At 30.4% G+C, this 57,671-nt stretch carries 56 protein-coding genes, 1 pseudogene and 1 riboswitch (2 of these 58 only partly in view); of the genes and pseudogenes, 44 read left to right on the top strand and 13 right to left on the bottom strand.

Annotated features, from left to right (window positions below):
- Positions 1 to 404, top strand: partial view of an ABC transporter permease gene (locus ACJDUG_RS03925; RefSeq protein WP_406768576.1) — the 3' end only. The gene continues 535 nt to the left of window position 1, outside the view; the window shows 404 of its 939 coding nt (coding positions 536-939); its start codon lies off the left edge, out of view; it ends in the stop codon at positions 402 to 404.
- Between the two features lie 134 nt (positions 405 to 538).
- Here the strand turns inward: ACJDUG_RS03925 and ACJDUG_RS03930 are convergent, their stop codons facing one another.
- From ACJDUG_RS03930 to ACJDUG_RS03945, 4 genes are all read right to left on the bottom strand, one after another.
- Positions 539 to 2,599: a M56 family metallopeptidase gene (locus ACJDUG_RS03930; RefSeq protein ID WP_406768577.1), complete on the bottom strand. Its 2,061-nt coding sequence runs from the start codon at positions 2,597 to 2,599 to the stop codon at positions 539 to 541.
- A 14-nt stretch (positions 2,600 to 2,613) separates the two neighbouring features.
- A complete protein-coding gene (locus ACJDUG_RS03935) occupies positions 2,614 to 2,988 on the bottom strand; it encodes a BlaI/MecI/CopY family transcriptional regulator (RefSeq protein WP_406768578.1) in 375 nt (124 codons plus the stop codon).
- Between the two features lie 80 nt (positions 2,989 to 3,068).
- On the bottom strand, positions 3,069 to 3,365 hold the full coding sequence (locus ACJDUG_RS03940) for a hypothetical protein (RefSeq protein ID WP_406768579.1): 297 nt from the start codon (positions 3,363 to 3,365) through the stop codon (positions 3,069 to 3,071).
- A 71-nt stretch (positions 3,366 to 3,436) separates the two neighbouring features.
- Positions 3,437 to 4,171 (bottom strand): NAD-dependent protein deacylase, encoded by a 735-nt coding sequence (locus tag ACJDUG_RS03945; RefSeq protein ID WP_406768580.1) that lies wholly within the window; start codon positions 4,169 to 4,171, stop codon positions 3,437 to 3,439.
- 546 nt (positions 4,172 to 4,717) lie between these two features.
- On the opposite strand from ACJDUG_RS03945, the gene abc-f reads away from it, so the two are divergent.
- A complete protein-coding gene (gene abc-f, locus ACJDUG_RS03950) occupies positions 4,718 to 6,253 on the top strand; it encodes a ribosomal protection-like ABC-F family protein (RefSeq protein WP_406768581.1) in 1,536 nt (511 codons plus the stop codon).
- 6 nt (positions 6,254 to 6,259) lie between these two features.
- Entirely contained in the window at positions 6,260 to 6,796 is a 537-nt protein-coding gene (locus tag ACJDUG_RS03955) for an FMN-dependent NADH-azoreductase (protein WP_406768582.1), read from the top strand.
- A 53-nt stretch (positions 6,797 to 6,849) separates the two neighbouring features.
- On the opposite strand, the gene ACJDUG_RS03960 is transcribed toward ACJDUG_RS03955, so the two are convergent.
- Positions 6,850 to 7,746: a DMT family transporter gene (locus tag ACJDUG_RS03960; RefSeq protein ID WP_406768583.1), complete on the bottom strand. Its 897-nt coding sequence runs from the start codon at positions 7,744 to 7,746 to the stop codon at positions 6,850 to 6,852.
- A 185-nt stretch (positions 7,747 to 7,931) separates the two neighbouring features.
- Here ACJDUG_RS03960 and ACJDUG_RS03965 point away from each other — a divergent pair, with 185 nt between their 5' ends.
- From ACJDUG_RS03965 to ACJDUG_RS03975, 3 genes are all read left to right on the top strand, one after another.
- Positions 7,932 to 8,249 carry a hypothetical protein gene (locus tag ACJDUG_RS03965; RefSeq protein WP_406768584.1) on the top strand — a complete coding sequence of 106 codons (318 nt, stop codon included), beginning with the start codon at positions 7,932 to 7,934 and terminating at the stop codon, positions 8,247 to 8,249.
- Between the two features lie 200 nt (positions 8,250 to 8,449).
- On the top strand, positions 8,450 to 9,142 hold the full coding sequence (locus ACJDUG_RS03970) for a response regulator transcription factor (protein WP_406768585.1): 693 nt from the start codon (positions 8,450 to 8,452) through the stop codon (positions 9,140 to 9,142).
- Complete coding sequence (locus tag ACJDUG_RS03975) at positions 9,120 to 11,327, top strand: sensor histidine kinase (protein ID WP_406768586.1); 2,208 nt, start codon at positions 9,120 to 9,122, stop codon at positions 11,325 to 11,327. Before ACJDUG_RS03970 ends, ACJDUG_RS03975 begins: the two co-directional genes overlap by 23 nt.
- A gap of 86 nt (positions 11,328 to 11,413) precedes the next feature.
- Here ACJDUG_RS03975 and ACJDUG_RS03980 read toward each other — a convergent pair whose 3' ends face one another.
- The gene (locus ACJDUG_RS03980) at positions 11,414 to 11,809 is read right to left on the bottom strand and encodes a hypothetical protein (protein WP_406768587.1); all 396 of its coding nucleotides are present in this window, start codon (positions 11,807 to 11,809) and stop codon (positions 11,414 to 11,416) included.
- Positions 11,810 to 11,995: 186 nt separating this feature from the next.
- Here ACJDUG_RS03980 and ACJDUG_RS03985 point away from each other — a divergent pair, with 186 nt between their 5' ends.
- From ACJDUG_RS03985 to ACJDUG_RS04075, 19 genes are all read left to right on the top strand, one after another.
- On the top strand, positions 11,996 to 12,226 hold the full coding sequence (locus ACJDUG_RS03985) for a DUF3892 domain-containing protein (RefSeq protein ID WP_406768588.1): 231 nt from the start codon (positions 11,996 to 11,998) through the stop codon (positions 12,224 to 12,226).
- Between the two features lie 166 nt (positions 12,227 to 12,392).
- Positions 12,393 to 13,586: a MalY/PatB family protein gene (locus tag ACJDUG_RS03990; RefSeq protein WP_406768589.1), complete on the top strand. Its 1,194-nt coding sequence runs from the start codon at positions 12,393 to 12,395 to the stop codon at positions 13,584 to 13,586.
- A gap of 172 nt (positions 13,587 to 13,758) precedes the next feature.
- A complete protein-coding gene (locus tag ACJDUG_RS03995) occupies positions 13,759 to 14,853 on the top strand; it encodes a PfkB family carbohydrate kinase (RefSeq protein ID WP_406768590.1) in 1,095 nt (364 codons plus the stop codon).
- 105 nt (positions 14,854 to 14,958) lie between these two features.
- Positions 14,959 to 15,879 carry a pseudouridine-5'-phosphate glycosidase gene (locus ACJDUG_RS04000; protein WP_406768591.1) on the top strand — a complete coding sequence of 307 codons (921 nt, stop codon included), beginning with the start codon at positions 14,959 to 14,961 and terminating at the stop codon, positions 15,877 to 15,879.
- Positions 15,880 to 16,038: 159 nt separating this feature from the next.
- Entirely contained in the window at positions 16,039 to 18,045 is a 2,007-nt protein-coding gene (locus ACJDUG_RS04005; RefSeq protein ID WP_406768592.1) for a Na+/H+ antiporter, read from the top strand.
- A gap of 122 nt (positions 18,046 to 18,167) precedes the next feature.
- Positions 18,168 to 18,809, top strand: coding sequence for a sugar transferase (locus tag ACJDUG_RS04010; protein ID WP_406768690.1), 642 nt, complete (start codon positions 18,168 to 18,170; stop codon positions 18,807 to 18,809).
- An 11-nt stretch (positions 18,810 to 18,820) separates the two neighbouring features.
- Positions 18,821 to 20,191: a nucleotide sugar dehydrogenase gene (locus ACJDUG_RS04015; RefSeq protein ID WP_406768593.1), complete on the top strand. Its 1,371-nt coding sequence runs from the start codon at positions 18,821 to 18,823 to the stop codon at positions 20,189 to 20,191.
- 1 nt (position 20,192) lies between these two features.
- Positions 20,193 to 22,094 carry an alginate lyase family protein gene (locus tag ACJDUG_RS04020; protein WP_406768594.1) on the top strand — a complete coding sequence of 634 codons (1,902 nt, stop codon included), beginning with the start codon at positions 20,193 to 20,195 and terminating at the stop codon, positions 22,092 to 22,094.
- A 66-nt stretch (positions 22,095 to 22,160) separates the two neighbouring features.
- Positions 22,161 to 23,543: a phenylacetate--CoA ligase family protein gene (locus ACJDUG_RS04025; protein WP_406768595.1), complete on the top strand. Its 1,383-nt coding sequence runs from the start codon at positions 22,161 to 22,163 to the stop codon at positions 23,541 to 23,543.
- A gap of 21 nt (positions 23,544 to 23,564) precedes the next feature.
- Entirely contained in the window at positions 23,565 to 24,614 is a 1,050-nt protein-coding gene (locus tag ACJDUG_RS04030) for a glycosyltransferase (protein WP_406768596.1), read from the top strand.
- A gap of 44 nt (positions 24,615 to 24,658) precedes the next feature.
- Entirely contained in the window at positions 24,659 to 26,107 is a 1,449-nt protein-coding gene (locus ACJDUG_RS04035) for a lipopolysaccharide biosynthesis protein (protein WP_406768597.1), read from the top strand.
- Between the two features lie 36 nt (positions 26,108 to 26,143).
- Entirely contained in the window at positions 26,144 to 27,346 is a 1,203-nt protein-coding gene (locus ACJDUG_RS04040) for a hypothetical protein (protein WP_406768598.1), read from the top strand.
- Between the two features lie 2 nt (positions 27,347 to 27,348).
- The gene (locus tag ACJDUG_RS04045; RefSeq protein WP_406768599.1) at positions 27,349 to 28,515 is read left to right on the top strand and encodes a polysaccharide deacetylase family protein; all 1,167 of its coding nucleotides are present in this window, start codon (positions 27,349 to 27,351) and stop codon (positions 28,513 to 28,515) included.
- 296 nt (positions 28,516 to 28,811) lie between these two features.
- The gene (locus tag ACJDUG_RS04050) at positions 28,812 to 29,798 is read left to right on the top strand and encodes an O-antigen ligase family protein (protein ID WP_406768600.1); all 987 of its coding nucleotides are present in this window, start codon (positions 28,812 to 28,814) and stop codon (positions 29,796 to 29,798) included.
- The gene (locus ACJDUG_RS04055) at positions 29,776 to 31,005 is read left to right on the top strand and encodes a glycosyltransferase (RefSeq protein ID WP_406768601.1); all 1,230 of its coding nucleotides are present in this window, start codon (positions 29,776 to 29,778) and stop codon (positions 31,003 to 31,005) included. Before ACJDUG_RS04050 ends, ACJDUG_RS04055 begins: the two co-directional genes overlap by 23 nt.
- A gap of 11 nt (positions 31,006 to 31,016) precedes the next feature.
- Positions 31,017 to 32,378, top strand: a complete 1,362-nt coding sequence (locus ACJDUG_RS04060) for a glycosyltransferase (protein ID WP_406768602.1) — start codon at positions 31,017 to 31,019, stop codon at positions 32,376 to 32,378.
- A 2-nt stretch (positions 32,379 to 32,380) separates the two neighbouring features.
- Positions 32,381 to 33,544: a beta 1-4 rhamnosyltransferase Cps2T gene (cps2T, locus tag ACJDUG_RS04065; protein WP_406768603.1), complete on the top strand. Its 1,164-nt coding sequence runs from the start codon at positions 32,381 to 32,383 to the stop codon at positions 33,542 to 33,544.
- 1 nt (position 33,545) lies between these two features.
- Positions 33,546 to 34,235: a YveK family protein gene (locus ACJDUG_RS04070; RefSeq protein WP_406768604.1), complete on the top strand. Its 690-nt coding sequence runs from the start codon at positions 33,546 to 33,548 to the stop codon at positions 34,233 to 34,235.
- Positions 34,232 to 34,888, top strand: coding sequence for a CpsD/CapB family tyrosine-protein kinase (locus ACJDUG_RS04075; protein WP_406768605.1), 657 nt, complete (start codon positions 34,232 to 34,234; stop codon positions 34,886 to 34,888). Before ACJDUG_RS04070 ends, ACJDUG_RS04075 begins: the two co-directional genes overlap by 4 nt.
- A 73-nt stretch (positions 34,889 to 34,961) precedes the next feature.
- Here the strand turns inward: ACJDUG_RS04075 and ACJDUG_RS04080 are convergent, their stop codons facing one another.
- Positions 34,962 to 36,038, bottom strand: coding sequence for a GIY-YIG nuclease family protein (locus ACJDUG_RS04080; RefSeq protein ID WP_406768606.1), 1,077 nt, complete (start codon positions 36,036 to 36,038; stop codon positions 34,962 to 34,964).
- A gap of 77 nt (positions 36,039 to 36,115) precedes the next feature.
- Complete coding sequence (locus ACJDUG_RS04085) at positions 36,116 to 36,247, bottom strand: hypothetical protein (protein ID WP_406768607.1); 132 nt, start codon at positions 36,245 to 36,247, stop codon at positions 36,116 to 36,118.
- Between the two features lie 293 nt (positions 36,248 to 36,540).
- Here ACJDUG_RS04085 and ACJDUG_RS04090 point away from each other — a divergent pair, with 293 nt between their 5' ends.
- The 13 genes from ACJDUG_RS04090 to ACJDUG_RS04150 all read left to right on the top strand — a co-directional run bounded on the left by ACJDUG_RS04090 (position 36,541) and on the right by ACJDUG_RS04150 (position 50,497).
- Positions 36,541 to 37,740: an acetate kinase gene (locus tag ACJDUG_RS04090; RefSeq protein WP_406768608.1), complete on the top strand. Its 1,200-nt coding sequence runs from the start codon at positions 36,541 to 36,543 to the stop codon at positions 37,738 to 37,740.
- Positions 37,741 to 38,038: 298 nt separating this feature from the next.
- A complete protein-coding gene (locus tag ACJDUG_RS04095) occupies positions 38,039 to 39,457 on the top strand; it encodes an aspartate ammonia-lyase (RefSeq protein ID WP_406768609.1) in 1,419 nt (472 codons plus the stop codon).
- 57 nt (positions 39,458 to 39,514) lie between these two features.
- Positions 39,515 to 40,738, top strand: a complete 1,224-nt coding sequence (locus tag ACJDUG_RS04100) for an NAD(P)-dependent malic enzyme (RefSeq protein ID WP_479723028.1) — start codon at positions 39,515 to 39,517, stop codon at positions 40,736 to 40,738.
- A 129-nt stretch (positions 40,739 to 40,867) separates the two neighbouring features.
- The gene (locus tag ACJDUG_RS04105) at positions 40,868 to 42,805 is read left to right on the top strand and encodes a BglG family transcription antiterminator (RefSeq protein ID WP_406768610.1); all 1,938 of its coding nucleotides are present in this window, start codon (positions 40,868 to 40,870) and stop codon (positions 42,803 to 42,805) included.
- Between the two features lie 22 nt (positions 42,806 to 42,827).
- Complete coding sequence (locus ACJDUG_RS04110; protein WP_406768611.1) at positions 42,828 to 43,418, top strand: RDD family protein; 591 nt, start codon at positions 42,828 to 42,830, stop codon at positions 43,416 to 43,418.
- Positions 43,419 to 43,609: 191 nt separating this feature from the next.
- Positions 43,610 to 43,936 carry a PTS sugar transporter subunit IIA gene (locus ACJDUG_RS04115; RefSeq protein WP_406768612.1) on the top strand — a complete coding sequence of 109 codons (327 nt, stop codon included), beginning with the start codon at positions 43,610 to 43,612 and terminating at the stop codon, positions 43,934 to 43,936.
- Positions 43,937 to 44,004: 68 nt separating this feature from the next.
- Positions 44,005 to 44,334: a PTS sugar transporter subunit IIB gene (locus tag ACJDUG_RS04120; RefSeq protein WP_406768613.1), complete on the top strand. Its 330-nt coding sequence runs from the start codon at positions 44,005 to 44,007 to the stop codon at positions 44,332 to 44,334.
- A gap of 85 nt (positions 44,335 to 44,419) precedes the next feature.
- The gene (locus ACJDUG_RS04125; protein ID WP_406768614.1) at positions 44,420 to 45,778 is read left to right on the top strand and encodes a PTS sugar transporter subunit IIC; all 1,359 of its coding nucleotides are present in this window, start codon (positions 44,420 to 44,422) and stop codon (positions 45,776 to 45,778) included.
- Between the two features lie 11 nt (positions 45,779 to 45,789).
- On the top strand, positions 45,790 to 46,317 hold the full coding sequence (locus ACJDUG_RS04130; RefSeq protein ID WP_406768615.1) for a GrdB-related putative oxidoreductase: 528 nt from the start codon (positions 45,790 to 45,792) through the stop codon (positions 46,315 to 46,317).
- A gap of 88 nt (positions 46,318 to 46,405) precedes the next feature.
- Positions 46,406 to 47,362, top strand: coding sequence for a glycosylasparaginase (locus ACJDUG_RS04135; RefSeq protein ID WP_406768616.1), 957 nt, complete (start codon positions 46,406 to 46,408; stop codon positions 47,360 to 47,362).
- Positions 47,363 to 47,413: 51 nt separating this feature from the next.
- Positions 47,414 to 48,487 (top strand): Sapep family Mn(2+)-dependent dipeptidase, encoded by a 1,074-nt coding sequence (locus tag ACJDUG_RS04140; RefSeq protein ID WP_406768617.1) that lies wholly within the window; start codon positions 47,414 to 47,416, stop codon positions 48,485 to 48,487.
- The gene (locus ACJDUG_RS04145) at positions 48,480 to 49,232 is read left to right on the top strand and encodes a copper homeostasis protein CutC (protein WP_406768618.1); all 753 of its coding nucleotides are present in this window, start codon (positions 48,480 to 48,482) and stop codon (positions 49,230 to 49,232) included. The genes ACJDUG_RS04140 and ACJDUG_RS04145 overlap by 8 nt, the downstream gene beginning before the upstream one ends.
- A 176-nt stretch (positions 49,233 to 49,408) precedes the next feature.
- A complete protein-coding gene (locus tag ACJDUG_RS04150) occupies positions 49,409 to 50,497 on the top strand; it encodes a DUF871 domain-containing protein (RefSeq protein ID WP_406768619.1) in 1,089 nt (362 codons plus the stop codon).
- Positions 50,498 to 50,611: 114 nt separating this feature from the next.
- Here the strand turns inward: ACJDUG_RS04150 and ACJDUG_RS04155 are convergent, their stop codons facing one another.
- A complete protein-coding gene (locus ACJDUG_RS04155) occupies positions 50,612 to 51,598 on the bottom strand; it encodes a sigma factor regulator N-terminal domain-containing protein (RefSeq protein WP_406768620.1) in 987 nt (328 codons plus the stop codon).
- Positions 51,591 to 52,094, bottom strand: a complete 504-nt coding sequence (locus ACJDUG_RS04160) for an RNA polymerase sigma factor (RefSeq protein WP_406768621.1) — start codon at positions 52,092 to 52,094, stop codon at positions 51,591 to 51,593. The genes ACJDUG_RS04155 and ACJDUG_RS04160 overlap by 8 nt, the downstream gene beginning before the upstream one ends.
- A 331-nt stretch (positions 52,095 to 52,425) precedes the next feature.
- Here ACJDUG_RS04160 and ACJDUG_RS04165 point away from each other — a divergent pair, with 331 nt between their 5' ends.
- The 5 genes from ACJDUG_RS04165 to ACJDUG_RS04185 all read left to right on the top strand — a co-directional run bounded on the left by ACJDUG_RS04165 (position 52,426) and on the right by ACJDUG_RS04185 (position 55,263).
- Positions 52,426 to 52,755, top strand: a complete 330-nt coding sequence (locus ACJDUG_RS04165) for a hypothetical protein (RefSeq protein WP_406768622.1) — start codon at positions 52,426 to 52,428, stop codon at positions 52,753 to 52,755.
- A 50-nt stretch (positions 52,756 to 52,805) separates the two neighbouring features.
- The gene (locus ACJDUG_RS04170) at positions 52,806 to 53,312 is read left to right on the top strand and encodes a hypothetical protein (protein WP_406768623.1); all 507 of its coding nucleotides are present in this window, start codon (positions 52,806 to 52,808) and stop codon (positions 53,310 to 53,312) included.
- 52 nt (positions 53,313 to 53,364) lie between these two features.
- The gene (locus tag ACJDUG_RS04175; RefSeq protein ID WP_406768624.1) at positions 53,365 to 54,210 is read left to right on the top strand and encodes a Nif3-like dinuclear metal center hexameric protein; all 846 of its coding nucleotides are present in this window, start codon (positions 53,365 to 53,367) and stop codon (positions 54,208 to 54,210) included.
- Positions 54,211 to 54,280: 70 nt separating this feature from the next.
- The gene (locus ACJDUG_RS04180; RefSeq protein WP_406768625.1) at positions 54,281 to 54,682 is read left to right on the top strand and encodes a GNAT family N-acetyltransferase; all 402 of its coding nucleotides are present in this window, start codon (positions 54,281 to 54,283) and stop codon (positions 54,680 to 54,682) included.
- Between the two features lie 14 nt (positions 54,683 to 54,696).
- On the top strand, positions 54,697 to 55,263 hold the full coding sequence (locus ACJDUG_RS04185) for a GNAT family N-acetyltransferase (protein ID WP_406768626.1): 567 nt from the start codon (positions 54,697 to 54,699) through the stop codon (positions 55,261 to 55,263).
- 105 nt (positions 55,264 to 55,368) lie between these two features.
- Here ACJDUG_RS04185 and ACJDUG_RS04190 read toward each other — a convergent pair.
- Positions 55,369 to 55,659 (bottom strand): annotated as a pseudogene (locus ACJDUG_RS04190) (glutaredoxin family protein); the annotation flags it as partial.
- Between the two features lie 282 nt (positions 55,660 to 55,941).
- On the opposite strand from ACJDUG_RS04190, the gene ACJDUG_RS04195 reads away from it, so the two are divergent.
- Complete coding sequence (locus ACJDUG_RS04195; RefSeq protein WP_406768627.1) at positions 55,942 to 56,703, top strand: MerR family transcriptional regulator; 762 nt, start codon at positions 55,942 to 55,944, stop codon at positions 56,701 to 56,703.
- A 53-nt stretch (positions 56,704 to 56,756) separates the two neighbouring features.
- On the opposite strand, the gene ACJDUG_RS04200 is transcribed toward ACJDUG_RS04195, so the two are convergent.
- Positions 56,757 to 57,347, bottom strand: a complete 591-nt coding sequence (locus ACJDUG_RS04200) for an ECF transporter S component (protein WP_406768628.1) — start codon at positions 57,345 to 57,347, stop codon at positions 56,757 to 56,759.
- A 99-nt stretch (positions 57,348 to 57,446) separates the two neighbouring features.
- A riboswitch (FMN riboswitch) is annotated at positions 57,447 to 57,571 on the bottom strand.
- A gap of 83 nt (positions 57,572 to 57,654) precedes the next feature.
- Positions 57,655 to 57,671, bottom strand: the 3' portion of a protein-coding gene (locus ACJDUG_RS04205) for a PucR family transcriptional regulator (RefSeq protein WP_406768629.1). 1,669 nt of this gene lie beyond the right edge of the window; only the last 17 of its 1,686 coding nucleotides appear in the window; the start codon falls outside the window, past its right edge; the stop codon is at positions 57,655 to 57,657.

The raw sequence follows: 57,671 nt of genomic DNA on the forward strand, positions 1-57,671 counted from the left end.
GTTCTGCAGATGCAGCAAGTATAAATATTACCTTGTATAAATATATTTATATATTAATCGGAGGTTCTCTATGTGGTCTTGGAGGAGCTTATCTTTCACTTGTTTATATTCCTAACTGGCAGGAAAATGTAGTAGCAGGTAGAGGCTGGATTGCAATAGCACTAGTAATTTTCTCTGCATGGAATCCCTATAAAGCAGTTCTTGGAGCTATTTTATTCGGAGGCTTAGATATAATTGGTTTAAGACTTCAAAGTGCTGGAATTCATGTGGTGTCTCAATATATGGTTGATATGCTTCCGTATATAGTTACTATAACTGTGCTTTTATTTGTATCAATGAGAAAATCTAAACGTAATTCTCCACCTATGAATTTAGGTATACCTTATTTTAGAGAAGAAAGATAATTTTTGATGATGAACTCCCTAAAATTAAGAAGCCGCTGAAGAGATTTTAATATAAATCCTAAAGCGGCCTCTGTTATTTATTGCATATTCAGTGTGATGTTTAGAAAAGAATCTATATAATATTATTTTCTGTGCTACCACTGTCTCCCCGGATCATTACTCATGGAATTCACTGTACCTGCTGGATAGAATACATTATAGTGATCCATAACTGGATCAGGATTATCTTTACTAGGCATAGGAAATACCATTTCAACTTTAAATTCTGGACTTGCAATATAGCCAATAATTTCTTCACCACTAATTTTGGCATCATAGGCTGGTGCACCAAGAACAGCTTTTACCTTTGAAAGAGTTATACTTTTAATTTCAATATTAGTGTCACGAATCTCAAAGATTTGATTTCCTTTGTTGAAACCAAACACAATATTATATTTATTATAGGTGGCATATGAGCCTTTAGCAGCAGCTACCCAATCTGTTTTATCAGCCTTTCCAAACTTTTTTTCTACATCATCAATAGTATTTGTTTTAACTAAAAAGTCACAATAACCATTAGTTACCTTTCCCTCTTTAGCAAATTTTATTATATCAGTTAAATTTAAAGCAATGTAATCAGTCGCTTCATTATCTAAATTAGTAGTAGTTAAAGGCTTACCATTTAAAATTGTTTCCACTTCTTTATAACCTGGTAAAAAGGCAAAGTTATAGCGTGCTGGAAGTGCAAAAACATATTTATTATTACGTCCAAGTTCACTAGGATTTATAGGTGCTGCTCCTATATGGAATTCATCCTTTTGAAGGGAATTCCATTGATTAATAGTAAATATCATAATGGGAATATCCTGCATTGGGGTCTTTGGGGTCCATTTTGGGTTTCTAAGAGAAATCATTGGTCCGGTTTCTGCAACCTTATTGGTGCCTCCATGAACAGCAAAGCCTTGCCACAAGCTGTTTACAGCAGTAAAGCCTCTCCAATCTGCAGGTAAAGAAACTCTAAAGCCATATACACCATCGCCGTATATAGATGTTCCTGCACCAGCTGAGGTGGAAGTGGAAACTGAATTGGAATTATTATTAGTATTTGAATTTTGCTGACCATTATTAGAAGCCTCATTTTGATTTGGAGCTGATATTGTGGATTTAACAGGATTATTTATACTTGAACAACCTGCAAGCAGTGTTAAGGTTATAGCTGCTGCAGTCCATTTAATTGTTGTTTTCTTAAAGCTTGAAATCATAACAATTCTCCTTCTATTAAATTTACTAACAAAACCCAGTGTGCCTGGTATCCAGTGGGGCTCAGAAAGCAGTTGAAATAATTTAATAATAGTTTGCCCGTACTTTTTATAGTCTTCAGGTTTTAAGGCTGCTAGAGCTTTAGCGTCACAGGCTATTTCACAATCCTGCTTCATTTGATGCAGTGCATACCAAATTAACGGGTTAAACCAATATATAGATTGTAAGGTAAGCACTAAAGCATTAACTAATAAATCTTCTCGTTTTAAATGACTAAGCTCATGCAGAAAAATATAGCGAAGTTCCTCAGGTGTTAATTTGCTTATTAACTGCTGAGAAATGCTTATTTTTGGGTGGAGTAACCCAAAAATAGCAGGTGATTTAATAGAATTATCATACACAACTTCAACCTTAGGGTTGCTATTTAAAATAGACTTGCATTCTTCAAGTATTTGCAATAGTTCTTTACTTTGGCAAGCTTGAAGCTTTTTAGATTTTAATAAAAGCACTCCATTAACTAAAATAATGTATGAAAAAGTTATAATAACACCTATTATCCATACAAAGGATAAGGTACTAAAAGTAAACAAATTATTTGGCGAAGAACCTTGAGTAGGATTATTCTTCATGTTTAAGGCTGATGCATTAGATTTAGTGCTTAAATTATCTTTATTACTAACAGCAGTAGGCTGTGAATTTACTGCAGCAGTACTTGGAATTGAAGGCTGCAACTCAATAACAGGCTTATTGTATGGAATAAAGTTAAAAGTAGTAAAGGCAGCTGAAGGTGTAAACGGAATAAGTAGCCTTAAAATAAGAAGAAACCAAACATAGTAATGGAAACTAGCGCTAAGCTTATCTCTAAATATACCCTTGACAATTATAAGTCCTATGGTAAGTATGCTGCCCATAAGAGATAATGAAAAAATGTAGTAAAAGAGTTTAGCTAAATTCATTTTTGTTCCCTCCGCTATTTCATTTTTTCATCTAGTAATCTCTTAAGTTCTTCTATTTCCTTTTTTGATAAATTTTCATTCTTAACAAAGTTTGATAGGAGAAGTTGAAGTGAACCCCCATAGACCCTTTGCAAGAAGGAATTCGTTTCTTCCCTCATACAGTCTTCTTGCAAAACCAAGGGATAATATTGATTTAAATTAAATTCTTTATTTACCCCAAGAGCACCTTTTTTTACTAACCTGGCAATTAAGGTCTGTATGGTTTTAGGGCTCCAACTAGTATTTGGTTTTAAATTTTCAATAATTAGCGAAGCAGTAAGTGGTGATTCTTGCCAAAGCACCTTCATTACTTGCCATTCTGAATCAGAGATACGGCAGTTCGAATTCATATAATAACATCTCCCTACAAGTGTAATCTAATTATATATTACACTTGTAGTCAACTCATGTCAATTAGGCTATAAAAAAATTATTTTTTACTATTTGTTTCGTTATTTAACTTGGAATGATCATAATTATTGTTTGACCAAGATATATTATCTATATCATTTGATTGAATAATATTAAAGGCACTTGTACCCTTAATTCTTCCCTTTATTATTTTATTATCTTTTTTTGTATTATCTAGAGCATAATCAGGAGTGGAGTATACACCTTGATCTGTAGTTATATAGCCGTTTTTATTAGATTTAGTATCCTTTTCATCTAATCTAAAACCGTCAACTACACTTCTAAGTTTATCTTCAGATAAATTTTTCTTATTCAAAACTATAACCTCCCTGTTAAAAGTTATTTATATATAGTTTGTTTTTAATTTTTAGAAATATGTTATAAAAACTAAAAGAGAGAATTTATAGCTTCACTTAATACTTTTCCAATAGAATCATTAATTACCAAATTGGCTTTAGAATCAGCGGAAGTAGCACTTTTATTTATTAAAATAAGATTTTTACCGTTAAAATAATCTATAAGTCCAGCAGCAGGATAAACTACGAGTGAGGTTCCACCAATAATTAGAGTGTCTGCTTTTGAAATTGCATCTATTGCACCTCTAATTACATTGTTATCTAAACTTTCATCATAAAGAACAACATCTGGTTTAACAGGGCTGCCACACTTACTGCAGAAAGGAACTCCTTCAGATTCTAAAATAAATTTTGCATCATAAAAGGCATGACATTTAACACAATAATTTCTGTGAACAGATCCATGTAGCTCAAAAACATTCTTACTTCCTGCCTTTTGATGAAGCCCATCTATGTTTTGAGTTATTATAGCTTTTAATTTACCCATTTGTTCAAGTTTTGCTAGCGCTATATGTCCATTATTTGGTTTAGCATCTGGGTATATAAGCTTTGACCTATAAAATTTAAAAAACTCTTCAGGATATTTAACATAAAAAGAATGGGAAACTAATTGTTCAGGAGTAAATGTAATATTTAAATTTTTATTAAATAGTCCATTTGAACTTCTAAAGTCTGGAATCTGAGATTCGGTACTAACGCCTGCACCACCGAAAAAAACTATATTTGTACTTTCTTTTAAAATACTTGTTAACTTATCAATACTCACATAAAGCACCTTCTTATATATTCTATTTAATATTGTTTAGTAATGATAAAAATTAGTTTTAATTAATATAATAATTTTATTATATCTATACTAGCTTTAACTGGAGGAGATGTAAATAGCTTAACTTGTAGCAATAAATAATAAAACTTTTGCTCTTAACCCTATAGTCAACTCTTGCATAGTGATAGAGGTTTCTAAATACAAACAATTATTGACAATACATATTTTAAATAATATAATAATGAAAAATAAAAGAAAGGGAAAGGTATTTGCAGAGAATGAGAAATTAATTCACTTTCAAGGATTATTAAATATACAAAAAGTATCTTTAATTATAGGGTTTTTTTGTAATACATTTATATCTAACCTGTGAGTGGATTATTATTTTACAGTAAATGCATACCTTAAATTTATAGCAAAGACAATAGGCACGGTCTATAAATAGAAATAAAGCTTTCTATTTGGATTTTTTGCTTTAGCTTTATATGCAATTTTTTTTATAGTAATTATTATCCTCTCTAGGCTTAGGCTTAAGGAGGTTTTTTTATGCAATTAATTGAATGTAGAAATATAAAAAAATACTATGGGGATAAAACTATACTGGACATAGAAAGCTTGAAAATATATGACGAGGATAGAATAGGAATAGTAGGCTTAAACGGAGCTGGAAAAACCACCTTAATTCATATTCTTTGCGGCATAGACAATGAATATGAAGGATGGGTAAATAGGAAGGGAAGTTATAGTTATATATCGCAGCTAGATCATGAAAACTATGACAAAATTAGCTTAGAAATTGCTAATAAATTTGGTTCAAGTGAAGTTTGGAAGGAACATCTAAGCGGCGGTGAAAAAACTAGATATAAAATAGCAAGCTGTTTCACAAAAGAAAGTAATATAATATTCGCAGATGAACCAACTAGCAATCTTGACATAGAAGGCATAGAGCTGCTTGAAAATAAATTAAAGGGGTTTAGGGGTGCCCTTGTAATCACATCCCATGACAGAGATTTTCTTGATACCCTATGTAATAAAATAATAGAGCTAGAAAATGGAAAGATAAAAATTTACAATGGCAATTATACATGCTATAAACAGCAAAAGGATATTGAAAAGGAAAGAGAGCTTTTCGAGTATGTGCAATATGAAAGGGAGAAAAGAAGACTTTATGCTGCCATTGAAGATTCAAAAGATAAGGTGAAAACTATAAGAAATGCTCCAGCAAGAATGGGAAATTCTGAAGCAAGGCTTCACAAGATGGGAAATCAAAAGGCAAAAGCAAATTTAAATAGGGCAATAGGAAATATCGAGGCTAGAATAGAACATCTTGAGGAAAAGAAAAAGCCAAAGGAACTTCAGAAGATTAAGCTAGAAATAAAAAACAGTAGTAAGCTTTATGGAAAAATAATTATATCAGGCAGAAATGTTAATAAGTATTTTGAAAATAAGCTTATTTTAAATGCTGCAGAGTTCGATATATACAACGGATCAAAAACTGCACTTATTGGACCTAATGGAAGCTGTAAGACTACTCTCATCAAAATGATAATGTATAAAGATGCAGCTATTAAAATATCACAAGGAGCAAAGATAGGATACTTAAGTCAAGATATGGATATCTTAAATGAGGAATTAAGCATACTCGAAAATGTTATGAAAGACAGTATGTATGATGAAACATTTGCTAGATTACTGCTTGCAGGACTTTTATTTAAAAGAGAAGAAGTTTACAAGAAAGTTGGTGTACTAAGCGGAGGAGAAAAAGCCCTGAAAGAATATGATAAAACACTTTTGTTTGTTTCTCACGATAGAAGCTTTGTTAGAAATATAGCTAATAATATAATAGAAATCAAAGAAGGCAACTTAACTTCTTTCAACGGAACTTTTGATGAATATATAATTAGAAAGAGTAATAAGCATGAAAATAAGGATGAAATAGAAAAGCAAATTCTTGTGCTTGAAAATAGGCTTTCAGAGCTTATAAGTAAACTTTCTATGCCAGGTAGAAATGATATAGTTGAAGAGCTTGATACTGAGTATTATAAGGTTCTTGGGCAGTTGAAGAAATTAAAGAATAAATGAAATCAGTTGCTAATAGAAAATGACATTTGTAATGAATATGTTCCTGAACTTAATTATAAATACTATAAGGACAGGGCAGAGCTTGTTTCAGGGGATGATTATAATAAGCTTACTGATGAAGATAAAAAGGCTGTAGACAGGATTAATAAGCTTAGTGATCAATTTGTAAGTGCTGATGCTTACGTTATAGCAGCCCCTATGTGGAGTGCTTTTTTCCCAGCTAGACTTATAACCTATATTGATTGTGTTATTCAAAAGGATAAGGTTATTAAGATAAATGAGGAAGAAGTTAAAGGGCTGCTTAACGATAAGAATAGAAAGGCAGTTTATATTCAATCTTCTGGCGGAGTGTTTCCAAGGATTTTATCTGGTCAGATTAATCATGGTACAAATTATATAGAAGATATATTTAAGTTTATTGGAATTAAGGATTTTCATAAGCTCATGGTTGAAGGCACAGGTAAAGACAAAGTAGGCATAAAGGGTGCTAAGGAAAAGGCCTTTGAGGAGATGGATAAGATAATAAATAAGATGAGTGATTAATTAGAAAATGCTTAAGCCTAGTGCTGCTTTCAGTGCTAGGCTTAATATCACTTTTATATAAATAAAAGTGAAATACCTACCAAAGTTATAATTGCTCCTAATATTTCTTTTGGTAGTATTTTTTCCTTAAATACAAAAATTGATAAAGGTATTATAAGAATTGGGGTAATAGAGGTTATTGTTGAAACAATGCCAGTTGGTGCATATTGAACAGCTAGCAGTGAAAGTGATACACCCACAAACGGGCCGAATACAGAACCAATGGATATATGCCTCATAGCTTTACTATCTTTAATAGCAAAAAAAACCTTTGACCATTTTTTGGTTACGGTGATAAATATTAAAAAACCAATAATTGCTGCTATAATCCTTATTTGAGTTGCAGCAAAAGGATTATATGAACCCATACCCAATTTACTAAAAACAAGTCCAAAAGCTTGTCCCAATGCACCAATAAATGCATATATCAACCCCTTTATTGGATGAGAAAGCATCACTTTTCTATCATCTGGATTTTTAGTTAAAATTACAATAGCAATTCCTATAATAGTTACTATCATGCCAAAAATGCCTAAGCCTGTAATTCTCTCATTCATAATAATAAATCCAGTAATTGCTGTTATTGGTGGTACAGTAGACATAATTAACATAGATATACGTGAGCCTACCTCTACATAAGCTTGAAATAAAAATAAATCTCCAATAACAAAGCCAATTATTCCTGAAATGGTTAACAAAAACCATGTAGAACTTGATGCATCTATTGGTAAGATCATCCCTCTAGTAAATAAATTAAATATTGAGATTAATATAAATCCTATAACAAGTCTTATTAAATTAACAGATATGGAACCTACTTTCTTTCCTGCAGTTTCAAATGCTACTGCAGTTATTGTCCAACAAAAAGCAGATCCTAGTGCAGATATTTCTCCAAAATGTGATTGAAACATATATTATTTCTCCATCCTAATAGTGTTTAACTGGTTACCTAATTTATATTATATTAAAAATATGGGCAATTGTTCAAGTTAATTTATAGGTTAAGTGGTTGTTAATATTATACTTTTTATAGCACACTTTACTTCTATCAGCATATTATATTAGTAATACTATGTAAATAGGAGTAATAAGTAGTATGGCTATTAAAAAGACAATAAGTCTTCAGGATTACGTTCTTGAAGCAGCTCAGCAAAGATCCATGGAATTATTCGGAGGAAGTATCTCAAATTACCTAAGCTATTTAATATGCAATGATAACAAGGATAGAATTGAGAAATGCCTTCAAAGAATTGAAAACATGAAGCCAGTAAGAACATCTGAAACTAAAACTGCTCAGTTTGAAAGTGATTGCCCTTATTGCGGTAAAAAAATAAAAATAGGAGAAACAATTTACAATGTTCTGCTTAATAATGGATTTGAAAGATGTGTGCATAAGCACTGCAGCAGAGAATAAAAGATAGACCATCATAAAAAAGTATGCAAAACTAAATGCATACTTTTTTACGTTCAACATTTAACTATAAACTTAAGAATTTTGTAAGAAATTTGAAAAGTGATTTGTTAAAATTATACTTTATAATAAAGATATTGAAGTTAATATGTTAAGAAGGAGGTGTAAGATGGTATAATTTAACTAGAAGGGATGGAAAGTTTATGTCAAAATATAATGTTTTAGTTGTAGATGATGAAGATGAAATTAGAGATGCTATAGAAATTTATTTAAAAAATGAGGATATAAAAATATTTAAAGCAAAAGACGGTTTAGAGGCGCTTATGATATTGGAGGAAGAAAATATTCATCTAATTATTATGGATATCATGATGCCAAGAATGGATGGTATGAAGGCAACTATTAAAATAAGAGAAAGCAAAAATATTCCAATTATAATGCTTTCAGCAAAGTCTGAAGATATGGATAAAATTCTTGGACTAAATGTTGGCGCAGATGATTATGTTACTAAACCCTTTAATCCGTTGGAATTAATAGCTAGGGTAAAGTCTCAGCTTAGAAGGTATTTGACACTGGGAAATCATATAATAAACAATAAAGAAATAGTAACAGGGGGACTTGTTTTAAATAAAGAAATAAAACAAGTTACTGTAGATGGACAAGAAGTAAGGCTAACTGCAATAGAGTATAAAATCTTGCAGCTTCTAATGGAGTATATGGGACGTATTTTTTCAATTGAAGAAATCTATGAAAAGGTGTGGAATGAGCCTTCTTATAACGTAGATAATACTGTAGCTGTACATATTAGAAGAATAAGAGAGAAAATTGAAATCAATCCAAAGGAACCGAAATATTTAAAGGTGGTGTGGGGTATTGGATATAAAATTCAAAAATAAGTATATAAACATAATAGCTTTAGTACTTTCAATATTTTTACTGTCCACTTCTATGATTGCAGGTGTTGAATGTTGGAATAATAGAAGGTATCTAAACACAAACCCTTACTTTCACAGCAATGAATTTATAAACGAATTAAATAATTTTTTTAATAATCTTAAATCATATACTACAACCTATAAAGATTATGATAAAAAGACTGATGATGAAAAAATAAACCAAGATGAACTAACTCAATTGAAGCAGAACTATGATAATATAGTGCAGCAGAAGGTAGATGAAGTTAAAGCTAAATATGAAACTCAAGTAAATCAGATTAATAATAACGCAATAAATCCTTCACAGCAGCTTACTAAAGAAGAAATTGATAGAAAAATTAATAACTTAAAGCAGCAGGAAAATAACGAAGTTGAACAAGTAAATAAAGAAAATACAAAATCCATAGAGGATATAAAAAAGGAACTCGTTGATAGAAATATTAAAGACTATAATAATATTAAGAATCAGCTTCAAGCTAAAGGAGCAATAAAATACTATATCAAAGATGGAACAAATAATGAAACCTACACCAATATAGTAGATTTAGATAATATAGATAATTATTTAAAAACAAAAGCCCTATACAGCATTAGCTTTCCGAGAAACTTATTTGGTGAAAGTAATTTAACATATATAAATAGCTATTTTAGCTCTAAGGGTATGGAGGGCTACTTAATAGTACCAAAGGAGTCTGAGGGTTTTAGCTACATACATGCAAATTACAAATATTATAATTCCGTAAGAAACAGAGTGGCTTTTGAACTTTTACTTTGCTTATTAACTTTAGCAGCAGGAGCAGCGGTTTTAACTTATACAAAACGAAAGACCTTTGAAGGTTTTGGCTATTTTAATAAACTTCAAGCCATATTTAATAAAATTCCTTTTGACTTGAGTATTTTAATATTTCTCATATATTGTCCCTACGCTAAAAATATTATTGATAGATCAGGTGGGTTAATTATTAGACCTCCCGGAGCCGATCAAATAAAGCCATTTCTAGTTATAGGAATTTATATGCTATTTTGGTTTGTATTTTTCCATGAAGTTTTACCTTTAATAAAGGACAAAAGCAAAATTAAAGATAAATTTCAAAACAGCTTATTCACAAAAATTATAAATTTTACTGGAGAACATTTAAAATCTAACGGGATTTTTTATAATATAATTGTATTTTTTATACTTTCTGCATTGTACGGTGCATTTTTATTTCTATTATGTGCAGCTTTTTGGGGAAGCGCTGCACCTATAATTGCATTTTTATTTATTGTATACTGCGTTTATGTATTGGTATATCTCATTAATAAAATTAGCTATCTAGATAAAATAATAAAAGGAACCGATGAAATTGCCTCCGGAAACCTAAATTTTGCTATTGTGGAAAAAGGAAAAGGAAACTTATCTAGATTATCTCATAATATAAACAACCTTGAAATTGGGATTAAAAAGTCAATGGAAGAACAAATGAAAAGTGATAGGCTTAAATCAGAGTTAATTACCAATGTATCTCATGATTTAAAAACTCCCTTAACTTCAATAATTAATTATGTAAATTTACTTAAGCAGGAAAACCTATCAAAGGAGGAAGTAGACGGCTATGTAACTGTTCTAGACAAAAAGACAGAAAGACTAAAACTTCTTATAGAAGATTTATTTGAAGCCTCAAAAATGGCAAGTGGAGCAGTTGATCTAAATATAGAAAAAATAGATACAGCTCAGCTTTTAAGACAGTCCCTAGCGGAATTAGATGAAAAAATCAAAAATTCCTCATTAACTTTCAGAGTGAATATACCTAACAGCAAAGTCTATGCAAACTTAGACGGAAAGAAAACTTGGAGAATTTTTGAAAACCTAATTGGCAACATTTTAAAATACTCTCAGCCAAATTCTAGAGTTTATATTGATCTTGCTGAAGATTTTAATAACATAGTAATAACTATGAAAAACATATCTTCCTATGAAATGAATTTTGATGTGGATGAAATTTTTGAAAGATTTAAACGTGGTGATTCTTCTAGAAATACAGAAGGCTCAGGCCTTGGACTTGCAATCGCTAAAAGTATAGCTGAACTTCAAGGTGGAAGTCTTAATATTGAAATTGATGGAGACTTATTTAAGGCAACTGTTAAATTCATTAAAATAATATAATTGAGTGTTTAAAAAAAGTTAGAGCCCCATGAGACAAATATTAAATTATCTCATGGGGCTCTAATGAATAAATTAAAATTATAACTTTAAGACCTTCCCTTAAATTCAGTTCCACATTTTTTACATGTAATTACGATTTTGCCCTTTTTCCTTGGAACTCTAAGTTTTTGAGAACAATTAGGACATTTAAATACTTTGAATTTTCTATTGTCCATAATAGATGCCTTTGTTCTATAAAACCACAACTTTAATATAGAAAGATAATTTTCAAATACTGCTAGTTCTTGATATCTTTTGTATTTATTTTTTGAAATACTTCTCCAAAGGCTGTAAATAACTATTGCATAACCAAATATAGCAGTATATTTTCCAGTAGTTAAAATAACACCAATAATAATAAGGTATTTTGAAAGCTTATCAAAGCCATAGGAATCTCTAAATTGATATGAAAGTTTACTAAAAATATTTTTAAAGTTCAACACTATATGCCCCCTAAAATGACTATAATCATAGATATTTAATTAGAACATTATACCTATGTTAGCACAGCGGATATACAGCTACAATAAGAATTGTGTTAATTTTTTATAAATTTAATGGGAATAAAATTAAGTATAAAACCAATAATATTATAAATAGTTGAATATTAATTATAAGGAGGCTCAACAATGGATAATAAATCAAAGATACAAAAGGTAAAGAAAAATCCTGATGGTGATATTACAGATGTAATGTTAGACAATGGGAATGTGTATTCAATAAATGAAGCAATTATGATGACTAGAGACGGACTCATTGAGGGAGTTAATGTTGGTAAAGCTAAAAATGGCAGAGAATATTTACGAAGCAACCCTAATGGTGAGGAAGACGATAATCTAGAAAATAAGCCAACATTTTAAAATTATATATATTTAAATATAGCCCTATGGATTAATAACTTATAAGATAGTTAAGGACATTATCCATAGGGATTTTTTTCGGCAAGAAATGGTAAAGAGATGATGAAATATCCTGGATATTGCTATAAAATATTTATTATAGATAAATTTAGTGGGAGGAATACATATGTTAGAGAAAAATCTCAAATATGATTTTGAAACGGTTATAAATAGGACAAATACTGGTTCAGCAAAGTGGGAACTTATGAAAAGTTGGAATCCTAAGGTATCAGATGGGACAGTACCTTTTTCAGTTGCAGATATGGAGTTTAAGAATGCACCTGAAATTATTGAAGGGTTAAAGACATTTATTGACTATACAGTTTTAGGCTATACAGAGCCAACAGAAAATTACTTAAGGTCTGTATGCAGCTGGATGAAGAGAAGACATTACTGGGATATAAAGTCTGAATGGATAGTGGAATCTCCTGGGGTAGTACCTGCTTTTTTTTCAGCAATTAAGGCTCTAACTGAGCCAGGGGATGGAATAATAATAATGACTCCTGTTTATTATCCATTTTATATGGCTATGGAAAGAAATAATAGAACAATTATTAAAAATCAGCTTATAAAAAAGGAGGACACCTATGATATAGATTTTGAGGATCTTGAACTAAAGGCAAAGAATCCTAAAGCAAAAATACTACTCTTTTGCAGTCCTCACAATCCAATAGGAAGAGTTTGGTCTAAAGCTGAACTTGAGAGAGTAGGAGAAATATGTTTAAGAAATAATATTCTAATAATATCAGATGAGATACATTTTGATATTATTATGCCTGGTTTTAAACATAGGGTATTTGCAACAATTTCGGAAGAATTATCAAATAATATGATTATTTGCACAGCTCCAAGTAAGACCTTTAATTTAGCTGGACTACAAGTATCTAACATAATAATACCAAACAAGCAAATTAGAGAAGCCTATGTAAAAGAAGCCCAGTCAAATGCCTTTGTTTCATTAAATATATTAGGCTATAAAGGTTGTGAAATAGCTTACAATGAAGGTGAAAGCTGGCTAGAGGAACTTATAAATGTAATCTATCATAATCACCTGGTGCTTAAAAAATACATTGAAGAAAATATACCAAAAATTAAGGTGTTTGATCTTCAAGGAACCTACCTTCAATGGATGGATTTTAATGGACTTGGACTTAATAAAGATGAACTTGAAAAATTATTACACGAGGCGAAACTTTTCTTTGATGAAGGCTATGTCTTTGGGGAGGAGGGAATTGGCTTCGAAAGAATGAATTTAGCATGTCCTACAAATGTGCTATTTAATGCTTTAGAAAAACTAAGAAAATTGATAGATAGGAATTAGCTTTTTCGGACAATTTTATTATGGCTAGCTAAAAGTTGTATAAAAATATTTCTTAATAATATTACAAAAATAACACTAATATTTATAAAGTATTGCTAAAGTAGAATATTAGTGTTATTATTTATTTATAAACAAGTGTTTAGTTAATAAGCACATGTTGGGAGGTGAATTTGTGACAAATAGAGAAGAAGAAATTTTAGATTTGCTTAGAAAGAATCCTATGATATCACAAAATGAATTAGCAGATATTTTAGGAATAGCAAGGTCCTCAGCAGCAGTTCATATTACTAACCTCATAAAAAAAGGCTGCATACTTGGGAAAGGTTATATTTTAAGGGATGAAGCCTATGTTACTGTTATTGGTGGAACCAACATGGATATAGTTGGATTTCCTGATAAAAAGCTTATTGCAAGAGACTCAAACCCTGGTAAAGTAAGGATTTCCACAGGGGGAGTAGGGAGGAATATTGCAGAAAATTTAGTGAAATTCGGACTTCATACAAAGCTTATAAGTGCAGTTGGCGATGATGTTTATGGCAATAAAATTATGGATGAAGCTAGAATTATAGGTCTTGATATGCAGGATTCCCTTGTACTTAAAGGCCAACAGACCTCAACTTATTTGGCAGTTTTAGATGAATCAGGAGATATGTCTGTAGGAATAGCACATATGGATATTTTTGATGATCTAAGCATTGATTTTATTAAGAATAAAAATTATATTATTGATAATTCAAGGCTTTGTGTTATAGATACAAACATACCAAAGGATGTAATAGAATACGCCTTAACTACGAATAAGAAAACAAATTTCTTTTTAGATACAGTATCTACCACTAAGGCTATGAAGGTTAAAGATTTAATTGGTTATTTTCATACTATAAAGCCTAACAAAATTGAAGCTGAAATGCTTTCGGGCATCTCAATTAATTCTGATGAGGATTTTAAAAGAACCTCGTTTTATTTCTTAAATAAAGGAGTAAAACAAGTATTTATTAGTCTAGGAGAACAAGGCGTATTTTATGATGATGGAGTAATTAGCAAACTTGTAAAGTCTCCTAAAATAGAAGTAGTTAATGCAACAGGTGCAGGGGATGCTTTTATAGCAGCTCTGGCATACAGCCACTTTAACCAATTTGATATTGATTTAAGTACTAGATTTGCAATGAGTGCTTCTATTGTTGCATTATCCCATGAAAACACAATTAATCCTAACATGTCTGTTAATAATGTTAAAACTAAAATGAAAGAATTTAATTTAATATAATCCAAGAAGTATTTAATAATTAATTGTCATTAAATATTAATAAAAATATAAGAAGCATAAGAATAATAATACTTGTGCAGCATAAGGAATATGAGGAGGAAAATTATGTTAGAAAAATATTTAGACATTAATCCAGAGGTTGAAAAAGCACTAAAGGAAGGAAAGCCAGTAGTTGCTCTAGAGTCTACTATAATATCACACGGTATGCCATATCCTAAAAATGTTGAAACTGCATTGGAAACTGAGAGAATAGTTAGAGAAAACGGATCTATACCAGCTACAATAGCTATCTTAAAGGGCAGACTAAAGGTAGGTCTTACAAGGGAAGAAATAGAATATTTAGGTAAAGGTAAAGAGGTCATTAAGACAAGTAGAAGAGATATACCTTTTATAATTGCAAAAGGTGCAGATGGAGCAACTACAGTAGCATCAACTATGATAATTGCTGCTCTAGCAGGAGTTAAGGTATTTGTAACTGGTGGAATAGGCGGAGTTCATAGAGGAGCACAGGAAACCTTCGATATCTCTGCAGATTTACAGGAGCTTGCTAATACAAATGTAGCTGTTGTATGTGCAGGAGCAAAATCCATATTAGATATAGGACTCACTTTAGAATACCTTGAAACTAATGGAGTGCCTGTTGTGGGTTTTGGCACAGAGGAAATGCCAGCCTTCTATACTAGAAAAAGCGGATTTAACGTAGATTACAGAGTTGATACTCCTGAGGAAGTGGCTGCGGCTATAAAAACAAAGTGGGACTTAGGCTTAAACGGTGGAATGATTATTGCAAATCCAATACCTGAAAAGAATCAAATGGATTATGATACTATAAATAATGCCATTGAAAGTGCATTAAGAGATGCTAAGGAAAAAGGTATAAAAGGAAAAGAAACTACACCTTTCTTACTTGCAAAGGTTAAAGAAATTACAGGTGGAGACAGTCTTGAGTCAAATATACAGTTAGTTTATAACAATGCAAGAGTTGGTTCTAAAATTGCGGTTGAGCTTGCTAATCTAGGTAAGTAATATAAATAATAAGACAGGCAGCCACATGAGTTATTAATTATTTATAAATAACTAATAACTCATGTGGCTGCCATTATTTATAAATTGTTAACTTAATGAGAGCTATAAATATGATATAATATTTATATATACTTGTGAAGAAGGTGAGGTAATAGATTATTGGAGATATTTATCATAGTATTAATTCTTTTAATTTGTATTGGGATTTCTAATGTTTTAAATAGGTTTATACCAATGATACCTATTCCGTTAATACAAATTGCATTAGGAATGCTTTTGGCTGTTTTACCTTTAGGCATTCATATGCCTTTAAATCCAGAACTCTTTTTGGTTCTTTTTATTGCCCCACTTCTATTTAATGATGGAAAGAGAGTTTCAAGAAATGAGCTTTGGAATCAGAGAATTCCTATACTGCTCATGTCACTTGGGTTAGTTTTTGTAACCGTATTCGTTTTAGGTTATGTTATTCATTTAATGATACCTTCTATCTCTTTATCAGCTTCTTTTGCACTAGCTGCCATTCTTTCACCAACAGATGCCGTTGCTGTTCAATCTTTATCAAAAAGAATTAATTTACCGGGAAATATAATGCATCTCTTAGAAGGGGAAGCACTAACTAATGATGCATCAGGTTTAGTAGCCTTTAAATTTGCAGTTGCTGCTACAGTAAGCGGAATTTTTTCTTTAACTCAAGCAACCTTTAGCTTTTTCATAATAGCAATAGGTGGTGTATTAGCTGGAGTAATTTTATCCTTATTAGTAATAAAGCTTAGAAGGTTCATAAGAAGATTAGGTATGGAAGACGTTACAGTTCAAATGTTGATTCAAATAATAACTCCTTTTTTTCTTTATTTAGCTGCTGAAGAATTAGGAGTTTCGGGAATTTTAGCAGTGGTTGCAGGCGGAATTGTTCATGCATATGAGCATGAAAGAACTGAATCGTTTATGTCAAAGCTTCAGGTTGTTTCAGTAAGCACCTGGTCAGTAATCATATTTATATTAAATGGGCTCGTTTTCTTAATACTAGGACTGCAAATTCCTGCAGTAATTAAAGTGATTTTTTACGACGAGAAATATGATAACCTTCAGGTTTTTGGTTATATATTAGCAATTTCAGTTATTCTAATAATTATAAGATTCATTTGGGTATATATTTTCTATGAAGGTAAATTTGCCTTTAGAAGAAAGGAAATGTTCAGTAGAACAAGGCTCAAGTTTTCTATTTTAACCTCCATTTCTGGTGTTAGAGGATCTGTAACATTGGCTGCAGCCTTCTCAATCCCCTATGTTATTCAAGGCGGTAATGCATTTCCACAGCGTGATTTAATCATTTTTATATCAGCAGGAGTTATACTTTTTACCTTAATTGAAGCAAGCGTGTTACTTCCTTTACTTTCTAAAAAAGAAAAGCATGTAAATAGAGAAAATGTGGATAGGTTAGAACACTTAGCACTTATAAAAGTAATTGAAGCCACTGTTAAGGTACTAAGGGACGAAATGAATGATGAAAATAGAAAAGCTACTATGTATGTTATTTCTAGTTTTAATAAACAAATTAGAAATGGATATAGAAACACAGACAAGTTTAAATTAACCATGGAATTAAGTGAAATAAAAAAAGATGTTTTTACAGAAGCCCTTGAAGCAGAAAAAAAGGAAATAGAACATTTATTTGAAGCAGGTCAAATTTCAAGGCAGGTATATTTTGAACTTGTGGAGATTTATAGTCATGCAGAAACTATTCTAAAAGACGGGTTTAAACACAGATTCAAATTTGCTATATCAACTGCTAAGAAGCTCATTTCAAAATTATTATCCTTAAGAAAAAAATCAAACCTTTTATTAATTAAAGAAGTAGAACTTGCTCAAATAACCGTATATAAAGGTGTTATTTTAGCTATTAGAGATAAAATAAGTGAAGAAAATAAAGCAGCTTCCTTAGAGTTAATTTCACACTATAATGAACTAATCTCACGGCTCCATAGAGGAGATTTGCCAAATAATCTTGACCAGTTTAATGAAATCAAAAGAAAAATTCAATTTAAAGCTATAGAAGTTCAAAGAAAGGAAGTTCAGCTTCTATTTGAGAATGGTGAAATAAATCGTGATATTGCAAATAAGCTTCGTAAATTTATCAATTATTGGGAAGCTTCTATATTAGATTAAGTGAAATGGCATCCATATGACTTGCAAATAAGAATAAGTCATATGGATGCCATTTTATTCATATTATATTACATAATATGTGAGGGGTGATAGAAATTAAAATCATAAATGATTACGAAGCCATAGCACCTAACGATAATCTAAGAATTAATGATAAATCGTTATACTATCATATTTTAAAGAGGATTATTGATTTATGCGGTTCTGTAATTGGAATGATAATATTTGCTCCACTCATGTTAATAACAATGCTTGCAATAAAAATAGATTCTAAAGGTCCAGCTATTTTTTCACAAGAAAGGGTTGGCAGAGCACATAAAACTTTTAAAATGTATAAGTTCCGTTCAATGAAATTGAATGCTGAAGAAGAAAAACATTTACTTATAGATAGAAATGAAATGAGCGGACCTATGTTTAAAATTAAAGAGGATCCCAGGATAACTAAAATAGGAAAATTAATCAGATGTACTAGTATAGATGAACTACCACAGCTTATAAATGTATTAAAAGGAGAAATGAGTTTAGTTGGACCAAGGCCTAGTTTGCCAAGTGAGGTAAGTAAATTTGAAAAATGGATGTTAAAAAGATTAGAAGTTAAACCTGGCCTTACTTGTTACTGGCAGGTTAGAGGAAGAAATGAAATTGGATTTATTGATTGGATGGAACTTGACTGTAAATATGTTGATGAAAGAAATACTTTTGTTGATATCTTACTTATTTTTAAAACTTTCAAGAAGTTTTTAGGTGACAAACACGCAAGGTAGGAGGAAAAATAATGGAAAATACAAATATAGTAGACTTCCATTTTATGAATTCATTGATTGAAAGCAGTAACAAGAAAGCTAGAGATGAGAGGATATGTGTTATTGGACAAGGGTTTGTTGGACTTCCACTTGCCTTAAGTTTTGCACTACGAGGCTGTAGAACAATTGGTGTAGATGTTGAGGAACCCTTAATTTCAAAAATAAATGCAGGTATAACTTCCCATACTGAAAAATTTCATGAAATGCCCATAGAAAAAGTACTAAAGTTACAGTTAGAAGCTAACAGGTATATAGCTACAACTAATGCTGACATGGCTATCCAAAATAGTAATGTCATTATTGTAACTGTAGGCATTCCAATAGAAGAAGGAATTCATAAAATGGATTATCTGGAAAGTGCCTGTAGGATCATCGGTAAAAATATAAATAAGAATAGTTTAATAATAATTAGAAGTACCGTAATACCAGGAACCACAGAGGAGCTAATACTGCCTATTATAGAAGAAGAATCTAATATGAAAGCAGGAAAGGACTTTTATCTTGCTTATGCCTCAGAAAGAATCGCAGAAGGGCTTGCCTTCGAGGAATTTGAAAATATGCCAACCTTAGTAGGCGCCGTAGATGAAGAGAGTTTAAATAGGGCAGCAAAGGTATTAGCTATAGTATGTAAAACAGAAATAGTAAGGGCTAGCTGCATAAAAGCCGTGGAGACTTCCAAGGTATTTGAAAATGTTCAAAGAGATGTTAATTTAGCTATGTCCCAGGAGTTTGCAAGATTCTCTGAAGCAATGGGAGTAGACATTTTCGAAGTAATTAAGCTGGCAAACACACATAAAAGAGTTAATCTTTTAGTTCCAGGAGCAGGAGTTGGGGGCTATTGCATACCAAATGCCTATTACTATCTTCTTCCTAAGGCTAGGGAATACGAAGTTGAGCTTGAAATGGTGAAGCTTGCAAGAGATACAAATTCAAATATGCCTCTCTTTATAGTTAGCAAGGTAAAAGAATTATTAAATATTGAAGGAAAAAGATTGGAAGGAAGTAAAATTGCAGTTTTAGGGTTGGCAATGAAGGACTATTCAAATGATGATAGATTAAGTCCTCCTATAGAAATATGTAAGCAGCTAATAAACTTAGGCGCTGAGGTAAGAGCTTATGACCCTATAGTTACTACAGAACATGATTTCAAAGTTAAAAGTCAAGAGGAAGCTTTATGTAATGCAGATGCCCTCATTATACTAACAAAACAAGTGGAAATAAAATACTATCCTTTTGAGTATTTAAAAAAGGTAATGGCTGAAAAAGCAGTTTATGTTGATTGTAAGGGAGTATTAAATATGAAGGAAGCAAAAAAACATGGGATTAATTATTGGAGAATTTGAAGTGAGTAATATTAAGAAATTAATAAAAAATTTAATTAAGAGAGTATATTTCTCACTTTTAGGAACCTTTGAGAAGTTCATCACAGAAGATATTAAATGTGATTACTTTATGGACTTTAAAACAAAAACTAATTTTTTCTTTAATTTATCAGAGAAAAATAATTATCTGAATGTATTAGAAAAGCTTAAAAAAGTAGATGAAATAAAAAAGGACGGAGAAATGATTTGCTGCCACGTATTTAATTTATTAGCTTCAGGGGATAAATATTTAGGTGAATGCATTGAATGGTGCAGGGACTTTAAGACAGGTTTTAAATGGGAAAATAAATATTACAAGAATATAAAGATTGTTGATTTAAATAATAATTATGATGTGAAGATTCCATGGGAACTTTCACGCTTTCAGCATTTTTTTACTATAGGAAAAGCATACTTACTAACAAGCAATAAAAAATATTCATTGGAATTTACAAAGGAAATTAAGGATTGGATAGATAAAAATCCTATTAAAAGGTCAGTAAATTGGACATGCACCATGGAGGCAGCTATAAGAGCTGTAAATTGGATAGCAGGCTATTTCTTCTTTAAAGAAAGTAATATAGGAAAGAAATTTTGGAATAAATTTAATAAAAGCTTATATCTTCATGGTGAATTTATATTTAAGAATTTAGAAAATAAGGGATTGGTTACAGGTAATCATTATCTTTCTAATATAGTTGGCCTCATATGGTTAGGCCTATATTTTAAAGATTTTGAAGATCCTAGGGGGAAAAATGCACCTAAGTTATGGTTAGATTATGGTATTAAAGAAATAGAAAAGGAAATGTTGACTCAAGTAAATGAAGACGGGACTGACTATGAAGCTTCTACTGCTTATCATAGATTGGTAACTGAGATGTTCTTATTGACAACCATAATCTGCAATAAAAATGATATAAAGTTTTCAGATAAATATATGAGTAAATTAGAGAAAATGTGTGAATTTTTAATGGATATAACTAAACCAAATGGATTAGCTCCATTAATTGGAGACGCCGATGATGGAAGATTTATTATACTCTCAGATTATCATACTTGGGTAAAAAGGGATTTTAGACATATTCTCTATATAGCAGGAGAATTCTTTAATAGGGAGGACTTTAAATTTTATGGAAGGGAATACAAAGAAGATGCATTATGGATTATAGGTCCAGAGATTGCTTTAGAAAGCATTAATCCCCCTATAAAACTAAATTCTAAAGCCTATAAAAATGGAGGATATTATGTACTGCGAAATGAAAAAATTCACTGCTTAATTAGGTGTGGAGAGCTTTCTTTCAGAGGGTTAGGGGTTCACAGTCATAATGATCAACTAAGCTTTGAATTAAATGTAGATGGGGAGGATTTTATTATTGACCCTGGGACATTTGTTTACACAGCTGATTATAAAATGAGAAATCTATTTAGATGTACCAAGATGCATAACACCATAAGTATAGAAGGCTGCGAACAGAATTATTATGAAGAGCAAAATTTATTTTATATGAAGGAACAGACTAATGCTAAATGCATGGAATTTGACGGTAATAAATTTGTTGGAAAGCATTATGGCTTTAGGGATAAATGCGGAATTATACATGAAAGAACTATTTTATTAATGGATGATCATATAGAAATAACAGATAAACTTATTAGTGAAAACAAAAATGTATTAAATAAAGACTTAAATATAATAGCTAATTTCACTTTAAGTGAAGGTGTTGAAGTTGTTAAATCTACAGATTCAATAGTTCTTATTAAAAACAAGAAGAAAATAAAATGGAACTTTTCAAACGATATAATAATAAAGGATAGCTACTTAGCAAGGAGTTACGGTGATTTAAAAGATACTAAGAAGCTTGAAGTTTTTATAAACTTAAATTAGTTGTACTAATGGAGATATTAAAGTAAAGCTTTGATATTAGATTAGCCATGGAAGGATGGTGTAATAATGCTGAAGCAATTAATAAAAGGCTCTCCTGGATTTATAGAGAAACCAGCTAGATATATATATAGCAGTATTCCTGATTGTATAAAATATGGAACTAAATATAGAGAACAATATAGTTTTCTTAAAGATTCACAATTTTGGAATCAGGAACAACATGAACAATACCAGATAATTCAAATTAGGAAGCTTTTAGAACATGCATATAATAATGTTCCTTACTATACAAAAAGATTTAATGAAATAGGAATAAAACCTCAAGACATAAATAATTTTAAGGATTTCAAAAATTTGCCCTATTTAACAAAAGATTTAGTTCGTAATAATATTAATGATTTAATAGATAAAAATTATGACAGAAGAAATTTAAAATATGTTACATCAGGTGGGACTATGGGAATTCCAATGGGATTCTATGTTGAACCAAAGGCTGATAAAGCAAGAGAATGGGCTTTTATTACTAATTTGTGGTGTAGGGTTGGATATAGTGTAAATAGAATTAATAAATGTGTAATTTTAAGAGGTATCATACCTAAAAAGGGATTTTATGAATATTTAGGCAGAGACCTAATTCTATCTTCATTTCAAATGTCTGAGAAAAACCTTAGGTACTATATAGATTTAATTGATTCTTTTAATCCTGATTTTATACAAGCATATCCATCTTCAATTCATTTATTATCTAAATATATTTTGAAAAACAACGTCAATATTAATTTTAATAAGCTAAAGTGTATATTATGCTCCTCAGAAAACTTATATCAAAATCAGAGATTTGATATAGAGCAGGCATTTGGTGTAAGGGTTTATAATTTTTATGGTCATTCAGAACATGCATGTATTGCAGGTGAATGTGAGCAAAGTAAAAATCTTCATATACAAAGCGAATATGGATATACTGAAATAATTAATGAAAATGAAATAGATGTAAGCGAGAAAGATGAGGTAGGAGAAATAGTAGCTACAGGGTTTAATAATTATGTAATGCCATTTATTAGATATAAAACCGGAGATTTAGTAGTAATTTCAAAAGAAAAATGCAAATGTGGAAGAAGTTATAAAATAATTAAAGAATTTAAAGGAAGAAATCAAGATTATATTGTTGACAAAACTGGAAGTTTAATTTCATTTATATGTTCTGATGATGCCTTATGGAATGTTAAAGATAAAATTTCAGCTTATCAATTTGTACAAAATGAACCTGGAAAAGTGATACTGAATATAGAATCAAATGAAAAAATTACTATTGAAGATTTAAAAATTATTAATAATGATTTTAGTATATTTTTTCATAGTATTGATTTAGATATAAATATGGTTGATTTTATCGAAAGAACTAAAAGAGGTAAATTTAAATTTTTAGTACAAAATATAGAAGTTGATTAATAAAAGGAGGAAAAATTTTAATTGATAGTTCAGGTAGGGCCTTACCCCAAACCTATCGGAGGAATTTCAGTATACATAAAAAGAATGAAACATTATTTAGACTTACAAGGTATAAATAATGAGGTATGGGATATAAGTGGAATAAAAAAGTATGAAAATGGAGTACGTCAAATAAGACTAAGGTATATTCCTATAATGCTTATATTAAAAAAGGATATTGAAATAATTCACTATAATTTATGTGGTATTATGCCTAAAATTTATATTTCTATTTTTAACAAAATACTTTTAAGTAAAAAGAAAAAAATAATAACTCTTCATGGTGATAATGCAGATATTATTAAGAAAAGTAAGAGAGTTTTCATTATGACTTTAAATACCTTTGATTGTATAATTTGCGTAAAAGCAGGTGATTCAAAAAAGCTTAAGAATGAAGGGGTAAAGAAACCAATATATGATTTGCCTGCCTTCATAGTTCCTACACAATCTACAGATATTGAGTTGCCTCAATACATACAGAATTTTATAAAACAGAAAAATTTTATAATTTCTGCAAATGCTTCATCTATTCAATTTAATAATAGTATTGACTTATATGGAATAGATATGTGTATAGACTTAGCTGCAGCATTGAAAAATAAGGGCTTTAAAATTGGAATGATATTTTGCTTACCTTATATTAATAATGATTTTTATTATAAAGAATTAATTTGCAGAATAAATGAAAATGGAATACAACAGGATTTTTTGTTTGTACATGAAAATATGGAACTATGGCCGATAATTGAGAAGTCACAAATTTTTATCAGACCAACCTGTGATGATGGTTATGGAGTATCTTTGGCGGAAGCTATTTATTATAATGTTCCAGCAATTGCAAGTGATGTATGTGAACGACCAGAGGGAACCATAATATTTACATCTAGGGACATAAAAGATTTATATAAAAAAACAATTGATATCATAAATAATTATGATAATTATAAAGAGAAAATTAGAAACATTAAAATCCAGGATAGCACTCAAAAATTATTTGAAATATATAAAAGAATTTTAAGGTATAAAAGCTAGAGTATTTAAATTTTCAACTTCCAAAATGATTGGAGTTAAAGTATATGGTAGATGATAATAGGTTTGCGAGGTTAGGTATACTATATGCAATAGGGCAAGTGGTATCAAAGGGAATTTCATTTGTTTTATTACCCATCTATATAAAACAATTAGGGATGATTGGTTTTGGACAACTTTCATTAGTAGATGCTGTGCTTGATTTTATAGCTTCCTTTACAATATTAGGAATTTACTCTGGCTATATAAGATTCTATAGGGATTATAATGAAGAACAGAGATTAAGCTTAAAAAATACTGCTTTAAGCTTTGCGTTATTAATTAGTATGTTAAATATAATCTTATCACTAACCTTGGGCAAATATGTTTCTAGCTTTATTTTCAATTTTAATAATTCATATTACATTTTATTATTAGTAGTTGCAAGAAGTATAATTAGCCAATTAGTTATATTGTTAATGTGTGATTATGGATTAAATTTTAAAGCTAGGATTAATGTTACCTTAAACTTAGTGAATCTCTTACTTAATCTAGTTTTTACCTTTGCTTTAGTTGTATATAAAAAACGCGGAATTATTGGAATTTATGAAGGTTATATCCTGAGTAATTTGATAATGTTTATATATTTAATGAAGGTTAAGGATTCAAAATTTAAATTTGAAGTGGATAAAGATATGTTAAGGAATATGCTTAAGTTTTCAGTGGGCTTAATTCCATCCTGTATAGCAGCTACTATATTAACATTATCCGATAGATATTTTCTTAAAGGCTTTAGAGATATTACTGCAACAGGGATATATTCAGTAGGTTACAAGTTTGGGATGCTTATAGAACCACTATTTGTTTCTCCTTTTAAGCAGATATTTACACCATATAAATTTTCAATTTGGAAGGATAAGGATTCACAAGACAAATTTAATAGTTTCTATTTTAAGTATCATTTCATTGGCTGTTTCATAGCACTTGCAATTTGTATCTATAGCAAAACTATGATAATGTTGCTTAGTTCTAAGGATTCTATAATTGCCTATAAAGTTGTTCCACTAATTGTTATGGCCTATTTTTTTTATGGAAAAGCTTCCTTTTACAGCATGGGCATACAAATAAAAAACAAAACTTATTATGATGGATTTATAATGCTTTCAGCAGGTGCAATAAATTTAATTTTGAATCTTATATTAATTCCTAAACTTGGAATGTATGGAGCAGCGGTATCAACAACAATATCATATTTAGTTATGAATTGTATATATGTTAGATTTTCGTTGCCGCTATACTATATAAAATTTGAAGGCAAAAAAGTATATAAAATATATTTTATGACTTTTGTATTATATTCAATTTATTATGTAATTAGCATTTTAAATATATTTATATTGTTTGAAATAATTATAGGAGCAGTACTATTAACAAGTTACATAATTTGCTCAGTGCACTTTAATTTAATTTCTTTAAATGAGCTAACAAATTATTTGGTAAAAATTAAAAAAAGTTAAATTATAAATCTTTAAGCTTTTATGAGGAGAATATTTATGAAAAACAATATTGAGGTTTTAACCTTAGATACTGAAAGTGCAACTGAATTAAGTTTAATAAGAAATATAGGAGAAAAAGGAATAAGAATAACATTAGTAACATTTAAAAGTAAAGGGCTAAACAGATTATCTAAATATATAAAGGATATAATTAAAGTTCCAAATTGGAATGAAAGTATAGAATTGTTTATTCATGAGCTTATTAAAATAGGAGAAAGAAATCCTTTAAAGTATATGATAATAGCTGCCAGTGATTTTGCTAATTTAGCATTAGCTGAAAATTATGAAACTCTTTCTAAGTTCTATTACTTCCCCTTTAAGGAAGGTAGGGTTATTGAACTGCTTATAAACAAAGAGGCTTTTTATGCTAAAATGGAAGACTTAAACATTATAATACCTAAAACCTATAAAATAAGCATTAAAGATGATTTGAAAGATCAAATAAATAGTGAAGCAATGCCATTAATAATTAAACCTAAGTACATGTTTGATAAGGAGTTCCATGAGAATTTTGGTAGTAAAATATTAAAAATATATAACCTAGAAGATTACAAAAGATTAGAGAATAAGCTAGAAATTATTCATGACAAGGTTATTATTCAAAGCCTAATTAAAGGAAATAAAAATGTTGCAGTATATGGATATTTTAAAAATAACGCCTTCGATGCGTATTGTGTAATTGATAAAGACGAAATGAGCAGCTGGGGTACAACCATTATTGGGCATTCTATTGAAAATATAGAATTAAAAAAATATGCTGAAAGTATATTATGCAAAATAGATTATGAAGGCTTTGCTGAATTAGAATTTATTTATGATACGGAAGATGAGTGCTTTAAACTGCTTGAGATTAATTGTAGGCCTGTTCAGTGGTGCAGATTGTGCAGCAAAGTAACATATCCAATTGAATGTATTCCTATTCAATTAATAAACGGCAATTTCAATAATGATAGGGCTAAGATAAATCTACAAAATAAGTATTATATTTTTTATGAAATGGGAATTCTTGAGTTATTACAAGCAGGAAAAATAGGCTTTAAAGATATTTACAAGTATATTAGAAAGCCAGAGTACCTTTCTATGTATTGGGACAGTAAAGATATAATTCCATCTATTAGGTACAGACTTAGTTTTTTAAAAGCCTTGATAAAAATAGTTATTAAAAGTCTTATAAGTAGAAAACCAATAGGAGCTAAGTAATTATGGAAATCAAAATTTGCAAATGGTATGATAATGCAGATTCTCCAGTACTTTTTATGGTAGATGATTTAGCTAATGTATGGGTTGATACAAATGGAAATGGACAAGTTGATTTAGAAGAGGATTGGGGATATGCAAAGAATATTAAAAATTCTTCTTTTAGATTTTTAAATAGTGTAATTTTAAAGGATAAGCATGAGGTGAAAATTACTTTTTTTACTCCAGTAGGAATAAGGGTTGGAATGATTGAAAATCCCAAAATAAAATCTATTTCTAAGATGTTAAATTGTGATGAGGATAGTAAGGAGTTTTTTAGAAGTATTAATGATTCTTCTAGGTTTGAGATAGCTTATCATGGGACAACTCATGGTAGAGTTGGTAAAACTAATTTAGATTTTATTCAAGAATGGGAACTATTTAATTCTTTAGAAGAGGCAGTTAACAAAATTAATTATGGTAGGGAAATCTATAAGGAGGTATTTGGAGAGTATCCCAAGGGTGGTAAATACTGTGGCTATCAAGTCAATGAATTTTCAGATGAAAGTATAGATAATACAGGCTTTTTATGGTGGTGTAGATATTGGAACAGGGGGAAGGCAAATGAGAACCCACTAACTAATTTTGATATTAAAACTTTTGGAAAAAATAATGTTTACGATATTCCTAGTACAATAGACGGTTCCTTATTAAATGGAGTATTACACCCCATTAAGTATAAAGTACTAAAAAAATTATTAAGGAATCTTTTAGTAAGACTTAAACTTCGTCAGATAGATTTCTTACTAAAAAATAAACTTGTTATAAGTATTCAAGAACATATGGCACCATCAAGAGATGATGGAAGAAGACAAAGTCCTAATATCTTTGATGATAAGGAAAGCTTGAACTATATATTTCAGTATTTAAAAAGCAAAAGAGTTTGGTATTGTACAGGTAGTGAACTAGCGGAATATGTACATACTCGGCAAAATATTAATATTATTATTTTAGATCAGGATAGTTTTAAAATAGACATACTAAAAAAAGTTAATGGGCTATTATCCATAAAACTACCTAATGATGTGAGCTTCATTAAATCACCCAATGGAATTATTGTAAAAAAAAATGATGGATGTTTTAATGTGGAAATAATGAGGGGTAAATATTTAATAATTAGAGGTAATAGATAAAAATGAAACAATTAATTATATTATATATATTGTTTTTTACTAGTTTATTATCCCTTTTTGTAAGTAAAGATGAAAAGAATACATATAGAAAACTTATTTTATCATTACTATTAGTATTCATTATCATAAATGTTAACATTAAAATTAATCTTTGGAATGATAAGTTTGTGTATATTAATATTTTATTATTAATACTTTTAATACTAAATTTATTAATCAAGAGGGATAAAAGAGTAATAAATATAAAAAGCATTATACTTTTTTTAAATATTATTAATATTATTTATTTGCTACAAATGATTTTTATAAGAATCTACGATTTAAACTTATTTGCTTATAGTTTCTCAACAAACCTTATCATTTTACTTATTATTATTATATTTTATAAATTTCAAGGTCGTTTTAATAAGGATTTTATTATTAAAAGTATAGCAATTATAGCTTTCATAAATTTTATACTTGGATTATTACAGTATAAAACAGGAAAGATGCTTATTTATGGAAGCTTAGCAGGAGATATTTATTATACTGAAGGAATAAGTATTGTAAAGAGGATTGTTGGATTTGTAGGAGCAAGTAATGGAGCAGGAAATTTAGGAGCAATACTTTTTCCAGTTGTATTATATAAGTTTAATAATAAAAGAAATCTACTAAATTTAATTTATATTTTTGCAGTTTTAATCTTTACTATTATGACATTAACTAGAATTGCATATGTGGCTATAATTATAGAATTCTTAATATATTTTATAATGAACAATAACAAAAAAGATATGGGACATAAGGTATTATTTATTTGTGCTTTCTTTATCTCTTCTATAATTATTTACAATATTTACTTTAATAATATATATAACATTTTATTTGCTGAAAGGGGAAATACAGAATCAGTTAGGATAGAACAATTTTTAAGAGTTTATAAGTTGTTTTTACAATATCCATTTTTGGGTGTAGGTGCTGGACAGTATACATATTTTATACTCGATATTTTCTCAATAAAAGACACAGAAATACATTCTCAAATATTAAATACTTTCGTGGAATGTGGTTTTTTAGGTGGATTTGCATATTTAATTTTCAATATTAGGCTTATGATTATGGCTATAAAAAGCAGTCCAAGAGTAGAACTATGGTTTGTTTTATCACTATTTACAGGCAACTTTATAGTTTCAAATTTTAATCCAAATCAGTACTATGCAATTGATATTTTTATATATTACTTTATTTTATGCGGTATTATATTTGCCGCCAGAGGTGAGCATGAAAAAACTTTTGATAATTAGTGACTTCATGGAAAATCAGCCCGTTGTGGCTTCAGTTAGATATTGTGATTTAATGCAGTATATATCAAAAAAATTTTTTACAATTGTTATTAATGACCAGGACAAGGGTAATAAAAAAAGTATTTATTCAAATGTTAACTTTAAATATAATATTTCAAAAAGTAAATTTACTCAAAGAATAGAACAAAGGAATAAAAAAAGAAATTTAATAGAGACACTATTAAGAAATAGGCTTATTTTAACTATTTGGAGAAATTATTCTAATAGTTATTATTGTTTTAGAAAGAAAAATATTGGCATACTAAAAGAACTTGAGGATTTTCTTCTATTAAACTCAATAGTAGCAATATTTATTACAGTTCCAGATATTCATGGCCTATATATCTTAGACTATATAAAAAGAAAACATATAAAAATACCAGCAATTGTTGAGGTAAGAGATATTTTAAATAATAAGATTGGCAGTGGTAATCCCAGCTATACATTAAAAAAAGCCGAAAGGATTTTAATAAATAGAGCTGATGGAATTATAGCCCTTTCTAATGGCATTGAAGAATACTATAAAAAATTTGATAAACATAAAAAAATAAGAGTTATTACAAATGGATACAATGCTGAAGACTTTAAGGATTGTAAATATGAATCTATAACTAATAAGAAGGTAATTACATTTGCTCATGTAGGCTCCATTTATAAAGGGAGAAATATTAAGGATTTTATTTCTGCACTTATAAAATTAAATAAGATTAGTAATATAAATGTAGTATTTAATGTAGTTGGATTTCTTGATAGTGAGGCTATTAAGGATGTTGAAGAATTAAGTGATGCTCTTAAAAGTTCTAAAGTAAAAGTTAATATACTTGGTACTATGTCACATGAAGAGGCTATTAAATATCTTATTGAATGTGACATATCTGTAATTTTAACTCATAAAATAGGAAGTGAATATGCTATACCTGGAAAGACTTTTGAGTATATAGGAGCTTCAAAGCCAATAATTGCAGTGACTAAGGATAAAAACTTAATTGAGCTAATAGATGGTAAGTTTGGAGAGTGTGCTGAGCATAACGTAGATAAAATAGAAGAAAAGCTGCAAAAGTTATTGAAAACTCATTATAACTTTGAAAATAGATTTCAGTTTTCAAGAGAAATTCAAAGTAAGAAGATTATTAATTTCATTGAAGAAGTGACTCTGAATAAGGAGTAGCAGAGGAAGTTATGAGAATACTACATTATTCATTAGGCCTTCCGCCTTATAGAACTGGTGGACTTACAAAGTATGCCTTTGATTTAATGAAGGAACAAGTATATGAAGGAAAAGATATATACTTGTTATATCCTGGACACATTAAATTATTAAATAAGCAAATAAAAATATCTCTAAAGAAGCAGCAATTGGGTATAAAGGTATACGAACTTATAAATCCATTACCTGTTCCTTTATTAAGTGGAATTGGACAACCAACTAGCTTTTGCATAAAAGCATCGAAAGAAGTATATATATCCTTTCTTAGGGAATTAGCTCCAGATATAATTCACCTTCACACATTAATGGGACTACACAAAGAGTTTTTTATAGCTTGTAGGGAATTAAATATAAAGATGATTTTCACTACCCATGATTATTTTGGCATTTGCCCAAAAGTTAACTTATTTGACTTTAATAATCGCATATGTACTGATTATAAAAAAGGGGAAAATTGCATTAAATGCAACGAAGCTTCCTATAGTCTTAAGATGATTTTCTTAATGCAGTCAAGAATATATAAAAGCTTAACAAGTTACAAATTTTTTAATAAGATTAAGCATTATTTGAAAAGTAAATTAAGTAAAAAAGAAGGCTGGAATACTTTAAAGTCTAATCCTCCATTAAACGAATATTCAGAGCTTAGAAAGTATTATTTAGATATTTTAAACTTAATTGATTATTTTCACTATAATAGTTCTGTTTCAAAAGAGGAATATGAAAAATACATAAGCTGCACAGGAGAAATAATTAATATAACTCATAATGAAATTAAGGATAACAGAAAAGTAAAAGTTTATAATAACAATTCTAGCAAGTTAAGAATTACTTATTTAGGCCCTAATGAAGCATATAAAGGCTTTAGTTTATTGACACAAGCTTTAGAGGAATTAAAAGGACAAAACATTTGCAATTGGGAACTTACTGTATATTCACAGAAGAAAGATGGGGCTGATCCCAATTATTTTTTTAAGGGACCTTATAACTACCAGGAGCTAGAGGATATTTTTAATAATACAGATATTTTAATTATACCAAGTGTATGGAATGAAACCTTTGGATATATTGGCTTAGAAGCATTTTCATTTGGAGTTCCTGTTATGGTTACAGAAAATGTTGGCTTTAAAGATATACTTATTAATAATGTTACTGGAATAATCATAGGTTCTCATATAGAGGAATTAGCAGAGAATATTGCAAAGATAATTGAAGATAGAAATATTTTAGAAAAAATTAATAGAAATATTATAGCAGCTAAATTTGATTTTTCCTTGAAAAGCCACTCAGAAAATATGTTTAAATTATATGACAAAGTGTTAGGAGGAAGGTGCTAGAAATGGAGGTCTTTATTATTGGATCCAAAGGAATACCTGCAAGATACGGAGGCTTTGAAACCTTTGTTCATAACCTGACTGCAAAGAAAAAAAGTGAAAATATAAAATATAATGTCTCATGCTTAGGGACAGATAATAATGAATTTGAGTTTAATAATGCAAGATGTTTTAATGTAAAAGTTAAAAATATTGGCAGTATAAAAGCAATAATTTATGATATTACAGCATTAAGAGAATGCATAAAATATATAAGGAAAAATAAACTAAAGAATAGTATTGTATACATATTAGCTTGCAGAATAGGCTTTTTTTTAGCTATATACTGTAAGGTAATAACAAAAATGGGTATAAAAATATTTGTGAATCCTGATGGACATGAATGGAAAAGAAGTAAGTGGAATAAAGTTATTAAAGCATATTGGAAATGGTCAGAAAGATTGTCTATAAAGTATGCAGATCTTATAATTTGTGATTCCAAGGAAATAGAGAAATATATAAATAAAAAATATGAAAAATTTAAGCCTAAAACAAAATATATACCTTATGGTGCAGAAATCAAGTATTCAAGTTTAAGTTCAAATCTGGAGAAATTTCTTTTATGGTTAAAAGAAAATTACTTAAAAGCTAACGAATATTACTTAATCGTTGGAAGATTCGTTCCAGAGAATAATTACGAATTAATTATTAGTGAATTTATGAAGACAAATACAAGAAGGAAGTTAATTATTATAACTAATGTAGAAAAAAATAAATTTTATGAAGATTTGATGAAAAGAACTAGATTTGATGAAGATAGGAGAATAAAGTTTGTTGGTACTGTCTATGATGAAAAGTTATTAACAGATATTAGAGAAAATGCATATGCCTATTTACATGGCCATGAGGTAGGTGGAACAAACCCTTCACTACTTGAGGCTTTAGCAAATACAAATATAAATATTTTGCTTGATGTCGCCTTTAATAAAGAAGTAGGAGAAGATGCTGGATTATATTTTTCAAAGGAAAGGGATGATCTAGCAAATCTGATTAATAAAGTAGATAAATACAATTATGAGAAAATTAATAGTTTAGGAAATCTAGCTAAGAGTAGGATTAAAGAACAGTATTCTTGGAAAGCTGTGGTTGACAGCTATGAGAAGTTATTTTTAAATTCTTTGGAGGAGTAAAATGGATTTTAAGAAATTTATTAGTATCTTAAAAAAGAGGTTTCTATTTATATGCTTTATTACTTTAGTTATAACTTTAGCAGTTGGATATTTAAGTTATTTTGTTATAACACCTATATATAAGGCTGATATTTCAGTTATTATTGGTAATTCTAATAATTCAAATGAAATAAATAAACAAAACTATGATGACGTATTAATGTACCAAAAAATGGTGAAAACCTATAGTAAACTTATTAAATCAAGGGTAGTTGCAGAGGATGTAATAAAAAACCTAGATTTAAAATCCATGAGCACATCTGATCTATTAGAAAGTGTTACAGTTACACCTGACAATGAAACTCAATTTTTAACAATTGCTGTATTATCAAAAGATCCAAAACAAGCAATGAATATAGCTAATCAATTCGCAAAATCATTAAAATCCATTAGTATTAAAGTTAATGAAATAGATATAGTTGAAATTATAGACGAAGCACAACTGCCCATTGAGCCTGATAGCCCCAAACCAATTACTAATATTATAATGGCTTTTTTTGTTGGGAACATGTTATCCATTGGACTTGCAATTATGGATGATTATTTAGATAATACCATTAAAACAGAAGAAGATGTTCAAATGCTGCTTGGTCTCCCAGTCTTAGGAACAATTTCAAAAGTTAATTTAAAAGAGATGGGTGTGATTGTATGAAAAAGAGGGCAAGTAAAACAAAGAGGCTTAAAACTATGGCAGCTGAGCAATTTAGAACACTTAGAACCAATATACAATTTTCTTCTTTAGGTAATAAAATAAAAAGCATTGTTATAACCTCTAGTATGCCTGGAGAGGGGAAAAGTATTGTTACAGCAAATTTGGCGGTTACAATGGCAAACGCCGGTAAAAAAGTAATTATAGTTGATTGTGACCTAAGAAAGCCAACAATTCATAAAAAGTTTTCATTACCTAATTTAATAGGCCTTACTAATATATTAGTTCAAGATAGGAATAAACATGAGACTATTACAGCTGCTAATTATCCTAATCTATTTATACTAACTAGTGGACCTATTCCTCCTAATCCATCAGAGCTTCTTGGAAGCAATAATATGAGAGAGCTTTTAAATGAGCTCATTAATACTTACGACATTGTACTTTTAGATTCACCCCCTGTTTTATATATAACCGATACACAAATCTTATCAGCTATTGCTCAAGGGACTATACTTGTTACTTCCTATGGAAAGTCAGAAAAAGCTGCGGTACTTAGTGCAAAAGAAAATATCCAGAAGGTTGGAGGCAAAATATTGGGGGTAGTAATAAACAAAATGCCTGTAAAAAAGAATAATACCTATTATGAGTACTAAATTTCAGCTATTAAAAATATTAAATGCTTGTTGAAACTATAAGTTTAATGGAGACAAATACCTTTTTATAGAATTAATATTTAAGAAGTAAATCAATTGCCTCATTTATTGAGGTTTCTAATTTATTTTCAATCCAATCCTCCGGAATAGCAGCAAATCTACAGTTGTTTTTATTAGTATTTAAATAAGAATATATTATTTGAGCTTCGTCGATATCATTTCTCCCTATTTCAATGGAGCTTTTTAAAGTTTTTAAACTAAAATAATGAAGTGTTAGTTCTATTAATGTTGTTTTTATTTCTTTAATATGAGTTATTGAATTTTCAAATAATCTAGAATATATTATTTTTGATCCATTAATTAAAAAAAATTTAAAAGTATCTTTATTTAAATACTCAATTAAAACAATTTTATCATTCTCTTGAGAAAATGTGATAACTTTCTCTTTTGCCATAAGAGATTTTACAGAACTTATGGAATCTCTGTATTTAATTGCTGTATCAAAATTCAATTTTTCTGCTGCATCCTTCATAATAGACTCCATTAAATTGAGAACTTTTCTATCAGTTCCAATTAGAAGCTTGAATATGTCCTCAATTCTAGCTTTATATTTTGCTTTAGTATTAATATCAAAGCACATACCAAGACAAAGACCAAGGGAATAATTTAAGCAGGGGGAATTACTTTGGTGATCATTGCTGCACTGAATTTTTAAACTCTCTTTAATACCTTGAAGCGCTCTTTCAACAACATTTTTATTTATAAAGGGCCCAAAATAAAAGTTACCATCATTCTTTGAAACTTCCAAAGTGGTCTCAATTTTCGAAAAATCTCCTTTAATTTTTACATAGATATAAGATAATGGAGTTTTCATCATTCTATTATAACGAGGCTTGATTTCCTTAATTAATTTGCATTCTAAAACAAAGGCTTCGAATTCTGTATCTGTTAAGATATAATCAAAGCCTTTTATATTTTTCACTAGCTTTATAACCTTTGGAGTATGATATTTTGAGCTCTGAAAATAGGAGCCAACTCTGCTTTTTAAATTTTTAGATTTGCCAACATAAATAATACTATCAAGAGAATCCTTCATAAGATATACACCTGGTGAAGAAGGAAGAATTCTAATTTTTTCTTTTAAATCCAAGGCTAAACCTCCCCAAGAATATTCTTAGAAATTAAGTATATTATATATTTTTGGAGGGTGATAAATCAAATTTATTGTTAGCTATTAGTAGTTTTTGATTTGCTTTTCTTATATTCAGCAGCTTTAAGTCCTTCTAAAGTTCCACTATTTCCAGTATTTTTAATTGCCTTATTCTGTTTAACGGCATCATTTCTTTTATTTGTATTCATAATATATCTCCTTGTATTTTAAAATTTTATTTACAATATTATTTTTAGCAGATTTATAAGAAATATGTGATAATAATTCTTCTAAAGTTCATTAAGTATAATTTTTATTTCTTATATAGAGAAGTAATTTTAAAGTAATAAGTTTCCAGTAAAAAAGTTAAATAAATAGTGTACAAGCTAATATATATGTTATACAATTTAGATGTGTGATACACAATAGCAATAATTCTTGCAAGAATTTTTAAAATTGCAAGAAAATTTAAAACTAATAAAGCATGGAAGGAGAAAACTTTATGAAAATATTAGTTATTAACTGTGGTAGTTCTTCATTAAAATATCAATTAATTAATATGGAGAATGAAGCTTGTATAGCTCAAGGATTAGTTGAGAGAATAGGAAATAAAGGATCTGTTTTAACACAAAAGGTTATTGGTAGGGAAAAATATATAGTTAATCTAGATCTAAAGGATCATAAGGATGCAATCGGCCTAGTACTTAATACTTTAGTTGACCAAACAAATGGAGTAATTAGAAACGTTGATGAAATATCAGCGGTAGGACATAGGGTTGTACATGGGGGAGAACAATATAATAGTTCTGTATTAATTGATGGTAATGTAATGAAGGCCTTGGAGGAATGTTCTAAATTAGCACCTCTTCACAATCCTCCAAACATTATTGGAATAAACGCCTGTAAAGCCCTTATGCCAAACATACCTATGGTTGCAGTTTTTGATACTGCCTTTCATCAGACTATGCCAAAGCATGCATTTATATATCCCTTGCCTTATGAATTTTATGAAAAAAATAAAATTAGAAAATATGGGTTCCATGGTACTTCTCATAAATATGTTTCTATGCAGGCAGCAAAAATGCTTAATAAGGATATAAAGGGTTTAAAAATAATTTCCTGCCATTTAGGTAACGGAGCCAGCATAACTGCTATAAAAGATGGAAAATCCATAGATACAAGTATGGGCTTTACACCACTAGCAGGTCTTGCTATGGGAACTAGAACCGGGGACATGGATCCAGCCATAATAACTTATTTGATTGAGGAATTAAATTTATCTCCAAGTGAGGTTACAAACATAATAAATAAGAAATCTGGGGTGCTAGGTATTTCCGGGGTAAGCAGTGATTTTAGAGATATTTGGGCGGCTTCTGAAAATAATGAAAAGGCACAGCTTGCTTTAGATGTATTTCATTATAGAATAAGAACCTTAATCTGCGCTTATGCAGGTGCCTTAGGCGGGGTGGATTGTATTATATTTACAGCTGGCATAGGAGAAAATTCAGGAGATTCAAGACAAGCTTCCTGTGATGGTTTGGATTTTCTAGGAGTTAAGATAGATAAGGAAAAGAATAAAGTATCAGGAAAAGTTGTAGATATTAGTGCTAATGACTCAAAAGTTAAGGTGCTAGTAATCCCTACTAATGAAGAACTCATGATAGCAAGAGATACAAAAGAAATAGTAGATTTAATAAAATAATAAAAGTTAAAAAATAAGTGTCTTTTAAAAAGTTAAAAGCACTTATTTTTATGTAATAATAAGGAATATTGATAAAATTTAAAATGCAATTTTAAGTAATTAAAAATTAGTAGATTTAGTCTCTATTTCAGCTAATTTTAATTTTTTTTAAAATACAGTTGAATTTATCATAATAAAGTTATATTATTTATATAAATGCAACTTTCCATTCATTTTATATAAAATTATGAATGGAACAATTATAAACATAAGTAAAAAAAGTTCATATAAAAAATATGAAAAAGTTGGGGGAGAAAAGATGTTATTTAGACTAGAAACCGATTCAATTGGAGAGAAACAAGTACCAAAAGATGCCTATTATGGCGTGCAAACCCTAAGAGCTGCAGAAAACTTTAAAATTACTGGCTATCATATTCATCCAGAGTTTATTAGAGCTTTAGCTGAAATTAAAAAAGCTTCAGCAATGATAAATATGCAAGTTGGACTATTAGATTTGAAGGTTGGAGATGCAATAGTTAATGCCTGTGATGAAATATTGCAAGGAAAGCTTCATGATCAATTTATTACAGATCCTATTCAAGGTGGAGCTGGTACTTCTATGAACATGAATGCCAATGAAGTAATATCAAATAGAGCTATTGAAATATTAGGAGGAGAAAAGGGAAATTATAATATAGTACATCCTAATGACCATGTTAATATGGGACAATCCACTAATGATGTTATACCTACTGCTGGAAAAATGACTACTCTAGTATTATTGAAAAAAGCTATTGAGAAATTAGAAGAGCTATATGAAGCTCTAAATAAAAAAAGTAAAGAATTTGATGATGTTATAAAAATGGGAAGAACACAACTTCAGGATGCAGTTCCAATTAGACTTGGACAGGAATTTCATGCCTATTCAAGTGTTGTTAAAAGAGATATAGCTAGGATAACAAGGACAATTGAAGACTTAAAAACTGTAAACCTTGGAGCAACTGCTATTGGTACAGGAATTAATGCAGATGAAGCTTATGTTAAAAATGTCGTTCCTATGCTTAGTAAGATTGCAAAAATGGAACTTATTCAAGCCGAGGATTTAATTGATGGTACGCAGAATACAGATGGCTTTGTAGCTGTGTCTGCATCACTTAAGACCTGCGCTGTAAGTCTTTCTAAAATTGCAAATGATTTAAGGCTTTTATCCTCAGGACCTAGAACAGGCTTTGAAGAAATTAATCTTCCTCCTAAACAAAATGGTTCTTCAATTATGCCAGGAAAAGTTAATCCTGTAATACCTGAGGTAATGAATCAGGTGGCCTTTAATATAATTGGAAATGATATGACCATTACAATGGCATCTGAGGCGGGACAAATGGAGCTTAATGCCTTTGAACCAGTTATGTTTTATAATTTATTTCAGTCTATTGAAACCTTGACAAATGGTGTGGATACCTTTATAAATAATTGTATAGTTGACATAACAGCTAATAAAGAGCACTGTAAGGAATTAGTAGATAATAGTGTGGGAATTATAACTGCAATATGTCCTCATGTAGGTTATAAGGAAGCAGCTAAAATTGCAAAAACTGCATTAAAAACCGGAGAACCTGTAAGAAAAATAGTTCTTAATGAGGGAATTCTTGATGAGACAGCCTTAGATACTATATTAGATCCTTATGGAATGACTGAACCAGGAATTTCAGGCAAGGAATTGCTGCATAAGGCGATTTAAGAAGCAAGATAATTATAATTAAAGTAGCTATTAAATAACATAGTTAGGAGAGATATTATGGATTTAAAAGAAACAGTTCTAAAATTTCACAAGGAAAATGAAGGTAAAATAGCTCTAAAGTGTAAGGTTCCAGTAAAAAATAAGGAAGATATGACTTTAGCCTATACACCAGGTGTTGCTCAGCCTTGTCTTGAAATAAACAAAAATTATGAAACCATTTATGATTATACTTCAAAGGGAAACTGGGTTGCTGTAGTTACTAACGGAACAGCAGTATTAGGACTTGGAGATATAGGAGCAGGAGCAGGCCTTCCCGTTATGGAAGGTAAAGCCGTTTTATTTAAATCCTTTGCAGGAGTAGATGCCTTTCCTATCTGCTTAGACACTAAGGATGTTGATAAAATAGTTGAAACTGTAAAGTTAATGGAACCAACCTTTGGTGGAATAAATCTTGAAGATATAAAGGCGCCAGAATGCTTTGAAATAGAAACAAGACTTAAGGAAATCTGTGATATTCCAATTTTCCATGATGACCAACATGGAACAGCAGTTGTTTCAGCAGCTTGTTTAATAAATGCCTTAAAGGTTGTTAATAAGAAAATTGAAGATGTAACAGCTGTTATAAATGGAGCAGGTGCTGCAGGTATCGCAATCTCAAAGCTTCTTATAAAAATGGGAATGAAAGATATAATTTTATGTGATACAAAGGGACCTATATTTGAAGGCAGAAGTGCTGGAATGAATAAGTACAAAGACGAAATGGCTAAGATTTCTAACAAGTCTAAAGTTCAAGGTACTTTAGCAGATGCTCTAAATGGAGCAGATATATTCCTAGGAGTTTCCGTTGCAAACTGCGTTACTGAAGAAATGGTTAAATCCATGAATAGAGATGCTATTATAATGGCAATGGCAAATCCTAATCCAGAAATACTTCCTGACATCGCTAAAAAAGCCGGAGCTAAAGTTGTTTGCACAGGTAGATCAGATTTTCCAAACCAAGTTAACAACGTTGTTGCTTTCCCAGGAATATTTAGAGGAGCACTTGATGTAAGAGCAAAAGAAATAAATGATGAAATGAAAATAGCTGCTGCTTATGCAATAGCATCAATTATTTCCGAAGAAGAGTTAAATGAAGATTACGTAATGCCAGCAGCCTTTGATTTAAGAATTGCACCACTTGTTGCAAAAATGGTTGCTGAAGCTGCTATAAAAACTGGAGTAGCTAGAAAATTGGATGTTACACCAGAAATGGTTGAAGAACATACAAAGAAACTTTTATAATAGAACACAAAAAGGGGTCAGACTCCACTTTAGCAAACTAAAGTGGAGTCTGACCCCTTTTTCCTATTTCCTAGTACTAGGAAATTTATTAATTATAAGAATTGCAATATTAATATATAATAAACTTAAATGATGGTCTTAGAAAGTGGTGATAGGGTGTTAAATAAGAGACAAGAAAAAATTATCCTGTTTATGCATAATAGTAAAGGCTGGATTATTGGCAAGGAACTTGCTAAGGTCCTAGGGGTGTCAGACCGCACCATTCGAAGTGACATAGCTCATATTAACAGCTTTTATGAATATGAACTAATTGAATCAAACATTAGGCTTGGATATAGAATGAACGAGGATAAATTTCAAAGTTTGGATATAGAAACAAGCGACATGATTCCTCAAACTCCAGAAGAGAGATGTATCTATATCATTAAAGAATTATTGTTTGAAAAAAATGATATTAATTTAACCCTTTTACAAGATAAAGTATATGTGTCCGGCTATTCTATTGATAATGATATTAAAAAAATAAAAAAAATGCTTGAGCCCTATAAGGGTCTGCAGCTTGTAAGAAGCAAAAATTATATCCGATTAAGCGGCAAGGAAGAAGAGAAGCGTAAATTATATAAGGACTTATTGGAAAATGAGATAAAGGGAAACTTTTTAAATTTAGATAAAATTGCATCTTTTTATAAGGATTTTAATTTAATTGAAGTTAAGGATATTCTGGAAGCTACACTTAAGGAATATCATTATCATATTCGTTCCCTTACTTTAACCATGATTATAATGCACATAGGAATTGCAATTCAGCGTATTATTCGTCACAACTTCATTAATACTGATAGAAATACAGAGGAATTAAGAAGCAGCCTGGAATATAAAATTGCACAAGAATTTTTTCATAAGGTAACAAAAAAAATAAGGCTTGAAATAGTTGAAGATGAAATTGCCTTAGTTGCGTTATTATTACTAGGCAAAAAAAGTACTGTTTACACCAATGAGGATTCAAAAGTTGAAGCTGCTTATTCCATTCCTGCTTTACTTGAGGAAATCTTCTTTGACATTAAAAAAACCTTTGATGTTGATTTTAGCTCTGATAATGAGCTGATGAATGGGCTGGAAATGCATATTACCTCACTTATAGAACGATATAAGAAGAAGATTGAAATTGATAATATGTATCTGCAGGAAATCAAGCGTGACTATCCTTTGGTTTTTGAGATGGGAGTAAGAGTTTGTGAGCTGTTAGAGGGAAAGCTTAACATTACTATAAGTGAAAATGAAATTGCCTTTATTGCCTTACATCTTGGTGTTGCGTATGTTAGGGCAAATATTACCTACAAGTATAAAGTAGTTATGATTCATCCTCAAGATAAGGTTTTATCTAATTTGTGTATGGAAAAAATCATTAATCGCTTTGGAGATCGTATGGAGATTATTGAAAGCATGAATTTCTTTGAGGAGTCTGTAATAACAGCTTTAAAGCCGGATTTAATCTTAACAACACTTCCATTAAAACATAAATTACCGATTTCAACAGTGCAGATTTCACTGTTCGTAAATTATGAGGATGAAAATAAGATTTATAAAGCCTTAAACAATTTAGAAAAAATAAGGTGCAGGGACAATTTTAAACTTTTAGTTTTAAAGCTTATAAAAAAGGAATTTTTCTATTCACATGTTAATGTGGACAGTCCTAATGAGTTAATTACAAAAATGTGCAATAACTTATATGAAAAGGGATTTGTAGATAAAGACTATGAAAGCAGTGTACTGCAGAGAGAAAAAATGTCTGCAACCTCCTTTGATTTTGGCTTTGCAACTCCCCACAGCCTCAATGAAATGTTTATTAATCAGTCAGCTTTAAGTATTGCAATCCTGGATAAGCCTATTACCTGGGGAGAATTTGATGTGAGGCTTGTAATCTTGTTTACCATTAATAAAGAAGATTATAAAATCCTAAGAATATTCTTTGACTGGTTAAGCAATGTAATTTCTAATTCTGAGCAGTTTACCAGAATATTAGAGGTTAATAACTATAATGAATTTATTGATGAAGTTTTAAAATAAATACTTACTAGAAGGTGAAGGTATGAAAAAAGGAAAAAAATCTGTTTATGAAAGTAATGCAGTAGTTTCAGGAGATATACCAATTTGGAAGCGTTTTATAGCTTATATGGTGGATTGGTATTTAGGAAGTATTTTTACTTCCTTGCCAATGGTATTGATTTATATGAAGGCAACAAATACACAGGACTTAAATACCAATTTGTTTCAATATCCAAAGCAGTATGCACTTTTAGCTGGAGTTCTAGGCTTATTGTTTGGACTATTTTATTACCTCATTGTGCCATTATTTATATGGAAGGGACAAACCTTAGGGAAACGCTGGTGTCATTTTAAAATTACTAAAATTAATAGCCAAGATATAAGCCTTAAAGAATTATTTTTAAGACAAATTATTGGCATTTTTTTAGTAGAAGGAGCTTTGATTTTCCCAAGCAATTTGTTCCATCAAATCTTATCCCTAATAAGTAATGTAAATTTAATTACTCCACTTAATTACGTGGGTATTGCTATAAGTATTTTATCAGGCTTATTTGCTTTAATTAGAAAGGATCATAAGGCTATTCATGATTTAATTGCCAGAACCAAAGTAATTAGCGTTATGGAAAAACAATAGCAGCTTATATAAATGCATTAAGCAGTAGGGGCATTGTTAATAGCATTTCCTAGAGGCGTTTAAATTGACATAATACAAAATATGCTGTAAAGCATTAGCATTAATAGTGTTTCCTAGAAGTAGGAAGAAGGCTTAAAGTCATTTCCTATTTTAAAGTTATATACTATAAGTATCAGAAAGGAGGGACAGCAATGGAGGGATTAGAGCTAGCGTGCTTTCAAATTATTTCTTCAGCAGGTATGGCGAAAAGCAGCTTTATTGAAGCCATTAAAGAAGCTAGGAAGGGTGACTTTGTAAAAGCAAAGGCTTGTATTGATAAAGGTGATGAATTTTTCACTCAAGGACATAATGTTCATACTGAATTAATTCAGAAGGAAGCAGGAAATGAAAAGGTAAGTCCAGATTTATTATTGCTACATGCAGAGGATCAATTAATGTCAGTTGAAACCTGTAAGATTCTAGCAAATGAATTAATTGCAAGCTATGAACGTATTTGTGCCTTAGAGAATAAAGGTTAATTATATAGTTAAGTATATTAATAATAATAAAACATTAAATATCATAACTACGGAAAGGAGGAAGAAAAATGAAAAAGATTTATTTGTTTTGCAGTGCTGGAATGTCTACAAGTATATTAGCAAGTAAAATGCAAGCTGCAGCTGATGAAAACTCATTGCCAATTGAGGTAAAGGCTTATCCTCATAATGAGTTAGATGAAATTATTAAAAAGCATCATCCGGATTGCATTTTATTAGGACCACAAGTTAAATATTTATATGAAAAAACTGTAAACGATTTTGGACCATCTGGCATTCCAATTGCTGTTATCGACCCAACTGATTATGGTATGATGAATGCTAAAAAGGTTTTAAAAAGTGCAATTAAGCTTATTAAAGCGGCAAGCGAGAGTAAGTAGCTTTACATGGGATAATGAGTGATTATTTTACGATATTTGTATTATGATTACTTAATTATAAACAAAAGAAAGAGGGGGAAAAAACATGATAAAATGGTTAGAAAAAGTTTTAATGCCAATAGCTGAAGCAATCGGTAAAAACAAATATTTAATTTCCGTCCGTGATGGATTCTTAGTATCCACGCCATTATTAATTGTAGGATCATTATTTCTATTAATTGCAAACTTCCCAATTCCTGCATGGACTAATTGGTTAGATTCCGTGCATATTAATGGAACTACTTTATCTGCTTATTTTGGAAAGCCTGCTGATGCAACATTTTCAATTATGGCAATTTTTGCTGTACTAGGTATAGGATATTCCTTTGCTAAGCAAATGAAAACAAATCCTATATTTGGAGCAGCAGTATCAATTATGTCTTGGTTCTTAATTATGCCTTATGGTGTAACTGGAAAAGCTCATGTTGAAGGCATAAAGGACCCAGTTCAGGTTTTCTTAGGTGGAGGACTTCCACTTGGATGGGTTGGTGCAAAAGGTATATTTATAGGTATTATATGTGCTTTCTTAGCTGTACACATTTACGCTTTTGCTGAACGTAAAGGATGGATAATTAGAATGCCTGCTGGTGTTCCTCCAACAGTTGTTCAATCCTTCGCAGCCTTAATTCCTGCTGGACTTGTTATATCTGTATTCTTTGTAATAAATTTATTCTTCGGTTTCTTTAAAACTGATGTTTTCACAATCGTATTTAAGTTCCTTCAGTTACCTCTTATGAACTTAGGTGATACCTTAGGTGCTATGGTTATTGCATACATCTTCTTACACCTATTCTGGTTCTTTGGAGTAAACGGTGGTTCTGTAGTAGGTGCAGTATTTAACCCTATTCTTCAGACCTTAACTGCTGAAAACCTAGAGTTCTTCAAAACTGGAGTTGGACAGGGACATATTATATCTCAACAATTCCAAGACTTATTTGCAACCTTTGGCGGATGCGGATCTACATTATCACTATTAATAGCAATGCTGTTATTCTGTAAATCAAAACGTATTAAAGGATTAGGAAAATTAGCTTTAGTTCCTGGTATCTTTGGAATTAACGAACCAATAGTATTTGGTCTTCCAATAGTATTGAATCCAACAATGTTAATACCATTTATGTTAGTTCCTACACTTAACATTGTTATTTCATATTTTGCAATGGCCTTAAAATTAGTTCCAATTTGTAATGGTGTTAATATTCCATGGACAACTCCAATTATTATTTCTGGATTTTTAGCAACAAATTGGGTAGGTGCAGTACTTCAAGCTCTGTTACTTGTTTTAGGTGTAATTATTTATATGCCATTTATAAGGATTATGGACAAACAATATTTAAAAGAGGAAGCTCAAGCAATAGAAGAGGACGATGATTCTCTTGAGGATTTATCCTTTGATGACTTATAGGAGATGATTAAATGCCAATTAAAATCATGATGATTTACGATCAAATTCAAGCTGGTGCAGGTACTAAAGATGATAAAATGGTGCCATTAGGCGCTAAAAGAGAGCCTGTAGGACCAGCAATCATGATGGAACCATTTTTAAAGGAGATTGACGGTAAGGTAATTGCTTGTCTTTATTGTGGCAATGGTACTTATTTAGCTGATCCTGAGGAGGTTTCCAGAAAACTTTGCGCTATGGTAAATAAAGTTCAACCAGATGTAGTAATGTGTGGACCTGCCTTGAACTATAAAGATTATGCCAATATGGCAGCAAAAGTTGCTTATGATATTAATAGATCAACTAATGTTCCAGCTTTAGCAGCTATGTCTGTTGAAAATGAGGAGACAATTGCGAGTTTCAAAGATAAAGTAAATATTGTAGTTACTCCTAAAAAAGGTGGTATAGGGCTTAATGATTCCTTGAAAAATATGTGCAAACTTGCAAAGGCTTTAGTTAACAAGGAAGACGTTACAGCTTTAACTGGCAGTATTTGTTTTTAAGTTTAAAAACCACTAAATAATTTAGTGGTTTTTTCATTATATTTTATGCTTGTTATAATATTATTTCAGAAAAAAGGAGTAAAATAATATGTACGGAATGATTGCAACTTGGCGTATGGCTGTTGAAGGTATTACTAAGGGAAGAGAAATCTTAAAGAATAGTGGATGTGCAGGAGATGCAATTGAAGCCGCTATTAAAGAAGTTGAGAACTTTGAATACTATAAGTCTGTAGGCTATGGCGGCCTGCCTAATGAGGAAATGGAAGTAGAATTAGATGCTGCATATATGGATGGCACTACTTTTGATATTGGAGCAGTTGCTGCAATTAAGGATTTTGCCAATCCAATAAGCATAGCAAGACGATTAAGCGAGGAAAAAGTAAATAATTTATTAGTGGCAGAAGGAGCAGAGAAGTTTGCTCATAAAGAAGGCTTTGAACGTAAAAATATGTTAACAGAGCGTGCTAAGATTTTTTATTATAATCGAGTTAAAGAGGTAAAGGAAGAGGAAATCAAGCCTTACAGCGGACATGACACTGTAGGTATGGTATGCCTTGATGAGCATGACAATATGACTGCTGGCACCTCAACAAGCGGCTTATTTATGAAGAAGAAGGGAAGAGTTGGTGACTCTCCAATTTGCGGTTCTGGATTTTATGTAGATTCTAAGGTAGGGGGAGCTAGTGCCACAGGCCTTGGAGAAGATTTAATGAAAGGCTGTATTTCCTATGAAATTGTCCGCTTAATGAAAGAAGGTCATCACCCACAAGAGGCTTGTGAAATTGCCGTAATGAGGCTTGATTCAGAGCTTAAAGAAAGAAGAGGTAAGGCTGGTGATTTATCTTTAATTGCCATGAATAATAAAGGTGAATGGGGAGTTGCCACCAACATTGAAGGCTTTTCATTTGCAGTGACTACTGAAAATGAGGAACCAATTGTGTATCTAACAAAAAATGTAGATGGGAAATGTATTCATGAAGTAGCAAGTAAGGAATGGCTTGACAACTATATGAGTACAAGAACTGCACCAATAACTAGAAGGTGATTATTAATGAAGACTAAAATATTATGAAAAATAGATGAGCTAAAGGAACAAATGATTTCTGACATTCTGAAGGTGGTTAAAATTAACAGTGAAGAAAGTGAGATAGAAGAAGGGATGCCTTTTGGCAGGGGGGTTAATGATTGTTTGCTTAAGGCACTTGAAATTGCCTCGAGTCTTGGCTTTGAAACAAAGAATATAGATGGATATGCTGGCTATGCACAGCTTGGAGAAGGCAGTGATTACCTTGGTGTAATAGGCCATTTAGATGTAGTACCTGCAGGTGAAGGGTGGCTTGAGCCTCCTTATAGCGGTTATAATAAGAATGGGAGAATTTATTCTAGAGGTATTTTAGATAATAAAGGACCAATTATGTCCTGCCTATATGCACTATATGCCTGCAAAGTAAGCTGTGTTAAATTTAATAAACCCATTCGTATAATATTTGGAACTAATGAAGAAACGGGAATGAAGGATATTGAGTATTATTTAAGTAAGGAAAAGCCACCAATTATGGGTTGGACTCCAGATTGCAAATATCCTGTGGTTTATGGTGAAAGAGGCAGGGCTAAATTTAAGATATCAGCTAATGAAAAAGACTTGAAGGACTTATTTAGCTTTGTAACTAAGTATTTTTTACAAAGTAAGGAAAATGGAGACAGGTTAGGTATTGATTTCTCTGATGAGGAATTTGGGAAAATGCAGATGCGGGGCTATGGTTTAAGACAGGAAGAAAGCAAAAGTATATTTGACTTTACCTTAAGCTACCCAGCAGGAGTAACTCTTTCAAAAATTACCTCACAAATTAGATTAAAAATGCCAGATACACTATCCTTAGAGGTAGTTAGTAATTATGATCCTGTAAAGTTTGAAAAAGACTGTTTTTTAGTAAGAAAGCTTAAAGAAGCCTATGAAGAAGTCACTGGCTTTGATGGTACACCAGTAACAACAACTGGCGGCACTTATGCAAAATTAATGCCTAATATAGTTCCCTTTGGACCAAGCTTTCCAGGGCAAAAGGGCATTGGGCACAATCCAAATGAATGGATGGATATTGAAGATATTGTGATGAATGCTAAAATATATGCATTAAGTTTTCTAAAGCTAGGTGGTGAAAGTTATGAATAAAATAGTAGAAGTGTGCTGTGGAAGCTATTATGATTGTCTACAGGCCTATAAAGGTAAAGCGGAAAGAGTGGAATTAAATAGTGCACTATATTTAGGAGGGTTAACTCCTAGTATTGCAGAACTAATTTTAACTAAAAAAAATACTGATTTAAAGGTTATTTGCATGGCAAGGCCAAGAGCTGCAGGGTTTTGTTATGAAAAGGAAGACTATGAAACATTATTATTAGATGTAAAGCTCTTAATGGAAAATGACGCAGACGGCATTGCCTTTGGCTGCCTAGATGATGAAGGAAATATTAATGTTGTGCAAACAGAAGAAGTAGTTAAATTAATTAAATCCTATGGATCAGAAAAAGAAGCAGTATTTCATAGGGCCTTTGATTGTGTCAGTGATCCCTTTGAAGCTGCAGAAACTTTAATTAAGCTAGGTATAGACCGTATTTTAACTAGCGGTTTAGAAGCAAAGGCTGTAGATGGAAAAGGCCTATTGAAAGTACTTCAGGAAAAGTATGGACATAAAATTCAAATTCTAGCTGGCAGTGGAGTTAATGCTGGAAATGCCAAAGACCTTATGGAATATACGGGTATTACCCAAATTCACAGCTCCTGCAAAGCCTGGCTCATAGATAAGACGACAACTAAAAATCATGTTACCTATGCCTATGGCAAGGATGAATTTTCCTATGATGTAGTTGACTCTAAGCTAGTTAGTGAGCTAGTAAAGGTAGTTAATGAAGAACTATAGCATTAAATATAAATAAAATTAACAAAGTGAAATTAAAAAGAACTACAATTAAAAAAAGCTACAAATAAAAAGAATTATAATTAAAAAAGAACTACAATTATAAATAAAAATCAAATATAAAAATAGAAAGCTAAAAAAGAAAATCAAAAATGTAATCATAGGGAGGAATATTAAAAATGCATAGAATGGGAATATCTGTTTATCCTGAACATTCTACAGAAGAAAAAGATTATGCATACATGAAGCTGGCTGCAAAATATGGCTTTACTAGAATTTTTACTTGTTTATTATCAGTAAAGGAACCAAAAGAAATTATCATGGATAAATTCACAAGATTTATGGAAGAAGCACATAAACTTGGCTTTATTGTTGGGGTAGATACAAATCCAGAAGTATTTGCACATCTTGGAGCCACCCCCCTTAATTTAAAACTATTTCATGATATGAAGGTTGATATTATTCGTCTGGATGGACATTTTAGCGATATGGAAGACATTGCAATTACCCATAACTCCTATGGCATTCCTATTGAATTTAATGGAAGTCAAAATACAGCTTTGGATTTAATGCTTGAAAGAGGAGCAAATAAGCATAACATGATAGTCTGCCATAATTTCTATCCACAGAAATATACAGGGCTTGGATGGAATAAATTTATGGATTTTACTAATAAATATAAAGTTTTAGGCTTTACTATGGCTGCATTTGTTTCCAGCAATAACGAGAATACCTTTGGACCTTGGCCTGTATATGAAGGCCTGCCAACCTGTGAAATCCACAGAAATTTACCAATAGATTTACAAGTAAGACATCTCCTTGCAACTAATATAATTGATGATGTTTTAATTGGAAATGCCTACGCTACAGAGGAGGAGCTAAAAGCAATATCAGAAATTGATAAATCAAAAACCACCTTTAAGTTGGAGCTTGATGCTAATATTACTGAGAACGAGAAAAATATCATATTTAATTTTCCTCATTACGGCAGAGGTGACGCTTCAGACTATATGGTACGCAGCAGTATGCCGAGACTTAATTATAAAAATAAAAACATTCCATACCGTAAACATGACAGTGAATTCTTCCATAAAGGCGACGTAGTAATAGTTAACGATAATTTATCTCATTATCGCGGTGAGCTTGAAATTGTTACAAAAGATATGCCTAATGATGGACAGAGAAATTTTGTAGCTAGAATACCTGAGCAGGAATTAATTCTATTAGATTTATTAAAACCTGAATATCCTTTTGGATTTATTAAGTAACATTGAGAACTGAAAATAGAAGATATAATATTAAAAGTAACACTTAAATTCATATAAATAAAGACTAAAAAAGAAGCGCTTCCCAAAACGAAAATGGGAGGTGCTTCTTTATATTTAATAAATAGTTGTAATTACTCCAAAGGAAGAAGCTTTTATATGGGTGTTTCCTATTAGTTCTTTTAATTGAGACTTTGTGCCGTAAACTATGCATCCTAATATTGATACATCACTATAGGTTCTATAGCCTTTTGCCATCATTTCATTATATATTGAGTTATATTTTTCGAGTTTAGGGTTTTGTAAAGTTATTAACAATTCATTATAGGATGTATCAAAATGCATTGGCTTAACATTTACTCCAATAGCATTAAATTCGTCTATATAGGCACCAGCACCAGCATGCATGTCAGCATCCTTTTTAAACATTTTCATGTCTTCCTTTGTATAAGCATCCAACCAATACCAAGTTGGAGCTATTTTTCCAAGCAAGAACTGAGCGTCAACCAGTTTGTATGGTTTATCGAAGGATATAGCAAGTTCAATTATTTTATCATCGGAAATTTTATCTAATTCATTTAAGTCATTTTTATAACCTTTATAATTAATTTCAGGATGAAAAAACATCATTTTTCTGTAGCCGGTTTGGGTATAACTTTCAGACCACGGTCCTACTTCATTACCGTTATAACCTCCTTGATATCTTGTAACAGGGTAATTTAAACTAAGACCTAAAAAGGGCAACAACTTACTATTTTGAAAATAGCCAAAAACTGATACATTCTCCTGTATTTCAACAGGTTTATTTCCTATAACTCTAGAAATTTTGTAGGCGCCTTTTCCTCCTAAAAATCCAAGAGTATCTATAGATTCACTTATATAGCCATTAGGAACAGTAAGTTTTACCAACTCCTCATGTTGTTTAAAAGCTTCTTCACTCAATTTTAGGCTGATTTTTGTATTGAGATAGGAGCCAATTGCTATAACTAAAAGTGTGACTACCAATGATATAATTATGGTCCTTATTGTGGATTTTAACTTACCCTTTCTTATAGCTTTCTTTAATTTATCTTCATTAAACAATTCCTCTAAATTGTTATCCATTATTTAACCACATCCTTTCAAATTCCTTTCTTGCTCTATAGAGATAAGTTTTAACTACGGACTCTTTTAGACCTAGTAATAATGCTATTTCCTTATAGGAAAGCTCCATAGCATATTTTAAAATTAACAGGTCTTTATATCCATCTTTTAACTTGTTAAGACGGTCTTTCACCTCATTATTACGTTCAGTTATTAATAAATCTTCAGTAAAGTCTTCTTCTACTGTAAGCTGATTAGCAAAACCTTCTTCATCAATACTTATTTGATAAAGTCTTTTCTGTTTCTTCATTAAGTTTCTAAATTCATTTAAAGATACTTTAAATAACCAGGAGGGAAGCTTTTCTCTAGATACACCATCCATGTATTTAATTGCTTTAATAAAGCTGTTTTGGACTATATCTTCAGCTTCTTCCCTACTGCATCCGTTTTTAATTAAATATCCCATTATAATTTTTGATTGCTTTTTATACAATTCTAGCAGCAGCTGGGTATCCATTTTTCCCTCCTTTCTGCGAAATTAATACGCCTTTATATTAATAAGACAATTCTACCATTAAAATGTAAACATGGGTTATGAAAAATATTTATAAGAAAGTTAAATTAAAGAGAAGGTACTTGGAAGGCAAGGTTTATAAGTCATGTAATAAAACCTATTTTGTCTATAGGAGATTTGAGTCTATAATCATATACATTATATTGAAATTAATGTTATAATTAGCATACAATAAGTTGGAAAACAGTTTGAACTTATATTTTTATAATAATTATATTGAAGAACAAAATTTTGAAAACTTACTATTAAATAAGCTATTTTAGGTGTGAAGTGTATGAAAGCTAATAATATATTAAAAAGGCCCAAATTTAAATTATTTCTTGTGATAGCAGCTGTTTTTATATATTTATCTTATTTGTATTGGCTAGACTTGCCATCATTATCACCCAATGAGGCAATATTAAAATATTGTAAGGTAAAATCATTAAATTATTCTAAGCAAAATATTAAAATTGAAGAATCTAAAATTACAGATACAAACTATGGTCAGCAATTTATAGTAAGTGGTGTAACAGACAAGGAGTTTAGCTCTAATATTTCATTTTTTTATCTAAAACATAGTAGTAAAGGATGGAAAGTTACAAGTGCTGGAACAGGCCCTTAAGCTAATGTGGTTTTCTTAATGCTGGACTATTAATAGAAAGGGGTTAGGTAATGTCTATTAATAATAAAACAAAGAAGGTCGTAATCACTGGCATTATTGTAATAACTTTATTTGAAATATATTTTGCGTACAAAATAGTAATGAATTATGCAGGAGTCTATCAGGTTGGCATTTTTATACCATTGATACTTCAGCCGCTTTTTTATATGTGGTTATTTAGAATAGAAAGGCCTTATTTGAAAATAAGAATCACAATAATATTAGCAATATCAATTTTTTTACCTTTAGTAATCTATTTTACCTTACCAAACTATACCTATAATAAGGGCAAAGAGATAGTTAAGCAGAATTTAGCTCAAAGCGAAAATTATTTGTTTACTGATTTAACCTATGCTAGTGATACTATTCCTGTTATTAATAATCCTAAGCAATTGTTTGTCTCAAATAGAGTATATTATTATGAAGTTACTTTAAAGGATGAGAAAAAATATTTTATTATTAACCCACTAACAGGTGAATTAAAAGAGTTAGCAAGAAGCTACTGGGGAAGCAATTAAAATTATACTCAATTATGTGAGGAATAACATTCAATATATTTGGAGGCGGCTTATGAAAGCAATGGAGTTATATAATCAATTAGAAAGAGATTTTATTTTTAAAGAATTGCAGGATGATTGGGCTAGATATATGGGGGAAGTAGAAGAATATCTTTGTCTTAATTTCAAAGAAAGAAGTATGGGACTTGTCTGTGACTTTACTAAAGAAATTAATAAAGTTTACTCAGCTGTATTTCCAACTGAAGAAATTATGCAAAAAATTATAGATGATGGAACAACTAATGCCATGTTATTTGTGCATCACCCATCTATTTGGGATAGTAGAAGAGCACCGAATTCATTTTATCAGATGAAAAAGACATTGTTAGAGAAATTTAAAGAAAATAGAATTTCAATATATAATTTGCACGTTCCGTTGGATAACTTCAGCCAGTATTCAACTAGTGTAACTTTAGCTGATGCTATAGGAATAGAAATTGAAAAGCCATTTGCTAAATACCGGGGAGCATTATGTGGTGTAATTGGTAAAACTGAGTGCAAAAACATAGAAGAATTGCAGGATAAGTTTTCTAAAGTACTAGGTCATAGTACAAGCCTCTATTTATATGGAAATACTAATATTAAAGATGGTAAAATTGCAATAGTAGCTGGTGGTGGAAATAATGAGGATACTGTTTCTGAAATGATTGAAAATAAGGTTAGTATACTAATTACAGGTATAGCCACAAATAATAATTCAGAGGTTCATAGACTTGAGCAAAAAAATTCTATAAATGTTTTAGGGGGAACGCACTACTCTACTGAAAAGTTTGCATGCCAGAAGATCTGCAGTTACTTTGAAAAACTTGGACTAGCTTCTACTTTTATTGAAGGGGAACCAATATATGAGGATCTGTAAAAAGTGAGGCTATAATGAATAGTATAATGAGATAAATTAAAATAATTTACTTACAAGGAGGTCAAAAGATATGGAAGTTAGATATAATGCTCCGACCGCAGAGGAATATATTTCTTTAAGGCTTAAAACAGGGATGGGGACAAAAGATTTATCAAAAGTTGAGATTGCTTTAAAAAATTCATTATTTATAGTTACTTTGTGGGACAAGGATAAACTTATTGCCTTTGGAAGGATTGTAGGGGATTATGGAATAACTTATGTTGTTTCTGATATTATGGTGGATCCAGAATATCAGCGTAAAGGCCTTGGAAAAATAATTATGAAAGAAATCGATTCATATTTAAATCAAAATACTGATGAATATGCTTATGTATGCTTAATTGCTAATAAACCTGCAGATAAGCTATATTCTCAATTTGGATTTGATTATACAGAGCCAAAATCTTGTGGTATGAGAAGAAAACAAAAATAAATTGGGGTGAGAAAATGACTGATGTAAGATTAATAATTCCATCTAAGGAGTATGAAAAGGAAGCATATGAATACATACAAGAATTTCTAGAATATAATTCGGAAATCAATGGAACTGGAGGGCTAGATCGATACCATAATTATGATGAATGGCTGCTAAAAATTGAAAAGGACATGGACTTACCTAAAATTCCAGAAGGCAGAGTACCTGCGAATACATATTTTTTTGTTAGAACAATTGATAATAAAATTCTTGGAATGATTAATATAAGGTATAAATTAAATGAATTTCTATTTAATGAGGGCGGAAATATAGGTTATTCAATAAGACCTACAGAAAGAAGAAAGGGATATGCAACTTTAATGCTTAAGCTAGGTTTGCAAAAATGCAAAGAATTAAATCTAAATAAAGTTTTAATTACCTGTGATAAAATAAATATTGCTTCAGCTAAGGTTATTCAAAACAACAATGGAATATTAGAAAACGAAGTCTATAGTGAAACCTTTTCTGAAATCATTCAACGATATTGGATTAACTTATTAATGGTGAAAACAACAGAAACCGCGGATGGAATAATATAAAAATCCCATTCCACAGTTTCTGTAGACACAGTACATAAAGAATCTAAAAGTTTTTAAGGTTCTTTATGTCCTGATAGTATCATCAAGAGTGTTAGTGATAAATTTTTAAGTTGTTGTTTTTAACTCGTTTTTACAATTTGGACAAGTCACTGTTAAATTACCTTTTCCTTTAGGTATTCTTAACCTTGTAGGGCATTTTGTACAGTTTATTACAACATAATCTATTAAATGTTCTATTTTATCAGTATCCAATCCAACAACTACTTCATCTCCAATAATAAAAGCTGGTACACCTCTAATTCCTCTTTTCATGAGCTCAGCTCTGGCTAATTTATCTGTACTAATATTTTTTTCTTGGTAATCGATACCTTTTTCTCGAAGATACATCTTCGCAGTAAAACAATGAGGTCAGGTACTTGATGTAAACATTGTAACGTTTTTCATAATAAATAATCCTCCTCGATATATTACTATATTTATATATTACGATTTAATTATATTATTTGCTATAGATTTTTAAAAAAAATAAAAATATTTATTGACTTTTACGTTACGTAAAGGTGTATATTTAGCTTGTAAGAAAATTAAAGTCACTAAATGATTATTTGTATCATTAAAATATTGGAGCAAAAGCATTAAAACCATTTAGGGCATTAAAAAGTACAGGAGGGTTTAGCGGTGGAATATACAGTGCAAAAACTAAGTAAAATGGCAGGAGTAAGTACACGTACATTGAGATACTATGATGAAGTAGGAATTCTTAAGCCGGCAAGAATCAATTCATCAGGCTATCGCATTTATGGGCAGGAAGAAGTTGACAGGCTGCAGCAAATTCTTTTTTATAGAGAACTTGGTGTAAGCTTAGAGAGTATTAAAGATATTATTACTTCACCTAATTTCGATGGAATAAAAGCACTTAAAGAACACAAGTCTAAACTCCTGGAAAAAAGACTACAGTTGAATATACTAATTTCTAATGTTGAAAAAACTATTGAATTAAAAGAGGGGAGAATTGAGATGTCAAATAAGGAAAAATTTGAAGGCTTTAAGAAAAATATGCTTGAAGAAAATGAAAAGAAATATGGTAAGGAAATACGTGAAAAATATGGTGTTGAGGCTATTAATAAGTCAAATAAAAAACTTAAGGGTATGACAGAAGAAGAATATAATGAAATCACAAATTTAGAAAAGGAAGTTATGAAAACTTTAAATGAAGCCTTTACGGCAGGTAATCCAGCTTCAGAACTTGCTCAAAAGGCAGCAGACTTACATCGTCAGTGGGTTAGCTTTTACTGGGACAATTATAGTAAGGAAGCACATGCAGGCCTAGCACAAATGTATGTTGCTGATGAAAGATTTACTTCTTATTATGATAAAGAGCAGCCAGGAACAGCAGAATTTCTAAAAGATGCAATACTGATTTATACTGGAATTAAATAAGAAAAGGGCCGTAATGATAAAGACTAGGTATTTTATCATTGCGGTCCTTATTTTTATCTTTCATGCAATATAGGAGATACACTCTTGTATACAGCCAAGGTTACAATTGAAACAACAAATACTTTTAGAATATTATAAGGAACAATAATCCAAATAATAAAGGAATTTAGGTCTTTAACATTATGGTTTATTGCGGCTCCCATACCAACAACAGCAGAAATCTTAAAGCCTAAAACTGTTTCATATAATGGTAATAGTACGTAGTAGTTAAGCACAGCGCCGGCTAAGGTCATTGCAATTCCGCCTGCGAGTAAACCTAAAAGAGCTCCTTTTTTAGTCTTTTTCTTCTTATATATTATTCCTGTTGTAATGACAAGTACAGATCCAATTATAAAGTTTGCTGATTCACCTATTAGTGCAGTATTTCCTTTGAATATTGCATAAAGTATATTTTTAATTAATTCAACTAATACACCAGCCATTGGTCCGAAGGCAAAGGCCCCCAGAAGAGCAGGTAAATCACCAATATCAATTCTTAAGAAGCTTGGGAATATTGGCAATGGAATTTCAATATACATAAGAATAAATGCGATACAACCTAGTAGGGAAATTTTAATAAGCTTGTTTAATTTGTTATTTTTCATAAATATCCTCCTTTAGAAGATCTTCAAGGGAGTTTGTACAAATGCTTTAGAAAATTAAAAGCCCTGACAAAAAGTCAGGGCAAACTAATCAAATCTAATACACATCTTCTTTCATCCAGACTTTACTGTCGGCCTCGGAGTTACACCGAATCTGCCATAAGGCTCGCGGGCTATACCGCCGGTAGGGAATCCCAATATATGGTCACCCTGCCCTGAAGATAATCATATTAACTTTTACAATTAAATTATACACCATAAATAATAATTTAACAAGGTAACATTAAAAAAACTTTATTAATAAAGTTTGTTAATTCATTTTCAGCA

Origin of the sequence: Candidatus Clostridium stratigraminis (assembly GCF_045310675.1) — a bacterium.
Taxonomy (GTDB): domain Bacteria; phylum Bacillota; class Clostridia; order Clostridiales; family Clostridiaceae; genus Clostridium_AT; species Clostridium_AT stratigraminis.

Bases quoted from the DNA above. Each gene is read 5' to 3' on its own strand.
- ACJDUG_RS03930 (WP_406768577.1), bottom strand. From the start codon at position 2,599: ATGAATTTAGCTAAACTCTTTTACTACATTTTTTCATTATCTCTTATG.
- ACJDUG_RS03935 (WP_406768578.1), bottom strand. From the start codon at position 2,988: ATGAATTCGAACTGCCGTATCTCTGATTCAGAATGGCAAGTAATGAAG.
- abc-f (WP_406768581.1), top strand. From the start codon at position 4,718: ATGCAATTAATTGAATGTAGAAATATAAAAAAATACTATGGGGATAAA.
- ACJDUG_RS03960 (WP_406768583.1), bottom strand. From the start codon at position 7,746: ATGTTTCAATCACATTTTGGAGAAATATCTGCACTAGGATCTGCTTTT.
- ACJDUG_RS03965 (WP_406768584.1), top strand. From the start codon at position 7,932: ATGGCTATTAAAAAGACAATAAGTCTTCAGGATTACGTTCTTGAAGCA.
- ACJDUG_RS03970 (WP_406768585.1), top strand. From the start codon at position 8,450: ATGTCAAAATATAATGTTTTAGTTGTAGATGATGAAGATGAAATTAGA.
- ACJDUG_RS03985 (WP_406768588.1), top strand. From the start codon at position 11,996: ATGGATAATAAATCAAAGATACAAAAGGTAAAGAAAAATCCTGATGGT.
- ACJDUG_RS03990 (WP_406768589.1), top strand. From the start codon at position 12,393: ATGTTAGAGAAAAATCTCAAATATGATTTTGAAACGGTTATAAATAGG.
- ACJDUG_RS04000 (WP_406768591.1), top strand. From the start codon at position 14,959: ATGTTAGAAAAATATTTAGACATTAATCCAGAGGTTGAAAAAGCACTA.
- ACJDUG_RS04015 (WP_406768593.1), top strand. From the start codon at position 18,821: ATGGAAAATACAAATATAGTAGACTTCCATTTTATGAATTCATTGATT.
- ACJDUG_RS04025 (WP_406768595.1), top strand. From the start codon at position 22,161: ATGCTGAAGCAATTAATAAAAGGCTCTCCTGGATTTATAGAGAAACCA.
- ACJDUG_RS04035 (WP_406768597.1), top strand. From the start codon at position 24,659: ATGGTAGATGATAATAGGTTTGCGAGGTTAGGTATACTATATGCAATA.
- ACJDUG_RS04040 (WP_406768598.1), top strand. From the start codon at position 26,144: ATGAAAAACAATATTGAGGTTTTAACCTTAGATACTGAAAGTGCAACT.
- ACJDUG_RS04045 (WP_406768599.1), top strand. From the start codon at position 27,349: ATGGAAATCAAAATTTGCAAATGGTATGATAATGCAGATTCTCCAGTA.
- ACJDUG_RS04050 (WP_406768600.1), top strand. From the start codon at position 28,812: ATGATTTTTATAAGAATCTACGATTTAAACTTATTTGCTTATAGTTTC.
- ACJDUG_RS04055 (WP_406768601.1), top strand. From the start codon at position 29,776: ATGAAAAAACTTTTGATAATTAGTGACTTCATGGAAAATCAGCCCGTT.
- ACJDUG_RS04060 (WP_406768602.1), top strand. From the start codon at position 31,017: ATGAGAATACTACATTATTCATTAGGCCTTCCGCCTTATAGAACTGGT.
- cps2T (WP_406768603.1), top strand. From the start codon at position 32,381: ATGGAGGTCTTTATTATTGGATCCAAAGGAATACCTGCAAGATACGGA.
- ACJDUG_RS04070 (WP_406768604.1), top strand. From the start codon at position 33,546: ATGGATTTTAAGAAATTTATTAGTATCTTAAAAAAGAGGTTTCTATTT.
- ACJDUG_RS04075 (WP_406768605.1), top strand. From the start codon at position 34,232: ATGAAAAAGAGGGCAAGTAAAACAAAGAGGCTTAAAACTATGGCAGCT.
- ACJDUG_RS04085 (WP_406768607.1), bottom strand. From the start codon at position 36,247: ATGAATACAAATAAAAGAAATGATGCCGTTAAACAGAATAAGGCAATT.
- ACJDUG_RS04090 (WP_406768608.1), top strand. From the start codon at position 36,541: ATGAAAATATTAGTTATTAACTGTGGTAGTTCTTCATTAAAATATCAA.
- ACJDUG_RS04095 (WP_406768609.1), top strand. From the start codon at position 38,039: ATGTTATTTAGACTAGAAACCGATTCAATTGGAGAGAAACAAGTACCA.
- ACJDUG_RS04100 (WP_479723028.1), top strand. From the start codon at position 39,515: ATGGATTTAAAAGAAACAGTTCTAAAATTTCACAAGGAAAATGAAGGT.
- ACJDUG_RS04105 (WP_406768610.1), top strand. From the start codon at position 40,868: ATGATGGTCTTAGAAAGTGGTGATAGGGTGTTAAATAAGAGACAAGAA.
- ACJDUG_RS04110 (WP_406768611.1), top strand. From the start codon at position 42,828: ATGAAAAAAGGAAAAAAATCTGTTTATGAAAGTAATGCAGTAGTTTCA.
- ACJDUG_RS04115 (WP_406768612.1), top strand. From the start codon at position 43,610: ATGGAGGGATTAGAGCTAGCGTGCTTTCAAATTATTTCTTCAGCAGGT.
- ACJDUG_RS04120 (WP_406768613.1), top strand. From the start codon at position 44,005: ATGAAAAAGATTTATTTGTTTTGCAGTGCTGGAATGTCTACAAGTATA.
- ACJDUG_RS04125 (WP_406768614.1), top strand. From the start codon at position 44,420: ATGATAAAATGGTTAGAAAAAGTTTTAATGCCAATAGCTGAAGCAATC.
- ACJDUG_RS04130 (WP_406768615.1), top strand. From the start codon at position 45,790: ATGCCAATTAAAATCATGATGATTTACGATCAAATTCAAGCTGGTGCA.
- ACJDUG_RS04135 (WP_406768616.1), top strand. From the start codon at position 46,406: ATGTACGGAATGATTGCAACTTGGCGTATGGCTGTTGAAGGTATTACT.
- ACJDUG_RS04140 (WP_406768617.1), top strand. From the start codon at position 47,414: ATGATTTCTGACATTCTGAAGGTGGTTAAAATTAACAGTGAAGAAAGT.
- ACJDUG_RS04145 (WP_406768618.1), top strand. From the start codon at position 48,480: ATGAATAAAATAGTAGAAGTGTGCTGTGGAAGCTATTATGATTGTCTA.
- ACJDUG_RS04150 (WP_406768619.1), top strand. From the start codon at position 49,409: ATGCATAGAATGGGAATATCTGTTTATCCTGAACATTCTACAGAAGAA.
- ACJDUG_RS04155 (WP_406768620.1), bottom strand. From the start codon at position 51,598: ATGGATAACAATTTAGAGGAATTGTTTAATGAAGATAAATTAAAGAAA.
- ACJDUG_RS04160 (WP_406768621.1), bottom strand. From the start codon at position 52,094: ATGGATACCCAGCTGCTGCTAGAATTGTATAAAAAGCAATCAAAAATT.
- ACJDUG_RS04165 (WP_406768622.1), top strand. From the start codon at position 52,426: ATGAAAGCTAATAATATATTAAAAAGGCCCAAATTTAAATTATTTCTT.
- ACJDUG_RS04170 (WP_406768623.1), top strand. From the start codon at position 52,806: ATGTCTATTAATAATAAAACAAAGAAGGTCGTAATCACTGGCATTATT.
- ACJDUG_RS04175 (WP_406768624.1), top strand. From the start codon at position 53,365: ATGAAAGCAATGGAGTTATATAATCAATTAGAAAGAGATTTTATTTTT.
- ACJDUG_RS04180 (WP_406768625.1), top strand. From the start codon at position 54,281: ATGGAAGTTAGATATAATGCTCCGACCGCAGAGGAATATATTTCTTTA.
- ACJDUG_RS04185 (WP_406768626.1), top strand. From the start codon at position 54,697: ATGACTGATGTAAGATTAATAATTCCATCTAAGGAGTATGAAAAGGAA.
- ACJDUG_RS04200 (WP_406768628.1), bottom strand. From the start codon at position 57,347: ATGAAAAATAACAAATTAAACAAGCTTATTAAAATTTCCCTACTAGGT.